Source organism: Cryobacterium sp. Sr3, from assembly GCF_004402835.1.
Classification (GTDB): Bacteria; Actinomycetota; Actinomycetes; order Actinomycetales; family Microbacteriaceae; genus Cryobacterium; species Cryobacterium sandaracinum.
Map to the genome: position 1 here is coordinate 56,961 of NZ_SOFA01000041.1, position 57,322 is coordinate 114,282.

A 57,322-nucleotide genomic window follows, 5' to 3' on the forward strand; every position below is an offset into this window, starting at 1 on the left:
CCGGCAAGGACTGGTCCTACGTCGACCGCGTCGCCGACCGCCTCGGCCACGACCTGCGCTACTCCGTGGATATCTCGAAGATCCAGGCCGAACTCGGCTACGCGCCCCTGGTTCCGTTCGAGCAGGGGCTCGCGGACGTCGTGCAGTGGTACCGCGACAACCGCACCTGGTGGGAGCCGCTCAAGGCCCGTGCGGCATTGAGCTGATGACCCGCTATCTGATCACCGGCGCGGCCGGGATGCTCGGACGCGACCTGCAGGCCGCGCTCGACGGCCGCGACGTCACAGCGTTCGACCGCACCGAGCTGGACATCACCGACCGGGCCGCGGTTCTGGCTCAGGTCGTCGGCTACGACGTCATCATCAACGCCGCCGCATACACGCAGGTGGACGACGCCGAGACGAATGAGGATGCCGCGTACGCGATCAACGCGACCGGCCCCCACAACCTGGCGCTGGCCGCATCCGCCACCGGGGCGAAGCTCGTGCAGATCTCCACCGACTACGTGTTCGACGGCAGCGCCACCGCACCCTACGCGGAGGACACCGAGATCGACCCGATCTCCGCCTACGGCCGCACCAAGGCCGCCGGCGAGGCGTTCGTAATGCAGGAACACCCGGCGGGCAGCTACATCGTGCGCACGGCCTGGCTCTACGGCCAACACGGCCCGAACTTCCCCAAGACCATGCTGAAGCTGGCTGCAGCCCGCGACACCCTCAGCGTCGTCGACGACCAGGTCGGTCAGCCAACCTGGACCGCCGACCTGGCCGCGCAGATCGTCACCCTGCTCGATTCCGACGCGCCCGCCGGCATCTACCACGGGACCAGCTCCGGCGTGACGAGCTGGTTCGGCTTCGCCCAGGCCGTCTTCGCCACGGCCGGCCTTGACCCTGAACGGGTCACTCCGACCGACAGTTCGCAGTTCGTGCGCCCGGCCCCCCGGCCCTCGTATTCGGTGCTCGGCCACGATGCCTGGGCTGCCGCCGGGCTGTCCCCCATTCGCGACTGGCGCGAGGCTCTGGCCGCGGCGGCCGAGCAGGGGATCTTCGCGGACCAATGACCACACTGAGAGTCGTCCTGGACCAGATGATTGCACCGGTCCCGGGTGGCATCGGGCGTTACACCGAAGAGCTGACCCGGGCCCTGATCGCGGCGGCGCCGGCCGGTTGCGACGTCGAAGGAATCGTGTCGTCATCGTCGGCCGAGCACTACGCCAGGGTCGAAACGTCCCTGCCGGGTCTGGGCAGTCTGCACAAGACCACGTTGCCGCGGCGCGAGCTCACGGCGGCCTGGCAACTGGGCATCGCCAACAGTTCCGGGTCGGGCATGATCCATGCCCCCTCCCTGCTGGCGCCCCTGCGCAAGCACAGCATCGTCAACGACGGCACCCAGGTGACCGTCACCATTCACGACGTGCTGGCCTGGACGCATCCGGAGGCGCTCACTCCGGCGACCGTCGCCTGGACGAAGGTCATGGTCAAACGCGCCCGCAAACACGCGGATGCGATCGTGGTCCCCAGCCACGCCGTGGCCCACCAGCTCGCGAACATCGTCGACCTCGGCGACCGCGTGCGGGTGATCGGCGGCGGAATCGGCAGCGGCCTCCGCCTTCCGTCGAACTCCTCCGCGACGGAGATCATCGCGGAACGCCTGGCGTTGCCGAACGAGTACATCGTCACCGTCGGCACGCTCGAGCCGCGGAAGGCCATCACGGCGCTGATCACCGCCCTGGGCCTGCCGGGAGCGCCGGATCTCCCGCTGATCGTTCTGGGACCGGCCGCCTGGGGTGAGCTCGACGTGGCATCCGTCGCCGACGAGGCCGGCCTCCCGTGGGGCCGGGTGCGCGCCCTGAACGGGCTGACCGACGAAGAGTTGGCCGTGGTCATCTCCCGGGCGGCCGTGTTCGTCTACCCCAGCCGGGAAGAAGGCTTCGCCGGGCCGATGATCCAGGCGTTTTACCTGGGCACCCCGGTCGTGCATTCGGACGCCCCGGCCCTGGTCGAGGCCGCCGGCGACGCGGGGCTGGTCGTCGAGCGTGAGGATGCATCCGGGTACCCCGAGCGACTGGCTGCGGCCGTCACCCAGGTGCTGAGCGACACCACTCTCGCAAACCGGCTGCGCATCTTCGGTAGCGATCGAGCCCAGGCCTTCACCTGGCGCGATTCCGCCGAGCGCATCTGGCTGCTGCACGCGGACCTGTAACAGCACCACCGAATCCGGGGCCGTTCGACCGACCCTGGACCCAACCGGCCCTACGGGGCCGGTTCCGCCGTGGGCGGCGGAACCAGGGCGGCTTCGATCAGGCTGCGGATGACGTCGTAATCGGGAACCTCCGGGTCGACGTCGTTTTCCGGCACCAACTCGACGGACTGGATCGGCAGCGCCTTCGTCTTCGACGCCAGGTGCGTGAAATAGCCGAGCATGCCCTGAGGGATGTCGGTCTTCACGACCTGGCTGCCGGCCGATGCAACCGCCTGGAACTTCGTCAGCACGTTGGCGGGGCTCGCCTGCTGCAGGATCGCCTCCTGCACCTGCCGCTGCCGCACCATCCGGTCGTAGTCGCTCGTGTCATGGCGTGAGCGCGCGTACCAGAGGGCGTGGTACCCGTCCATGTGCTGCCTGCCGGGCTCGAACCAGAAGGCAACCTCGGTGAAGGTCTCGTCGGTATGCACGGGGACACGGTGGTCGACGTTGATGTCGACTCCGCCGAGCGCGTCGACGAGGTCGGAGAATCCCTGCATGTCGATCAATACGTAGTACTGGATCGTCAGCCCGGTCACGCCCTGGGCCGCGTCGCGCATGCCTTCGATGCCCGGTTCGCTGCCGCTGCCGACAGCATCCGGGTACATCTCCGGACTCTTCACCTCCACCTCGGTGTAGATCGAGTTCAGCATGCACGCGGAGACCTCACAGCCGTCGATCGATCCGTACCCTTCCGGGTACAGGTCGGCGAGTGGCCCCGCAGAGAACGGCACGTCCTCCAGGTTGCGCGGCAAGCCGATCATGCTGGCCTGGCCGGTCTCCGCATCGATGCTGACCACGGAGATGCTGTCGGGGCGTAGACCCTCACGGTCGGGGCCGGCGTCGCCGCCGAGCAGCAGGATGTTGTAGCGGCCGTCGGAGGGCGGCTCCGTCGGGCCTGCCACGAAGACCGAGGAGAGGAACCCGCTGGCCGTCGTGGCCACGTACGCGCCGTACCCGGCCGTGCCGACCACGCCCACCATCAGCACCGTCGCGAGCCCGGCGATGATCGGGCGGGCCTTGGGGGTGGCGCGCACGAGGCGCACGAGGCGCAGCGTGTCCAGGGACAGGATCAGCCAGACCACACCGGAGAAGGCCAGCAGCAGGGCGGCCGCCCACAGGCCGATCGAGTTGGTGAACACGGTCAGAGCGACGGCAGGCCAGAGAGTGTAGACGACCCCCACGACCACCGCGAGGGCGAGCAGCGTGAGCGTCATGCCGAGGCCGAACCGGCCGAGCCGACGGTTGCCGGCCAGCACCTGCGCGGAGCCGGGCAGCACGAAGTTGAGCACGACGAGCCACCAGGCCCGTTTGGTCATGATCGGGGCGGACCCGAGATCCGGATGCCGGATCGGCGTGCGTGCACTGATCATAGTTTTGCTTGGAGGTCCAGGTTCTTCTGCTCGACTTGTGCGGCGAGCATCTCCCGATAGCCGAGCAGCTTGACCCGCAGGGAGTCGTCGGCGATGGCGAGGACCTTGACGGCGATCAGGCCGGCGTTGCGTGCTCCGCCGATGGAGACGGTGGCCACGGGCACCCCGGCCGGCATCTGCACGATCGACAGGAGCGAGTCCAGGCCGTCGAGCCGACCCAGCGGAACGGGCACGCCCACCACCGGCAGGGTGGTCACGGCCGCGAGCATGCCGGGCAGGTGGGCGGCGCCGCCGGCGCCGGCGATGATCACCCGGATGCCGCGCGCATGGGCGCTCTGGCCGTAGGCGATCATCTTCTCCGGGGTGCGGTGCGCGGAAACGACCTGCACCTCGAAGGGAACGTCGAAGTCGCGCAGGAGTTGCGCCGCGTCGCTCATCACCGGCCAGTCGGAATCGGAGCCCATCACGACGCCGACCAGCGGCACCAGGGCGGTTTCGCGCGGGGCGGTCTCGAGCTCAGGGTTGTCTGTCACGCAGTCGATCCTATTTGGTCAGTCCTGAAAAACTGCCGCTGCGGCACGCGCCTGGTACGCGACGAGGTCCAAATCGTCCCCACCGACGGTCACGTGGCCGACCTTGCGCCCCGGCCGGGGGTCCTTGCCGTAGGTGTGCACCTTGGCGGCCGGGTAGGCCTCGAACGCGGTCGGGTAGCGCGCGGACAGGGGCTCCGACGCCGGCCCGCCGACGATGTTGACCATGACCGTCCACGGGTCCCTGACGTCGGTCGCCCCGAGGGGAAGGTCGAGCACGGCGCGCAGGTGCTGCTCGAACTGGCTCGTCGTCGACCCCTCGATCGACCAGTGGCCGCTGTTGTGTGGGCGCATCGCCAACTCGTTGACCAGGATGCGCTCATCCGTCGTCTCGAACAGTTCGACGGCCAGCATGCCGGTGGCGCCGATGCCCTCGGCGATGCGCACGGCGATGTCGGCGGCGGCCCGGGCCAGCCTGCCCTCGGACTGGGGTGCGGGCGCGATGACCTCGGCGCAGACGCCGCCCTGCTGCACGGTCTCCACCACGGGCCAGAGCGCGATCTGGCCGGACGGGCGTCGCGCGACCAACTGGGCGAGCTCGCGACGGAACTCGACCAGCTCCTCCACCAGGAGGGCGCCGTCGTTGCCGTCTTCGGCGAGCGCGGCGAACCAGTCGTCAGCCTCGTGCTCGTGGGTGACCAGCCGAACGCCCTTGCCGTCGTAGCCGCCGCGGGCCGTCTTGACGACCCCGCGACTGTTGTGCGCGGCCAGGAACGCGCCCAACTCAGCGGCGTTCTCGACCCGCGCCCAGTCGGGCACGGGCAGACCCAGCTCACTCAGGCGCTGACGCATCAACAGCTTGTCCTGGGCGAAGAGCAGCGCGTCGGGGCCCGGGTGCACGGCCACGCCCCTGGCCACGAGCTCGCGCAGGATCCCCTGCGGCACGTGCTCGTGGTCGAACGTGACGACGTCGACGGTGTCGGCGAAGGCCAGCACCACGTCTCGGTCGCGGTAGTCGCCCACCTGCACCGCGGCCAGGTCGGCCGACATACCCTCGTTCTCGGCCAGCACCCGGATCCGGATGCCCAGGTTGACGGCCGCCGGAATCATCATCCTGGCCAACTGGCCGCCGCCGATAACGCCCACAGTCGTGTTCATCGCTCCACCAATTCCTTGGTACCGGTCATTGCCGGTACGGGTTCTCTCAGGCTGCAGGCTGGACCTCGCCGTAGACTCGGGTTCTCGACCTCTATCTTTGCCCATCATCCGGAGGGATGCATGCCGAGTACACAGCGCCGGTCAGCACGGCTTCTGGCCTTCGCCCACCAACTCGGCAAGTTCGGGGCTGTCGGCCTCGTCGGTTTCGTCGTGGACTTCACGGTCTTCAACCTGCTGCGCACCACGGTCTTCGACCCCGCCGTGGTGGAGTCCGGACCGATCTACGCCAAGGTCGTGTCGACCACGCTGGCCATCATTGTGAACTGGATCGGCAACCGCTTCTGGACCTTCGGGGCCAACCGCCAGTCGCGCACGTTGCGCGAGGCGGCCGAGTTCTTCGCGGTCAGTCTCGTCGGCATGGCCATCGGCCTCGCCTGCCTCTGGGTCAGCCGCTACGGGCTCGGCTACACCAGCCTGCTCGCCGACAACATCTCGTCGAACGTGATCGGGCTGGGGCTGGGCTCGGCCTTCCGTTTCGTGCTCTACCGGCACTGGGTGTTCTCCCCGCGGCGCGCGGCGACGGCCGACTCGGAGCGGGCGCTGGCTGCCTAGCGGGAGCCCCAGCGCGCGGTCTCGTCGGCGAGTGCTGACTGTTCCTGGCGGCGCAAGCCCATCAAGGTATGCGAGGACTCCATCAGGTCGTGCAACACCTGTTGCACCAGGGTGGCGTTGGGCACGTCTTTCAAGACGAGCGGATGCTCCAGCCCGGCGTTGATCAGAACGTCACCCGAGTGGGCCAGCGACTGCAGCCAGTTCTGGCGCACCGTCACGTCGTAGCCGCGGCTGTGCAGCAATTCCTGGCGGGTGCGCACGAAGAATCCGTGCCGGAAGATGATGCGCCGGGTGGTGATCGTGTAGCGGTTGTTCAGCCACGACATCAGCGGCAGCAGCCAGAGCAGCAGCACGAGGGCGGCCGCGGCAGCCAGCAGCGCGATATTCTGCCACGGCTCCGGCAGGGAACCGTAGAAGTACCCGGTGGCCGCGGAAATGGCCAGCAGCGCCAGGGTGGGCCAGAACAGGATTCGGGCGTGCGGCCGGAGCCCGGCCACGACCGACTCGGCCGGGGGAAGCACCTCCGCCGCCGCGAAGCCCGCTGTCTTTGTCATAATCTATTAATACCGCAGGTGGGTGACATCCCCGGCGGCGACAGCCTGCAATTCGCCGCTCGCCTGGTCTTCGACGATGAGCCGGCCGCTCCGGTCGAGCGCAATCGCGGTGCCGACCAGGTCGGTGCCACCGGGCAGTTCCACCCGCACGACCCCGCCGAGTGTGCCGCACGCTTCGGTCACCGCGCGCAAAAGCCCGCTTTGGACCGGGTCGCCCTCCGCGTCGAGGAAGGCCCGGGTGAGCTGCCGCAGTTCGGTGAGGTAGCGGGCGAGCACGGCATCCGGATCGGGGGCCGAACCGGTCACCAGCAGCAGCGACGTCGAGGTGAGCGTGGGCAGGTCGTGCTCGTCGAGGGACACGTTCAGGCCGGCGCCGATAACCAGCCCCTGCGCGCCGGGCAGCAGCTCCGAGAGGATGCCCGACACCTTGTAACCGTCGATCAGCACGTCGTTGGGCCATTTCAGGGTGACCTCGTGTCGGGGCGCCTCCTCGCCGGGTTCGTCCACCCGGGCTGCCAGGCTCGCCTCGACGACCGCGCGCACGGCCCGGGTCATCGCGGCTCCGGCGAGCAGGGGGAACCAGCCGAAGTGGTCGATCGGGAGCGGGGCGGCCGAGGCCCTCGGGCGGAGCAGCACCGAGATGGCGAGCGACTTTCCGGTGGGGGCGAGCCAGGTCCGACCCAGTCGGCCGCGACCGCGGGTCTGGTTGTCGGTGACGACCGTCGACAGGTCGGGCCAGGCTGCGGCATCCTCGCCCGCAGTGTGGGCGACGAGCACGTCGTTCGTCGACCCGGTCTCGGGTAGGTACTCGAAACGCGGCACGACCTCGCGGCTGAGCGGAAACTCCATCTGATTCTCTCTCCCTGTGGCTGACTCCTGTAATTCTGGCGAATACGAGCGCAAATGGCACAATTCCGGCCCGAATCCGCCAATCCTCAGGAGTTGGCCACAGGAAGGCAGACGCACCCGACCAGCAAACCGGCCGGTTTTTGTAGACAATCGTCAACGATCGGGAGCAGGGGCTGGCCGGTAGAGTGAACCGCGTGACTGAGAACTCGCCCCTTGCGGGCCCCGACCTGTACACGACGGCTGGAAAGCTCGCCGACCTCAAGCTGCGCTATCACGAAGCCGTGACCGCCAGCGGCGAGGCCGCGATCGAGAAACAGCACGCCAAAGGCAAGATGACCGCGCGGGAACGCATCGACCTGCTGCTCGACCAGGGCTCCTTCGTCGAGATCGACGAGTTCGTGCGGCACCGCACGCACGCATTCGGCATGGAGAAGAAGCGGCCCTACGGCGACGCGGTCGTCACGGGCACCGGCACCATCCACGGCCGCCAGGTCTGCGTCTACTCGCAGGACTTCACCATCTTCGGCGGCTCGCTCGGCGAGGTTGCCGGCGAGAAGATCATCAAGGTGATGGACCTTGCCCTCAAGACCGGGGTGCCCATCATCGGCATCCTCGACTCCGGCGGAGCGCGCATCCAGGAGGGCGTCGTCGCCCTCGGCAAGTACGGCGAGATCTTCCGCCGGAACACGGCCGCGTCCGGCGTCATCCCGCAGATCTCGATCATCTGCGGCCCCGCCGCCGGCGGCGCCGTCTACTCCCCTGCCCTGACCGACTTCGTGATCATGGTCGACAAGACCAGCCAGATGTTCGTCACCGGCCCCGACGTGATCAAGACCGTCACGGGCGAAGACGTCGGCATGGAAGAGCTCGGCGGCGCGCTCACGCACAACACGATCTCCGGTGTGGCGCACTACCTGGCCAGCGACGAGCCCGACGCCCTCGACTACGCCCGCACCCTGCTCAGCTTCCTGCCGGACAATAACCTGGCCGACCTGCCCGTCTTCGACAGCGACATCGAGCTCGAGACGACGGATGGCGACCGGAACTTGAACACGATCATCCCCGATTCCGCGCACCAGCCCTATGACGTGAAGACCGTGATCGAGCACATCGTCGACCACGGCGACTTCCTCGAGACGCAGCCGTTGTTCGCCCCGAACATCGTCGTCGGCTTCGCCCGCGTCGAGGGACGCTCGATCGGCATCGTCGCCAACCAGCCCAACGCCATGGCCGGCACGCTCAACATTCCGGCCGGCGAGAAGGCCGCCCGGTTTGTGCGTTTCTGCGACGCGTTCTCGATTCCTATCCTCACCCTGGTCGACGTGCCGGGCTTCCTTCCCGGCACCGACCAGGAGTGGACCGGAATCATCCGCCGCGGCGCCAAGCTGCTCTACGCCTACGCGGAGGCGACCGTGCCTCTGGTCACCGTCATCCTGCGCAAGGCCTACGGCGGCGCGTACATCGTGATGGGCTCCAAGCAGCTCGGCGCGGACATCAACCTGGCCTGGCCGACCGCGGAGATCGCCGTGATGGGCGGCCAAGGCGCCGTGAACATCCTGTACCGTGCCGAGATCAAGAAGGCCGAAGCAGCCGAGGAGGATGTTGCCGCCGTGCGCACCCGGCTGGCCAACGAGTACACCTACAACGTGGCGAGTCCGTTCCTGGCGGCCGAGCGCGGCGAACTGGACGGCATCATCGAGCCGGCCACGACCCGCGTCGCGGTGACCAAGGCCCTGCGCGCCCTGCGCACCAAGCGAGCGAGTCTGCCGCCCAAGAAGCACGGGAACATTCCGCTGTAGGCGGGTGCTATGACCGATTCATCGAATGTTACGAGCGCCCCGAGCGCCCCGAGCTCAGCCGAGGAGACCGAGTCTGCGTCGCCCGAGGTTCCCCCGGTGCCCGGGCTGCGTTTCCTGACCCCCGGCGTCTCCCCCACCGAGGCGGCCGCCGTGTCGGCCGTGCTGCACGGCCTGGTGCGCGAGGAGGGCGACAACCTGCGCCAGGCGCCGGTGCGCGGCCAGAGCGCGTGGCAGCGCAGCCAGCGCAGTGTCCGGGTGGCTCTGACCCCCGGCGCAGGCCGCTGGCGCGGATTCTGGGCCTGACCCTTCGGTTCCCAACCGTCGGGCGCTCCCGGTCCCCCTAAATGCCGACTTTTTTTACCGAACAGGTTCGACCAGTATTGGCATTGCTCGGTGATGCTCTTAAGAGTTCACGACTAAAGCCCGTCGACTAGGGTAAGCAGTCGGGTTTTGGGGGCGCGTCAGGGTGACATTCGGGTTGTCGCCCTGGCACGAAAGTCGAAAGGGATCAACCACGGTTGGTCCCTTTCGCATTTGCCGGCGTGGCCCAGGCGTAACCCCGTCTCGAACGAATTCGACGGAGATTTTGAGGGAAACGGCCCCAAACACTCCGAAAAAGTGGTTGCAGACGAAAATCTCCGTCGAATTGGTGTGCGCTCGGCGCACGGTGCTCCGCGTGCTGACCAACTAGCCCGGGCCGGAGGACGTCAGGACCGGGTTGCGCGGGATCTCCAGCCACAGGTGCACCTCAGGCTCCGGTGACTCCTGGCCGAGGGCGATCAGCTTCGCGTCTGCGCTGCTGAGACCCACCACGGTGACCGCGGTCGCGGACCCGTCGCCGGCGGTCCGGGCGATGATCGTGTCCGCCAGGGTGGAGTCGATCGCGGTCGCCAGAGTGTTGAGCACCGATTCCAGCTCCGCGCCGCGGATGTCGTCGATACTGCCCTCGTCGAGCAGGGTGACGATGGCGCCGCGGCGACGCGCGGCCATGATCGCGTCACGCACGGCGTCATTGAGCAGCTTCCGTCCGCGGATCTCGTCCCGCACAGCCGCCTCCAGGTAGCGGGACTCCTGACGCTGCTCGTCGTTCAGCACCCCGCCCTGGTCGATGATCCGGCGCAGCATCGGGGCCGCAAGCCGGATGGTCTGGGCGAGCCGAACCTGGCGCTCGTAGAGGTGCGCGTCCTGGGCGGCCTGCCACTCGGTGGCCTCCTGCTCGGCCAGGGCGTACTGCCGGGCGTCGCGGCCTGCCTTGGCCAGCGCCCGCGCCAGGATGACCGCGACCGCGACCCAGACCACACTGCCGATGACGCCCATGGAGCCCAGGGCCGCCGGGCCAGCCCAGAAAATCGTGTGCACGACCAGCGTCGCGGCGCCGACCCAGGCCAGGCCTGGGCGCCGGCGGGTGGCGGTAATAGTCATCAGGGTGCCCACGGCAGCGACATTCCAGGTGGCGTAGCCGTTGTCGACGGAGCCGTCGAGCTGGCTCCCCACGAGCAGCGGCAGCATCGCACAAACAGCGACGTTGAAGAACGCCAGCCACACCGGCATCCGCATCGGGCTCGTCGGCCAGAGGCTGAGCACGGTCGCCACACCGTAGACGAGCAGCGCCAGGATCGCCGGCACCGGGCTGCGCGGTTGGCCCAGCGAGTAGAAGCCGAGCACGATGTGGTAGGCGGAGAACATTGCGGCCAGGGAGAGCACGAGTCCGCGCGGAACGGTGATCACTCGGGACGTCCTTTCTGGGCCGGCGGCCACTCGATGGTGATCGTCGTTCCGCGGCCCACCCCGGCGCGCACGCGCACGGATCCGCCGGCGCTGGCCACCCGGTCCTGGATCGAGATGCGCAGTCCGAGCCGTTCCGCCGGCACAAGCTCTGGGTCGAAGCCCACGCCGGTGTCGGCGATCGTGATGGTGCAGCCCCCCCGGGCGTTCCCGCTCATCGTGAGGGCGCGGTCGGGCTCGAAGCTCGGCGTGCCGGCATGCTGGGCGCTGTTCACCATGGCTTGCACGCTCGCGGCGAGGATCGCCTCGCTCGCGTGGACCGGGAGGCGCAACCCGTCGATCTCGCACTCGTCGACGGTGAACGGCACCGGCAGCCGGTCGGCGGCGGCCCGGATCTGCGCACTGAGCTCGCTGAAGGCAACCGTGCTGTCGTCACCGGCAGGCACGATGGCGGCGTCGTTGAGCCGGGTGAGGGCATCAGAGGCCATGCCGGAGGCCAGCTCGGCCGCCTTCGGGCTGCCGGCCGCGGCCGCGGCGAGGAACGTGGCCAGCACGCTGTCGTGCACGATCGAGTCGACCTGCACGCGCTCGACCTCCGTCGCGTGCTGCCGCACGGCGTTCCCATACTGGTGCAGCGCGTTGGTCTGCGCGTTGTCGACCGCGAGGGCCGTCTGCCGCAGCATGAAGATGATGATCAGGATGACCTGGCCGAGGATTATCGCGTAGACCGTGTCCAGAGACGACAGAAGAACATCGGCGTCGCCGCCGGACGGTGTCGACCGCACCACGCCGTAGACGATCGGCACGACCAGCGTGTAGATGACGGCCCAGAACACCGGGAAGGCCAGAGCGGCGCAGGCCGTTGCGATGGTGCACATGTACCAGAGCCACGGTTTGCCGTCGAGCACGGCCGCGGGGTCACGCATCAGCATGGGCCAGGCCAGCAGCGCCGCCAGATAGAGCATCGCCACGGTTCCGGCGGATGCCCGCACCCCGACCTTGGTCACGGCGGCCACCACGACCGCCGCCAGCGACAGACCGAGCAGCAGCGGCGCGAGCAAACCCATAACCGGCACCCGCACCGGGGCCTGCGCGAGCATGATCGGCATCGCCTGGAGGGCGAAGACCACGCCGACGCCGGCGACGGAACGCGAGGCCACGACTTCGATCCGGGTGCGGCTGATCGGGTTGCGCGGCTGTTTGGGCCCCACGATCGGGTCGGAATCGAGCAGCTCGGCGTCCGAGTGCGCCGCGGTGGAGCCCAGAGGGCCGGAGCCCGCGGGCTTACCCGCGGGCATCTCCGCCATCCGGGTCGAGGCCCGGCAGGATTCCGTCTTCGACGGCGCGCCGGAGCAGGTCCACCTTGGTGGGTGCCGGACGGCCGACCTCCACGTATTTCACCCGGATCCGGTCGAGGTACTCACGGGCGGTCGAGTGCGCGATGCCAAGCTGCATCGCCACCATTTTGAGGGGGAGCCCCGACGCGTAGAGGTGCAGCACGTCACGTTCGCGCCGGCCGAGCTGGGCCTTGGCGAAGTCGCGGTCGGCGTCGATGGCCGTGGCCCACTCGAGGTTGTTGAGAACGTCGCCGCGGGCCACGGATGCGACGGCCGCCATGACCGTGGTGGTGGGGGACGATTTGGGGATGACGCCGGCCGCGCCCGCGGCAAGCGCCTCGCGCACCAGGGCGACCCGATCGGCGATGCTGTGCACGAGGACCGACGCGCCCGTGCTTTGGGCACGGTGCACATTGTCGGTGACGCGGGATCCATCGCCCAGCGACAGATCCAACACGATGACGTCTACGGCACGGCCGTCGATGCCGTTCACGAGCTCCTGCACGGTGGGCGCGGTGAAGACGACCTCGTAGCCGACGTTCTCACAGGCCGCCTTGATGCCCAGGCGCACCGACTCGTGATCGTCGGCGATGCCCACCCGCACGGGATGGCCGAGTTCGAGGGCGCCGGGAATTCCCGGGGCCGAGGGGAGAGGTGTTGCTGGCTGGTTCACGGTTCCTACATCCTCACGTTGTCGTACAGGTCAACGATAGCTACCGGGACAGGAGCGCGACGGCTTCGACATGGTGGGTATTGGGGAACAGGTCGAAGGCACGCAGCCGGCGCAGGATGTACCCGTGACCGGCGAGGAGGGCGATGTCGCGGGCCAGGGCGACGGGGTCACAGGCCACGTAGACGATCTGGGCCGGTTCCACGGCGCCGAGCAGGTCGATGACCTCCTTGCCGGCGCCGGAGCGTGGCGGGTCGAGGATCACCGTGGCGGCCGACTGGCGAGCCTTCTCGGCGGAGCTCGAATCGCGCACGAGCGCGTTCAGGAACCGGTCGACGCGGGAGGTCTGCACGCTGGCCCCCACCCACTCGGCGAGGTTCTCAGCCGCGAAGTCCGTGGCCTGCGGGTCGCTCTCGACGCTGGTCATGCGCACCGTGCTGCCGAACCGGTCGCCCACGGCGGCGGCGAGCAGGCCGACCCCGCCGTAGAGGTCCAGGTTCGCGGCCCGGGGGTCGAAGGCGTCCGCGTCGATGATGTCCTGCACCGCGCAGTAGAGGGTCTCGGCGGCGCTGGTGTGCACCTGCCAGAACCCAGCGGCGTCGAGGCGGAACTCGCGCTCGCCCACAACCTCGCGGATCAGCGTTTTCGGGGTGTGCCGGCGTCGGCCCTTGTCATCCTGCTCCGCCACCAGGATCTGCACGGTGCCCAGGCTCGGGGCGACGATGTCGACGGATGCGGCGCCGGGAAACATTTTGTCCAGCGGTGCGGCCGCCTCGAGCAGGCGGTCGGCCAGCGGCAGGTCGCCGACCGGGATCACCCGGTGCGAGCGGGCGGCATAAGGGCCGACAGAGCCGTCCTCGTCCACGTGCAGGCGCACGCGCGTGCGCCAGCCGGTGCCGTCGGCGGCGTCGCCGGGCGAGGCGTTGGGGCCGACCGGGACCGGCTCGACCATGACCTCGGACTCGATACCGGCCATCCGTTTCAAGGCGTCAGCCAAAACCTGGCGCTTCAGCTCGCGCTGGAAACCGAGCTCGATGTGGCCGAACTCGGCGCCGCCGGCGCGGTCGACGGGGTCGCGGTCGAGGGCGGCAGCGGCCCAAATGTGCGGCTGACGCTCCGGTGCCGGGGTGAGCACTTCGACGGTCTCCGCCCGCCAGAAGCTTTTGTGGCTGGCCGAGGTCAGCCGGGCGCGCACGCGCTCCCCCGGCAGTGTGTCACTCACGAAGACCACGCGGCCCTCGTGCCGGGCGATGAAGATGCCGCCGTGGGCTACGTTGGTGACGTCAAGTTCGAGTTCCGTGCCCACTTCTGCGGAGTGCCCGTTCGAATCTGCCTGAATGTCATTGCTGGAGCCCATCCTTCGATGATCCCACACCGCGTGCACCCCCACCGAAGGAAACCCATGCGCTTGTACCTGGCGTCCACGTCTCCGGCCCGGCTTATGCTGCTGCGCACCGCGGGGATCGAACCTGTCACAGTTGCGCCCGACGTCGACGAGGACGTGGTCGCCGCCGACGCGGCCCGGTCGGGCGGCGGACCGCTGACTCCCCACCGGGTCGTGGAGCTGCTGGCGCGGGCCAAGGCGGAGGCCGTGTCCCGCGTGTTGACCGACAGCGGCGACATCACCGACGGCCTCGTGCTCGGCGGCGACTCGGTCTTCGTGATCGACGACGTCATCTACGGCAAGCCGCACACCGCCGAGAAGGCGCGCGAACGCTGGCACCTGCAGCGCGGCCGAACCGGGCAGCTGTATTCGGGCCATTGGCTGATCGACCACTCGGCCGGCGTGGCCGGGCGCGGTGTCGGCGCCGTCGCCGTCGCGGACGTCACCTTCGCCGACGACATCGAGGATGCGGAGCTGGACGCCTATATCGCCACCGGCGAGCCTCTGCTCGTGGCCGGGGCCTTCACCATCGACAGCCTAGGGGCGCCGTTCATCACCCACATCAGCGGGGATCCGTCCACCGTCGTCGGGCTCTCGCTGCCGACGCTGCGCCGGCTGGTGACCGGTCTCGGGCACGCGTGGCCGAGCCTGTGGAACCGCACCGACAACTGACAGATTGCTGGTTTTCGAGGTTGTTTGTAGGCATCCGCACCTTTCTCCGGCCTCTTTTTGTGGGAGAGAACCAAAAACCCGGTCGCTCTGCCCCATAAGCTAGGGCACTGTGCCCCCAATAACGAAGGTCCTCATCGCAAACCGGGGCGAAATCGCCGTCCGGGTGGTCCGAGCCGCAAAAGACAGCGGCATTGCCTCGGTTGCCGTCTACGCTGACCAGGATCGCGACTCGATGCATTCGCATCTGGCCGACGAGGCCTACGGTCTCGACGGAACCACGAGCGCCGACACCTACCTCGTCATCGAAAAGCTGCTCTCCGTGGCCCGACGGTCCGGCGCCGATGCCGTGCACCCCGGCTACGGGTTCCTCGCCGAGAACGCCGACTTCGCCCGCGCCGTGATCGGGGCCGGCCTGATTTGGATCGGCCCCTCCCCCGACGCCATCGAGAAGCTCGGCGACAAGGTCTCCGCACGGCACGTCGCCGAGAAGGTGCATGCGCCGATGGCGCCCGGCACCCTCAACCCGGTGGCGGATGCCGCGGAGGTGCTCGATTTCGTCGACCTCCACGGCCTGCCGGTTGCGATCAAGGCGGCCTTCGGCGGCGGCGGTCGCGGCCTCAAGGTCGCCCGCACCCGCGAGGAGGTGCCCGAGCTCTTCGACTCCGCCACCCGCGAGGCCATTGCCGCGTTCGGTCGCGGCGAATGCTTCGTCGAAAAGTACCTGGACAAGCCGCGCCACGTCGAGACCCAGTGCCTCGCCGACGCATCCGGCACGGTCGTCGTCGTCTCCACCCGCGATTGTTCCCTGCAGCGCCGCCACCAGAAGCTGGTCGAGGAGGCCCCCGCGCCGTTCCTGACCGACGCGCAGCGTAACGAGATGTATCGCGCGTCCAAGGCGATCCTCGCCGAGGTCGGCTACGTGGGCGCCGGCACCTGCGAGTTCCTGATCGGCCAGGACGGCACCGTCTCGTTCCTGGAGGTCAACACCCGGCTGCAGGTCGAGCATCCCGTGTCCGAGGAAGTGACCGGAATCGATTTGGTGCGCGAGCAGTTCCGCCTGGCCGAGGGCGGTCGCCTCGACTACCCCGACCCGGAGCCGATCGGACACTCCTTCGAGTTCCGCATCAACGGCGAGGATGCCGGCCGCGGCTTCATGCCGGCCCCCGGCCCCGTGCACGTCTTCAAGCCCTCCGGGGGCCCCGGGGTGCGCGTGGACAGCGGCGTCACCGCCGGCGACGTCATCTCGGGTTCGTTCGACTCCCTTCTCGCAAAGCTCATCGTCACCGGCGCCACCCGCGAGGAAGCGCTCGAGCGTTCCCGCCGGGCCCTGGACGAGTTCGAGGTCGCGGGTCTCCCCACCGTGCTGCCGTTCCACCGCCGGATCGTGCGCGACCCCGCGTTCGCCCCCGCCGACGGTGAGCCGTTCACGATCTTCACCCGGTGGATCGAAACCGAGTTCGTCAACGACATCGAGCCGTGGAACGGCTCGCCGGAAGTGCTGACCGGCCCCGCTAAGCGCCACAACGTCGTCGTCGAGGTGGAGGGGCGACGGATCGAGGTCAGTCTGCCGGTCCGCCTGCTGCCCGGCGCCGCCTCCGAGAACACGGCCGGCCCGGCACCCCGTCGGCGCGGCGGCTCCCCCTCCGTCAGCTCGGCCACCGGCGACGCCGTACACGCCCCGATGCAGGCGACCATCGTGAAGCTGGCCGTGGCCGAGGGCGACCTCGTCGTCAAGGGTGATCTGCTGCTGGTGCTGGAGGCCATGAAGATGGAGCAACCACTGACCGCCCACAAGGACGGCATCGTCGGCAACGTGGGGGCGATCATCGGCGCGACCGTGGCCTCTGGCTTCCTGCTGATGGCCGTCATGGACGCCGTTGAAGCCGTGGACGCCGTGGAAGCCGTGGACGCCTGACCCGCGTCACCGGCTGACACGTCAACGCCCTCGTTCCAAGAACGAGGGCGTTGTCTTTTCTTTCGTTTGTGGTGTCTCTCGAAGGCGTCAGAGCACGATGTGCATGGCGCGGGCGGCATCCGTGATCGAATGCGTCAGCGACGGGTAGACCGGGAACGCTCGTGCGACCTCGTCGACGGTGAGCCGGTGCTCCACGGCCAGGGCGAGCGGGAAGATCAGTTCGCTGGCCTTAGGGGCCACGATCACGCCGCCGATGACGGTGCCGGTGGTGGTGGTGGCGAACAGCTTCACGAAGCCGTCCTTGATGCCCATCATCTTGGCCCGAGGGTTCGAAGCGAGCGGGAGCTTGTAGATGCTGCCGCGAGTGAGGCCGTCCTCGATCTGCTTCTGGGTCCAGCCGACCGTGGCGATCTCCGGCTGCGTGAAGATGTTGGCCGCGACGTTGCGAATCTCGATCGGGTTGACCGCGTCGCCCATGGCGTGGAACACGGCCGTGCGGCCCATCATCGAGGCGACGGATGCCAGCGGCAGCTCGGTCGTGCAGTCCCCGGCCGCGTAGATGTTCGGCATCGACGTGCGCGCGACCCGGTTCACCCGGATGTGACCGGAGTCGGTGAGCTGCACGTCGGCTTCCTCGAGGCCGAGGCCCTTCGTGTTCGGCACGGACCCGACCGCGATCAGGCAGTGGCTACCCTCGACGGTTCGGCCGTCGGCCAGCGTGGCCAGCACTCCACCCACCGTGCGCACGACGGACTCGGCGCGGGACTTGCTGAGCACGACCATGCCGTTGCGCTTGAATACGTTCTCGACCACGTTCGCGGCGTCGGCGTCCTCACCGGGCAGCACGCGGTCGCGGCTGGAAATCAGGGTGACCTTGGCACCGAGGGCGCGGTAGGCGGAGGCGAATTCGGCCCCGGTCACCCCGGAGCCCACGACGATAAGGTGATCGGGTACGGCCCGCAGGTTGTAGAGCTGCGTCCAGGTGAGGATGCGCTCGCCGTCGGGGAGCGCGGTGGGCAGGATGCGCGGGGTTGCCCCGACGGAGACGACGATCGTGTCGGCCTCGATCCGGTCGAAGTCCGTGCCGGAGCCGTCTTCGGCCGTGGACACGATCACGCCGCTGGTACCGTCCAGCCGGCCGTGGCCGTGCACCAGGTTGACCCCGGCGCGCATCAGGGTGGACTTCATGTCTTCGGACTGCTGCCGGGCCAGTGCCAGGAGCCGCTTGTTGACCGCGGCGAGGTTGATGGCCACCTCGGGGCGGGCCGGCTTGCCCTTTTCGCCGCGCACGAACAGCTGTACGCCGAGCTCGGTCGCGTCGTGGATCGAGTTGGTGGCCTCGGCCGTCGCGATGAGGGACTTGGACGGGACGACGTCCGTGATCACGGCCGAACCGCCGACGCCGACACGCTCGATCAGGGTGACCTCGGCGCCCTGCTGAGCGCCGGCCAGGGCGGCCTCGTACCCGCCGGGGCCTCCGCCGAGGATAGCGATGCGCTGCTTGCGTTCGAAGTCGTAGGCCATGCTCATATTCTCCTGCCCCGGCGCGCCCGCCGCCAAACCCCGGGGCTCCGCTCCCCCGTCGACGAACCAATTCGACGGAGATTCTGCCCAAAATTGACGTTCAGGCCCCTTTTTCGCCGTGAAATCCCAAAATCTCCGTCGAATTGAACAAGGGAACGGTCCCGAAATCGGCGGGCAATTAGAGTAGGGGGATGCTGAAGACCGACAATAACTTGCTTGACGCGCCAGAAACCGATCCGTTTGATGTTGCACGGACCGCCGCTTCTGAAATCGCCGAAGCCACGGGCGTAGCCCGCCACGACATCGCCCTGACCCTGGGCAGCGGATGGGGCAAGGCCGCCGATCTCATCGGCGAGACCACGCACACCCTCGACGCGCAGTACATCACCGGTTTCAGTGCACCCGCCCTGGCCGGCCACGCCGGCACTCTGCGCTCGGTGCTGCTGCCCAGCGGCAAGCGCGCCCTCCTCATCGGCGCCCGCACGCACTATTACGAAGGCCACGGCGTGCGCCGGGTCGTGCACAGCGTGCGCACCGCCGCCGCCACCGGCGCGACGACCATGATCCTCACCAACGGTGCCGGCGGCATCCGGGAGACCTGGAAAGCCGGCACCCCCGTGCTGATCAGCGACCATATCAACCTCACCGCCGACTCGCCCCTCGAGGGCGCGACGTTCGTCGACCTGACCGACCTCTACTCGCGCCGCCTGCGCGACCTGGCCCGCACCATCGACCCATCGCTCGACGAGGGCGTGTACTGCCAGTTCCGCGGCCCGCACTACGAGACGCCGGCCGAGGTGCAGATGGCCAAGGTCATCGGCGGCCACATCGTCGGCATGTCGACCGCCCTCGAGGCGATCGCCGCCCGCCAGTCGGGCATGGAGATCCTCGGTCTGTCGCTGATCACCAACCTCGCGGCCGGAATCCAGCAGGACCCGCTCAGCCACTCGGAGGTGCTCGAGGCCGGAAAGCTCGCCGAGCCCGTCATCAGCGCGCTCCTCGCCCGGATCGTGGCCGCACTGTGAGCCTCGACAATACCGACCCGCAGATCACCGGCCGGCATTCCGCCGCCGCCGACGCTGCTCCCGCGTCCGCTGCCGGTGCCGATGCCGCCACCGGCACCGGCGCCACCGAAACAGTCCTGCCCGACACGATGGTCATCAACACCATCGGCGCCGACGACGACACAGGCACCGGCACCGGCACGGATGCCGTGAGCGGCAGCGAGACCGGCACCGACTCCGCTCCGGCCGCGGCTGCCACGCCGACCGTGATCGCCGTGGCCAATGCCTGGCTCAGCCAGGACCCCGATCCCGAGACCCAGGCCGAGCTGCGCCTCCTGCTGCGCGGGGCCGGCGACGGCGACGCCGTCGCACTCGCGGAGCTGCACGCCCGCTTCGACGAGCGCCTCGCCTTCGGCACGGCGGGTCTGCGCGGCGCCATCGCCGCCGGCTCCAACCGGATGAACCGCGTACTCGTCTGCCAGGCAGCCGCCGGCCTCGCCGCGTTCCTGACGAAGAACGCCGCCCCGGGCCGGGTCCCCTCGGTCGTCATCGGCTATGACGGGCGCAAGAACTCGCAGGTCTTCGCCACTGACTCGGCCGCGATCATGGCCGGTGCAGGGGTACGCGCCATCCTGCTCCCCCGTTTACTACCGACCCCCGTGCTCGCGTTTGCTGTGCGCCACCTCGACGTCGGCGCGGGCATCATGGTCACCGCCTCGCACAACCCGCCCAACGACAACGGCTACAAGGTCTACCTGGGCGGCGCCAACCAAGGCTCCCAGATCGTTTCGCCCGACGACGCCGCGATCGCGGCCGAGATCCTGCGCGTCGCCGCGGAGGAACGGGTTCCCGACCTGCCCCGGGCACCCTACGAGACGGCGCCCGAGTCGATCGTGCAGGCCTACATCGACGCGACGGCAGGTCTTGCCCGCCGGCCCCTCGCGCAGGTCAACACGGTTTACACGGCCCTGCACGGCGTCGGCTGGGACACCACCCGCCGGGTGCTTCAAGCCGCCGGCTTCGACCTTCCCACGCTCGTCGACGCCCAGATCGCCCCGGATGCCGCCTTCCCCACGGTCTCCTTCCCCAACCCCGAAGAACCCGGCGCGATGGACCTCGCCTACGAGACGGCCCGTGAGACCGGCGCCGAGCTGATCATCGCCAACGACCCCGACGCCGACCGCCTTGCGATCGCCATCCCGCAAGAGGGGTCCCCCGACGGGTACCGGCGTCTCAGCGGCAACGAGGTCGGGGCGATCCTCGGCTGGCGAGCCGCGGAACTGGCCGCGAGCGTCACCGGTGACGGCGGCGCCACCGGCACCCTCGCGTGCTCCATCGTCTCCACCCCGGCGCTGGAGGCCGTGGCGAAGGCCTACGGGCTGCGGTTCACCGACACCCTCACCGGCTTCAAGTGGGTGTCGCGCGCGCCCGACCTGATCTTCGGCTTCGAGGAGGCCCTCGGCTACCTCGTGAACCCCGAGACCGTGCGCGACAAAGACGGCATCTCCGCCGCCGTGGCGCTGCTCTCCCTGGTCAGCAATCTGAAGGCGGAGGGCGTCACCCTCGCCCAGCACCTCGACCGTTTCAGCGAACGCTTCGGCCACTTCGCCTCCGGCCAGATCTCGGTGCGCGTCACCGACCTGACCGAGATCGAGCAGGTCATGGCGCGGCTGCGCGAGACACCCCCGGTCTTCGTCGGCAGCATCGCCGTCGACCACATCGACGACCTCTCCGGGGGCTTCAACGGCCTGCCGCCCAGCGACGTGCTGCGCATCCGGCTGGCCGACGGCTCCCGCGTCATGGTGCGCCCGAGCGGCACCGAGCCCAAGCTCAAGGTCTACCTCGACACCAGCAGTTCCGTCGGCACGGTCGCCGAACGCCGGGCCGCCGCCGAGGCAACCCTCGCGGAGCTCGACCGGGGCATGCGCGACCTGATCGCGTAGCCCCGCGAAGCGCGGTGCAGCATCCGTTCGCACGGCGCGCGGGTGTTGCGCCGCTGCGCGGGTGGCGTGCCTCGCGCGCAAGGGCGCAGCTGCAGCGCACCGCCGCGAGGGCGTCAGCCCAGGGCGGTCTCCAGCTTGGCGGTGAGCTCGTCCACATCGAAGTAGTTGTCGATCACGACGATATCGGCATTGGTCTTGCCGATGGCGTCGACCAGCTCCGACGAGGTCAGGATGACCTGGGCATCCGCCCCGACCGTGCTCACCCCGGCGATGTCGGTGGCCGTGACGAAGGCTTCGATATCGAGGCGTTTGAGCGCGCGCTCGGCGTTGATTTTGAGGATGGCGGAGGTTCCCACTCCCACCCCGCAGAGTGCGACGATCTTCATGAGGGCTCCTCGGTTGCGGTCGGCACGCCGAGCAGGGCGCGGATGGCGTCGGCATCCGTGGCCGCGGCGAGCGAGGGGATGACGTGCGCGTCGTTGAAGACGTTGGCCAGCTCGGCCACGAGCAGCACGTGCTCGTCGGAGCTGGTGACGGCGAGCCCGAGCACCACGCTGACCGGGTCGTTGTGCGGATGTCCGAACGCGACCGGGTCGGCCAGGGTCACGATGCTGAGACCCTCGGTGTGCACATCGGGTCCGGGTCGGGCGTGCGCGAGCGCCAGCCCGGGGGCGATGACCACGTAGGCACCGAATTCCTCGATGACGGCGATCATGCGCTTCGTGTATTCGGGGGCGGTGGCGCCGGAGCGCTCGAGGGCGCCACCGGCGGCGGCCACCGCGCCGCGCCAATCGTCGACGTGGACGCCGATCGCGATGGCTTCGAGGGGCAGGGGCGGAAGGGGCATGGGAACTTTCACGGGGTAGGGGGTCGGCTTTCGCGAGTCGCTCAGGCGCTTTCGAAACCGGCGACGATGGCGTCCGCCAGTTCTTCGCGTTCGTCGAGCGGAAGGAACGCGGCCTGCGCCGCGTTGAGCTGGAAGACCTCGAGGTCGTCGATGTCGTAGCCGAACGCATCGCTGAGCAGCGCGAGTTCCTGGGTCAGGGTGGTGCTGCTCATCAGGCGGTTGTCGGTGTTGACCGTGACTCGGAAGCCCAGCTGGTAGAGCAGGTCGAAGGGGTGGTCGAGCAGGTCCGCGCCCCACGCGGCGATTGCGCCGGTCTGCAGGTTGGACGACGGGCTGAGCTCGAGGGCGATGTCGCGGTCGCGCACCCACTGCGCCACCGGGCCGAGCGTGACGTAGGTGTTCTCCGCGTCTTCGCGCCCGATCACGATTTCCTCGGCCAGACGCACGCCGTGGCCCAGGCGCAATGCCCGGCCGTCGTAAAGCGCCCCACGGATGCTCTCCAACCCGTCAGCCTCGCCCGCATGCACGGTGACGGGCAGGAAGGCCTTCGCGAGGAAGTCGAACGCGTCCCGGTGGTGGTGGGCCGGGAACCCCAGTTCGGCCCCGGCGATGTCGAAGCCGACAACCCCGTTGGAACGATGCCGCACGGCGAGTTCCGCGATCTCCAGGCTGCGCTCGGCATGCCTCATGGCCGTGATCAGCTGGCCGATCCGAATGCGGGACCCGGCACCCGCGACCAGCGCGATGCCGGCCTCGATGCCCTCCTGCACCGCCTCGACGCTCTGGTCGAGGGTGAGGCCGCGGGCCAGGTGCTGCTCGGGGGCCCAGCGGATCTCCCCGTAGATCACGCCGTCGGCGGCGAGGTCCTCCACGAATTCGCGGGCCACGCGCACCAGGGCCTCGCGGGTCTGCATCACGCCGACGGTGACGTCGAAAGTCTTCAGGTAGTCGACCAGGGTGCCGGAGTCGGCCTGGGTGCTGAACCAGGAGCCGAGCGATCGGGCATCCGTCGCCGGTAGCGCCAGCCCGACCGCGCCGGCCAGCTCGATGATGGTCTGCGGGCGCAGGCCGCCGTCGAGGTGGTCGTGCAGGGAGATCTTCGGCAGTGCGTTGATGCTCGTGCCGGCACCGGGCAGCAGGTAGTCCTCAGGGCTCGTGTTCACCCCCCTAATCTACCGGCTGGGTGCTGAGAGTCACACTGCTGGCTGAGCCGGCCCGCACATCCGTTCAGATGCACGGGCCGAGACCGGCCGGGCGGTTCAGCGGCCGATACGCTCGGCGATCAGCGGGCCGCCGTCCTGCACGGGCTCGCCGGGGTCGCCGATGCGATATGCGCCGTCCACGGCCTCCAGGGCCCGCGCGAAGCGCTCGGGTTCGTCGGCACTGAGGGTGAACAGGGGCTGGCCGGCGCGCACGGTATCGCCCGGCTTGGCGTGCAGGTCGATGCCGGCGGCGTGCTGCACCGGATCCTGCTTGCGGGCGCGGCCGGCGCCGAGGCGCCAGGCGCCGATGCCGAACGGCAGCGCCTGCTGCTCGACGAGCACACCGTCGCGCAGGGCGGTGACGACGTGGGTCTCCCGGGCCACGGGCAGCGGGGCGTCGGGATCGCCGCCCTGGGCACGGATCACGTCGCGCCACTTGTCCATGGCGCGTCCGTCCGTGAGAGCGGATTCCACGTCGACGTCGGTGATGCCCACCAGAGCGAGCATCTCCCGGGCCAGGGCCACGGTGAGCTCGACGACATCCGCCGGCCCGCCGCCGGCGAGAACCTCGACCGATTCACGCACCTCGTTGGCGTTTCCGATCGCGAGCCCGAGCGGCACGTTCATATTGGTGAGCAGAGCGGATGTCGCCACGCCGGCGTCCTCGCCGAGGGCGACCATGGTGCGGGCGAGCTCCCGGGACCGTTCGATGTCTTTCAGGAACGCGCCCGACCCGAACTTCACGTCCAGGACGAGGGCGCCGGTGCCCTCCGCGATCTTCTTCGACATGATCGACGACGCGATCAGCGGGATCGCCTCGACGGTGCCGGTGATGTCGCGCAGCGCGTAGAGCTTGCCGTCGGCCGGGGCCAGACCGCCGCCCGCAGCGCAGATCACGCCGCCGAATTCCTGCAGCTGCGCGAACATCTCCTCGTTGGTGAGGTGCGCACGCCAGCCGGGGATGGATTCGAGCTTGTCGAGGGTGCCGCCGGTGTGGCCGAGGCCGCGGCCGGACAGCTGCGGCACGGCCGCACCGAAGACCGCCACGAGTGGCATCAGCGGCAGGGTGATCTTGTCGCCGACGCCGCCGGTGGAGTGCTTGTCGGTGGTCGGCTTGCCGAGTCCGGCGAAGCTCATCCGCTCACCGCTGCTCAGCATCGCCATGGTGAGATCCTTGATCTCCCGGCGATTCATGCCGTTCAGGAAGATCGCCATGGTCATGGCGGCCATCTGCTCGTCGCCGACGTAACCGCGCGTGTACGCGTCGATCAGCCAGTCGATCTGCGGCGTGCTGAGCTCGCCCCGATCACGCTTGGCATGGATCAGGTCCACGGCGTCGAAGGCCTCGATACGGTTCTCGTTGGTGCTCACAGCTACTCTTCCTGATATTCGGCGAGCTGCCTCGGCCCGAAGGCGTCCGGCAGCACTTCATCGATGGTGCGCACACCCGACACCGTCTCCAGCAGCATGCCGGGCGCGGAATGTTCGTACAACAGCTGGCGGCAGCGACCGCAGGGCATCAGCGTTCGGCCGTTGCCGTCGACGCAGGTGAACGCGACGAGGTGGCCTCCCCCGGTCAGGTGCAGCACGGAGACGAGGGCGCATTCGGCGCAGAGGGTGAGCCCGTAGGAGGCGTTCTCCACGTTGCATCCGCTGATCACACGACCGTCGGTGACCTGCGCCGCGGCGCCGACCGGGAACTTCGAGTACGGCACATAGGCCTGGGCCATCGCCGTCGTCGCGGCCTCCCGCAGCGCCGCCCAGTCGATGTCGCCGGCCGCTGGCGAGGCGCCGTGGCTCACGCCGGTCACGATTTGATGTAGGGCTTGCCGGATGCCGCCGGTCCCCGCGACGTTCCGACGAACCCGGCAACGGCGGCGATGGTGATCAGGTACGGCAGCATGAGCATGAACTCGCTCGGCACCGGCGAACCGATGACACTGAGCACGTTCTGCAAGTTGCTCGCGAACCCGAACAGGAGGGCGGCCAGCGTGGCCCGGATCGGATCCCAACGGCCGAAGATCACGGCGGCCAGCGCGATGAAGCCGGCTCCGGCGGTCATCTCCTTGCCGAAAGCGCCCACCGAACCGAGGGTGAAGTAGGCGCCGCCGAGGCCGACGATCGCGCCGGCGAGCGACACGTTCCAGAACCGGGTGCGGCCGACGTTGATGCCGACGGTGTCTGCCGCCTGGGGGTGCTCGCCCACGCTGCGGAGGCGCAGGCCCCACCGGGTGTGGAAGATGCCGTAGTACACCAAGGCGACGGCCACATACATGATGTAGACGATCAGGGTCTGCCGGAACAAGACCGGTCCGATGATCGGGATCTCGCTGAGCAGCGGGATGTTGATCCGCTCGAATCGAGGCGGCTGGTTGAGCAGGGCCGCGTTGGGCGCCATCACCTGGGAGTAAAGGAAACCGGTGACGCCGATCACGAGAACGTTGAGCACGACACCGACGATGACCTGGTCGACGAAGTACTTGATCGAGAACGAGGCGAGCACCATCGAAACGAGAACGCCGGCGAACATGGCCGCGACGAGGCCGAGGATGGGCTGGTTGGTCAGGGACGCCACCATGGCCGAGGTGAACGCCCCGGCGAGCAGTTGCCCCTCAATGGCGATGTTGACCACGCCGACCCGTTCGGAGATGACACCGCCGAGAGCACCGAAGATCAGCGGTACAGCCAGGCTGAGCGAACCGAACAGCAGCCCGGGCACCGGGATGGACTCGCCGGCGGCGGCCCAGACCAGGAATCCGATCAGGAAGAGCACCGCGTAGACGGAGATAAGCCAGATCGGCACCTGACGCCGGGACTGCACCAGCCACACGCTCACGCCCGTGATCACAAGCAGCAGCACACTGATGACGATGCCGGTCAGCCGGGTGGGCAGCAGGAGATCGGGAAGCTGGATCAGGTCGCTCGAGGTGGAGAGCCGCATGGTGCTGACGCCCTCGCGGCCGAAGGCCACGAAGAGCGCGAAGGCGACGACGGTGAAAATCGCCAGGGCGATGGGCGACTTCCAACTCTTCACGATTTTGAAGTCGGGGCGATCGTCGGCGGTCGACGATACGGGCTGGACGGCCGGGGCAACGGTGCTCACTGTGCAGCCACCTCCTGGGAAACGTTGGGCAGTGCCCGGCGGGGCGCGGAGCCCGGGGCCGGCAGTCGGAAGATGGCCCGCACGAGAGGCGGAGCCGCGATGAAAAGCACGATCAGTGACTGCACGACGAGCACGATGTCGATCGGCACACCCTCGGCCGCCTGCATCGAGAAACCGCCGGCCTTGAACGCGCCGAACAGGATGCCCGCGGCGAACACACCCCAGGGCTTGGAACGGCCCAGCAGCGCGACCGTGATCGCATCGAAGCCGATACCGGAGTCCAGTCCGGCGCCGAAACCGCTGGTCGTGGTGCCGAGCACCTGGTTGATGCCGGCCAGGCCGATCAGTCCGCCCGAGAACAGCATCGCGTAGACGTAGATGCGCTTGACGCTGATGCCGGCGACGCGCGCCGCGTGGGGGTTCAGTCCCACGGCCCGGAACTGGAAGCCTAGGTTCGACCGGGACAGCAGCCACCAGGTGAAAACCGTGGCGGCGATGGCCAGGATGAAGCCGAAGTGCAGCGAGTACGTCGAGCCGAGAAGGTCGGGGAAGACCGCGGTGACCTTCGTCGCCGGGCTCTTCGGGTTGTTCGATCCGGGGGTCTTCAGGAAGCCCTCACGCAGCAGGTAGCTGACCAGGTAGAACGCGACGTAGTTGAGCATGATCGTGGTGATCACCTCATGGGCGCCGGTGCGGGCCTTGAGCAGACCCACGATCCCACCCCAGAGGGCGCCGCCGAGCACGCCGGCCACGAGGGCCGCGACCATGTGCAGGCCGTAGGGCAGGTCGACGGCGAAACCGACCCAGCCGCCGAGGGCGGCGGCAATCAGCATCTGGCCGCGGCCACCGATGTTGAACATGCCCACCCGGAAGCCCAGCGCCACGCCGAGCCCCGCCATGATCAGCGGGGTCGCGAAGGTGAGCGTCTCGGTGAGCGGCTTGATGCCGGCGGCGAAGCTCGGTCGACGGAAGTTGTAGACCGACCCCTGGAACAGGGCCGAGTAGGCGCCGGACACGGAATACCAGACTTCCCGCAGCAGGTCGCCGGGCCGGGAGAAGAAGTAGCCTGCGGCTTCCTGAACGCCCTCGTTGGTGAAGGCGATCATGATGCCGCCGACGAAAAGCGCGAGCACGACGGCGAGCACGGAGATGATCGCGTTGCCGGTGGTGATCTCGCGAAACGCCTGGTTCCAGCGGGACGGCTGTTCGGGGGCCGGGATTGACGGCGTTCCTGACTCGGTCGTGGGACCCTGTGTCGCGCTCACGCGGCAGCTCCTTCTCCGGCGGGCGTTTCGCCGGCCATCATCAAACCGAGTACGGCGCGCGGCGTGTCACCGGGAACGATGCCGACGATGCGACCGCGGTACATGACCATGATCCGGTCCGCGAGGGCTGCCACCTCGTCGAGCTCCGTCGAGATGACGATCACGGGCGTGCCGGCATCCCGGGTGGCCACGATGCGTTCGTGGACGAACTCCACCGAGCCGACGTCGAGCCCGCGGGTGGGCTGGGCTGCGACGAAGAGGCGCAGATCGCGGCCGAGCTCGCGGGCGAGCACGACCTTCTGCTGGTTGCCGCCGGAGAGCTTGCCGACCGGGGTCTCGATGCCCTGGGCGCGCACGTCGAACTCTGTGACTTTTTTTTCGGCGAACGCGGCGAGGAAGGCCCGCTGCACGTTCCACCGTTTGACGAAGGGGAGCTTGTTCGAGCGGTCGAGCATGAGGTTCTCGGCGATGGTGAACTCACCGACCAGTCCGTCTTCGTTGCGGTCTTCCGGCACGAATCCGACTCCGGCGTCGAGTACCTGGCGCACCGAATGCCCGCGCAGCGACTTGCCGTCGAGGGTGATCTCCCCGGAAACCCGCGATTGGAGCCCCATCATCGCCTCGGTGAGTTCGGTCTGGCCGTTTCCCTGCACCCCGGCGATGGCCAGGATCTCGCCCTTGTGCACCTCGAAGCTGACGTTGTTGACCAGGATCTGGCCGTGCGGGCCCAGCACGGTGAGGTTCTTCACCGACAGAACCACCTCACCGGGCAGTGCCGGGGACTTGTCCACGGTGAGGTCGACCGCACGGCCGACCATCTGGGTGGCCAGCTCGACGTTGCTCGCGGTCGGGGACGCCTCACCGACGACCTTGCCCAGACGGATGACGGTGATCCGGTCGGCGACTTCGCGCACCTCGCGCAGCTTGTGGGTGATGAACACGATGGAGGTACCGCTCGCCTTGAGCTGGCGCATGATGACCATCAGCTCGTCGGTCTCCTGCGGCGTGAGCACGGCGGTGGGCTCGTCGAAGACGAGCACCTTCGCGTCGCGCGAGAGCGCCTTGATGATCTCGACCCGCTGCTGCACGCCGACGGGGAGGTCTTCGACGAGCGCATCCGGGTCGACGTCGAACCCGAACCGTCGGGAGATCTCGCGCACGTGCTTGCGGGCCGCGGGCAGGTCGAGGCGACCGCCCGCCTTGGTCTCCTCATGCCCGAGCATGACGTTCTCGGCGACGGTGAACACCGGGATGAGCATGAAGTGCTGGTGCACCATGCCGATGCCGGCGGCCATGGCGTCGCCGGGGCCGCTGAAGTGCTGCACCACGTCGTCGAGGAGGATATCGCCCTCCTCGGCCCGGTACAGGCCGTAGAGCACGTTCATCAGGGTGGATTTCCCCGCGCCGTTTTCGCCGAGCAGTGCGTGGATTTCTCCGGCCTCGACGGTGAGGTCAATGTGGTCATTCGCGACCAGGGCACCGAATCGCTTCGTAATGCCTCGAAGTTCGAGCTTCATGTCGTCGATTCTATTCAGTGACGAGCGAAAGTTGACGCTCTTGCTCATATGTTGGCGGGGTGGCACCGTTCGCTTGGGTGTGCAGGCATCCCGGCCGACGACATCCGCCCACTGACGCAAGAGGGGAGGCCCGCAAGATGCGTGCCTCCCCGACTGCGTCTGAGTGCTGCTTCGGTGCTACTTCGGGGTCGCGGGCGACTCAACCTTGAGAGCACCGCTGATGATGTCGGCCTTGATGGCCTCGATCTCGGTCATGACCGCGGGGTCGACCTTGGACTCCCAGTCGTGGAGCGGGGCGATGTCGACGCCCTCGTTCTCGAGCGTGCCGACGTAGGGGGTGGACGAGAAGTCGCCCTCAGCGTCGTCGAGGATGATCTGCTCGGTGGCATCCGTCATCTGCTTGAGTACCGAGGTGAGGTACAGCGATGCGAACTCGGGCGTGGTCTCGAACAGGTCGCTGTCGACACCGATGATGGCGACGTCCTTGCCGGAGTCCTGAATGGCCTGCGCGGTGCCCTGGAAGAGCGGTCCGGCGACCGGGAGGATGATGTCAGCGCCGGCGTCGATCAGAGTGGTGCTGAGCGCCTTGCCCTGGTTGATGTCGTCGAAGCCACCGGCGAACAGGCCGGTCTGGGTGGCCTTGTCCCAGCCGCTGACGGTGACGTCGGTGCCCTTCTTCTCGTTGTGGTACGCGACGCCGTCGACAAAGCCGTCCATGAAGATGGTGACCGACGGGAACTGGAGTCCGCCGTAGGTGCCGACGACTCCGGTCTTGGTGGTGCCCGCGGCCAGGTAGCCGGCCAGGAACGCGGCCTGCGCCGTGTCGTACAGCACCGGCTTCACGTTGTCGAGCGTCAGTGGGCTGAAGTCGTCATTGGAGAGCGCGGAGTCGATCAGCGCGAAGTTGGTGTCGGGCGCGGCCTGGGCGGCATCGCGGGTGGCGTTGGAGAGGGCGAAACCGACGGTGAGGACGAAGTCGCAACCCTGGTCGACCATGCTCGAGACGTTCGGGCCGTACTGGTCTTCCGACTTGGACTCGGCCTGCTGGAATTCGATGCCGAGCTCGTCGGAGGCCTTGGTGATGCCCTCGAAGCTGGACTGGTTGAAGGACTTGTCGTCGAAGCCGCCGAAGTCGGAGACGATGCAGGGCAGGTAGTCGGATTCGGCACCGCCACCAGCGGTTCCCTCATCGGTCGGCGCCGGCGCACAGGCTGCGAGAAGGGCCACGACGCCCAACGTGGCAAGGCCGCTGAATGCGACCCGTCGTTTCATGATTGTCAAAATGACCTCCAATGGTCGCCCGGCGCGGGTTCGCAAGGGGCTGTATTGGTTTACACGCTATCGAATGATTCTCTGCTCAGAGGAGCAAAACGGGCCCGCGGGCGAAAGGTTATCAAGACGCGATACTGGTCCGCGGGAGGCCCGCCGGACGCCCCGGCCGAATCGGGCCCGAAAATGCCCCCGATCGGGGGGTTTGATGCCGATTAGAGCACGTCGTTGCTGCCGGACAGCTTTAGCGCGTCGACGACGGCCTTGACCTTCTGCGCGTTGGCGCTGGTGGTGATGAGGAGGGCGTCCGGGGTGTCGACCACGACGATGTCCTCGACGCCGATTAGGGCGATCATGCGCCCGGTGTGGCTGACCACGATCCCGCTCGAGGAGTCCGCAAGCACCCGGGCACCGTCGCCGAGGATGGCGAGATCGCGCTTGCGGCCGTTGGCGTGGATTTTCGCGATCGATGCGAAGTCACCCACGTCGTCCCAGTCGAACTGGCCGGGGATCACGGCGAGCCTGCCGCGGGCGGCCGCCGGTTCGGCGACCGAGTAGTCGATCGCGATCTTCTTCAGGCGGGGCCAGACGCGGTCGACCACGGCGCCGCGGCGCGGGGTATCCCAGGCCTCGGCCAGTTCGAGCAGCCCGGCGAGAAGTTCGGGCTCGGACGCCCCGATCTCTTCCAGCAGGCGGTCGGCGCGGGCGATGTACATGCCGGCGTTCCAGAAATAGGTGCCGTTGGCCAGGTAGTCCTGGGCGGTGGCAAGGTCGGGCTTCTCCACGAAGGAGTCCACCGACAGGGCGCTGGCGGCGCCGGCAATGTGCAGCGCGCCGGCGGTCTTGATATAGCCGAAGCCGACGGCCGGCTCCGTGGGCTGGATGCCGATGGTGGCGATGTAGCCGGCGTCGGCGGCGCGCACGGCCTCGGCGACCGCCTGGCGGAACAGGTGGTGTCCCTTGATCACGTGGTCGGCGGCGAAGGAGCCGATGATGACGTCCGGTTCGCGTTTCTCCAGAATCGCCGCGGCCAGGCCGATGGCGGCGGTGGACTCGCGCGGCTCGCTTTCGAGCACCACGTTCAGGTCGGCGAGCTCGGGGAGCTGCTCCTCGACGGCGGCGCGGTGCGCGCGGCCGGTGACCACCATGATGCGCTGCTCGCCCGACAGAGGTGCGAGGCGATCCCAGGTGGCCCTGAGCAGGGTCTGGCCGGAGCCGGTCAGGTCGTGCAGGAATTTGGGGGCGTCGGCGCGGGACAGCGGCCACAGCCGGGATCCGATCCCACCGGCGGGAATCACGCTGTAGAAACGATCGAGTGGTTCCGTGGAAGGCAGCATTCGGCCAGACTACCGCCCGGTCCACGCCGTTCACGGTGCGTTCACCTGCGCGCCGGAGGGCGTGCCTAGGGTCACCCTCATGAGGGTTGCACTCATCACCGAAAGTTTTCTGCCCACGGTCAGCGGAGTCACCACGAGCGTGTGCAAGGTGCTCGAGCATCTTTCCCGCACGGGCCACGACGCGATGGTCATCGCCCCGGCCGGCGCCCCGGCCGAGTACGCCGGGTTCCCCGTGCACGGTGTTCCCGCGGCACGCTACCGGCAGTTCCCGGTGGGAATGCCCAGCCCGCAGGTGCACCGCCTGCTGGCCGATTTCGCCCCGGACGTGCTGCACGCTGCGTCGCCGTTCCTGCTCGGCGCACAGGGCATCGCGGCCGCGAACCGGCAGGACGTTCCCAGCGTCGCCGTTTTCCAGACGGATGTCGCCGGCTACGCCCGCCGCAACCGGCTCGGCCCGGCCGCGCAGTCCGTCTGGCGTTTCGTCAAGTGGGTGCACGAGGGAGCCGACCTCACCCTGGCTCCCTCCTCCGCGTCGATGGCGGACCTGCGCCGCATCGGCCTGCGGCGGCTGGCGCACTGGACCCGCGGCGTCGACCTGGTCGGCTACCACCCCAACCGGAGATCCGACCCGGAGGCGTCGGCGCTGCGGAGCCGGCTGGCCCCGAACGGGGAGGTCGTCGTGGGCTACGTCGGCCGCCTGGCACCGGAGAAGCAGGTGGAGAGGTTCCGGGCCCTGCACGGGCTGCCCGGCATCCGTCTCGCCCTCGTCGGCGACGGCCCGTCGCGGCCGGCGCTCGAGCGGGAGCTCGCCGGGATGCCGGTGACCTGGCTCGGCCGCCTGGACGGGGCGGATCTCGCCCGGGCTTACGCGAGCTTCGACCTGTTCCTGCACGCGGGCACCGAGGAGACCTTCGGCCAGACCCTGCAGGAGGCGCACGCCGCCGGGCTGCCGGTCGTCGCACCGCGGGCCGGCGGCCCGATCGACCTGGTCAGCCACGGTGAAAACGGTTTCCTATTCATTCCGGACGACGAGAGAGACCTGCGCCGCTGCGTCGCCCGGCTGGTCCTGGACCCTGCGCTGCGGCGGCGGATGGGCGAGGCGGGACGACGGAGCGTGCTCGGTCGATCCTGGGAAAACGTGTGCGGCGCGCTGCTGGCGCATTACGAGCAGGTCGTCGACGAACGAGCCGCCGTTCGCGCCATGGTTGCGGTTCCGCTGTCAATGCAGCGCTAGCCGGACATTCGCGTTTTATCTCGGCACAGAGACACTTATAATTGTTCTGTGCGCGCACGGCGCATTGTCGGCCAGCTTCGTCGAGGCCGCCACACAGCCAGGGAGGGTTGGTCATGCCAGAGCAGGCAGCGACACTGACATCCCAGCAGAAGACGACATCACGTCGCCCCGCCGGAACCCTGTATCGGGGCCGTGAGGGCATGTGGTCGTGGGTCCTCCACCGCATTACGGGTGTTGCGATCTTCTTCTTCTTGCTGGTTCACATCTTGGACACCGCGCTGGTGCGCGTCAGCCCGGAGGCCTACAACGCGGTCATCAGCAGCTATCAGACGCCGATCATGGGCCTCGGCGAAACCGCGCTCGTCGGGGCCATCGTGTTCCACGCCTTCAACGGGATTCGGATCATCCTGATCGACTTCTGGAACGCCAAGTACCAGAAGGCCATGTTCTACGTCGTGGTCGCCCTGTGGGTGGTAACGATGCTCGCCTTCGTGCCGCGCCACCTGATCAACGTGTTCAGCCACTAGAACGGGGAGAGCCATGACATCCACAATCGAAGCTCCCCGCAGCCCCTACTCCCGCGCGCCGCGCTCCCGCGGCGTGAACTGGGAGAAGTGGGGCTGGATCTACATGCGCGTCTCCGGCGTCGTGCTGGTCGTGCTCATCTTCGGACACCTCTTCGTCAACCTGATGGTCGGCGAGGGCGTCAGCGCCCTCAACTTTGCTTTCGTCGCCGGCAAGCTGACCACCCCGTTCTGGATGGTCTGGGACGTTCTCATGCTCTGGCTCGCCCTGATCCACGGCGGCAATGGCATGCGCACGCTGGTCAACGACTACGCCACGCAGCGTCTGACCCGCGGCATCCTGAAGTCCGCCATCCTGGCGGCCGTCGTGATCCTGATCGTGCTCGGCACGCTCGTGGTCTTCACGTTCGACCCTTGCCCGGCCGGTTCGCCCGCCGATCTTCTTCCCTCGTTTTGCTCGGCCATTTAGGAGCTGCTAAAACCCATATGACTACGGATGCTTCAACCGCGCCCTCAGAGTCCACCGTCATCGACGGTGTGCACTACCACCAGTTCGACATCGTCATCGTGGGAGCCGGGGGTGCCGGTATGCGTGCCGCCATCGAAGCCGGCTCCGGCGCCAGCACGGCCGTGATCTCCAAGCTGTACCCGACGCGTTCGCACACGGGTGCGGCGCAGGGCGGGATGGCCGCGGCCCTCGCCAACGTCGAAGAAGACAACTGGGAATGGCACACCTTCGACACGGTCAAGGGTGGCGACTACCTGGTGGACCAGGACGCGGCCGAGATCCTCGCCAAGGAAGCCATCGACGCGGTCATCGACCTCGAGAACATGGGCCTGCCCTTCAACCGAACGCCGGAGGGCAAGATCGACCAGCGCCGGTTCGGCGGCCACACCAGCGACCACGGCAAGGCACCGGTACGGCGGGCCTGCTACGCCGCCGACCGCACCGGCCACATGATCCTGCAGACGCTCTACCAGAACTGCGTCAAACGCGGCATCAACTTCTTCAACGAGTACTACGTGCTCGACCTGGTCATGACACCGGTCGACGGGGTCGACCAGCCCTCGGCCGTCGTCGCCTACGACCTGTCCACCGGCGAACTGCACGTCTTCCAGGCGAAGGCGTTCATCTTCGCCACCGGCGGGTTCGGCAAGATCTACAAGACCACCTCCAACGCGCACACCCTCACGGGCGACGGCGTGGGCATCGTGTGGCGCAAGGGCCTGCCGCTCGAGGACATGGAGTTCTTCCAGTTCCACCCGACCGGACTGGCGGGCCTCGGCATCCTGCTCACCGAGGGCGCGCGCGGAGAGGGCGCCATCCTCCGCAACGCGGCCGGCGAACGGTTCATGGAGCGCTACGCGCCCACCATCAAGGACCTCGCCCCGCGGGACATCATCGCCCGTTGCATGGTCAAGGAGGTCGCGGAAGGCCGCGGTGCCGGTCCCAACAAGGACTACCTGTACCTCGACTGCACCCACCTCGGTGCCGAGGTGCTCGAGACCAAGCTGCCCGACATCACCGAGTTCGCCCGCACCTACCTGGGCGTCGACCCGGTCACCGAACCGGTGCCGGTCATGCCCACCGCGCACTACGCGATGGGCGGCATCCCCACCAACGTGAACGCGGAGGTGCTGCGCAACAACACGACCGTCGTGCCCGGCCTCTACGCGGCCGGCGAATGCGCCTGCGTGTCCGTGCACGGCTCCAACCGCCTCGGCACCAACTCGTTGCTCGACATCAACGTCTTCGGCAAGCGCGCCGGCAACAACGCCGTCGCCTATGTCACGACGGCCGAGTTCACGCCGCTGCCGACCGACCCGGCCCGGGGTGTGCGGGAGCTGCTGGAAGGAATCCGCACCTCGACCGGAACCGAGCGCATCGCCGTGCTCCGCAAGGAGCTGCAGGAGACGATGGACGCCAAGGCGCAGGTGTTCCGCACCGACGAATCGCTCTCCGACGTCACCAACGTGATCCACGGCCTGCGCGAGCGGTACAAGAACATCGGCGTGCAGGATAAGGGCCGCCGGTTCAACACCGACCTTCTCGAGGCCGTCGAACTCGGCTTCCTGCTCGACCTGGCCGAGGTCGTCGTGTACTCCGCACGCAACCGCAAGGAGAGCCGCGGCGGGCACATGCGCGACGACTTCCCCCTGCGCGACGACGCAAACTACCTTGTGCACACCATGGCCTACCTGACCGGAGACCCGCTCTCCGCCGACGCCGCCGACCACATTGCGCTCGACTGGAAGCCGGTCACCATCACGCGCTACCAGCCGATGGAAAGGAAGTACTGAGTTGAGTACCGCAACCGCAACCGCAACCGCAACCGCTACCGCACCGACAACTGCGAGTGCCCCGGTCGTGCCGGAGGAAATCCAGTCCTTCACCGTGACCCTGATCATCCGCCGGTACAACCCGGAGGTCGACGACGAACCGCACTGGGACGACTTCGACGTACAGATGTACCCGACGGACCGCGTGCTCGACGCTCTGCACAAGATCAAGTGGGAGCAGGACGGCTCACTAAGCTTCCGCCGCTCCTGTGCGCATGGCATCTGCGGCTCGGACGCCATGCGCATCAACGGCCGCAACCGCCTGGCCTGCAAGACCCTGATCAAGGACCTCGACATCACCAAGCCGGTATACGTGGAGGCGATCAAGGGCCTGCCGCTGGAGAAGGACCTGATCGTGGACATGGAGCCGTTCTTCGAATCGTTCCGTGCCGTGCAGCCGTTCCTGGTGGCGAACAACGCCCCCACCGATGGCAAGGAGCGCATCCAGACCGTCGCCCAGCGCGAACGCTTCGATGACACGACGAAGTGCATCCTCTGCGCCGCGTGCACGTCGAGCTGCCCGGTGTTCTGGACCGACGGACAGTACTTCGGTCCGGCCGCGATCGTCAACGCGCACCGCTTCATCTTCGACTCGCGCGACGACAACGCCGCCGTGCGCCTCGATATCCTGAACGACAAGGAAGGCGTGTGGCGCTGCCGCACGACCTTCAACTGCACCGAGGCGTGCCCCCGCGGGATCCAGGTCACGCAGGCCATCTCCGAGGTCAAGCAGGCCATGCTGCGCGGCATGGTGTAGCCGGTCCGAACCCTGGGGCCGGTCTTGTCACGACGTTTCGTCGTGGCGAGACCGGCCTTTCGCTTTCTCCGCTGCCCGGCTGCCGCTTAGGCTGAGCGGGTGAACACTCCCACGGCGATCGACCGGATCAAGACCCTCATCGCGCGGGTCATGCGCTCGCGCCCGGTGCGGGTCTTCACCCGGTTCGGTGAAAGCGGCGGCGGCATCCTGGCCGGCGGCATGTCCTACCAGGCCATCTTCGCGACGTTCGCGGCCCTCTGGCTGACCTTCTCCATCGCGGGACTGTGGATCACGTCCAATCCCGACCTCGAGCTGACGCTCTACTCCTTCATCAACCAGTCCGTGCCCGGGCTGATCGGCGAGGAAGGCGTGATTGACCCAAGCGTCCTCGCCGACGCCAGGGTCCTCGGCTGGTCCGGCGTCATCGCACTGGTCGGTCTGCTCGCGACCGTGCTCGGCTGGCTCTCGACAACGGCGCAGGCGGTGCGCACAATCTTCCGGATGCCGCCCGACAAGACCTTCATCCTCCTCGTCAAGCTGCGGGAGCTGGGCCTCGGAGTGCTGTTCGCGGTCGTGCTCGTGGTGTCGGCGTTGATCTCGATCGCGAGCACCGAGGCGCTCGGGGCCCTGTTCGGGCTTTTCGGGGTGTCCCGGGATTCGTTCTGGTTCAACGGCGCCGCCCGAGCGGTCGGCCTGCTCCTCGTGCTCCTGATCGACACGATCACCCTCGCCGCACTGTTCCGGGTGCTGTCGCGGGTGCGGATCCCCGTCCGCCAGCTCATCACCGGCTCCATTCTAGGCGCGGTGGGCCTCGGTGTCCTCAAGGTCCTCGGCAGCACGCTGCTCGCCGGCGCCGGCCGCAACCCGCTGCTCGCCGCATTCGCGGTGATCATCGGACTCCTGATCTGGTTCAACCTGACCAGCACCCTGACACTGCTCGCCGCATCCTGGATCGCCGTCGGCATGGACGACGCCGGGTTCTCACCGCGACGGATCAGCGCGGACGAGGTTGCCTCCGAGAAGCGCCGGCAGGAGGAGGAGGCGTTCCGCGTGGTGGTGCAGGCCGAGCTTCGGGAGGCCCGCCTCGCGCACGACACCGCGGCCTGGCCCCAGCGGCTGCTCACCGCGCGTCGCCTGCGCGCCGCCGAGAAGCGAGCCGCTGAGCTGACGAACGACGGCCCCAAGGCCTGAGCCAAAGTAGAATTGGGGAATGCCTTCCGCCTCGACTGCCGCTTCCACCCCGGCCGCGTCCGACCCTGCTTCCTCCGCCGCCTCCGCCGACTCCGCTGTGTCCGCGGCTTTCGCCGGCGAGCGCCTGCGGATCGCGAGCGTGAACGTGAACGGCGTGCGCGCCGCCTTCCGCAAGGGAATGGGCGACTGGCTGTCCGAACGCGACGTGGACATCCTCGCCCTTCAGGAGGTGCGTGCCTCGACCGAGGACCTCGAGGGTCTGCTCGGGCCGGGGTGGAGCATCCTGCACGACGCCGCCACCGCGAAGGGCCGGGCCGGGGTGGCCCTGGCCAGCCGATCGACCGCGGCCATCCACCGGGTCGAGCTCGGTGCCGCCGAATTCGACAGCGCCGGCCGCTGGCTCGAAGCCGACTACGAGGTCAACGGCAAATTGATCACCGTCGTGAGCACCTATGTGCACTCCGGCGAGGTGGGTACCCCGAAGCAGGTCGAGAAGTACAGGTTCCTCGACGCCATGCTCGAACGACTGCCCGAGCTCGCCGCGCACAGCGACCGGGCCGTCGTGCTCGGTGACCTGAACGTCGGGCACCGCACGCTCGACATCAAGAATTGGCGCGGAAACGTGAAGCGCGCCGGGTTCCTGCCCGAGGAGCGCGCCTACTTCGACCGCATCGTCGGCGCCGAAGACGCCCCGGACTACAACGCCGGGGCCGGACTCGGCTGGATCGACGTGGGGCGCCGGTGGTCCGGCGAAGTGGACGGGCCGTTCACCTGGTGGTCGTGGCGCGGCCAGGCGTTCGACAACGACACCGGCTGGAGGATCGACTACCAGCTGGCCACATCGGCGCTCGCGGCATCCGTCACCGGCTACGTCGTCGACCGCGCGGCCGCCTACGACCAGCGCTGGTCCGACCACACCCCCGTGGTCGTCGACTACACCATCTGACTTCCCCTTCAACTCGCGCCTTCGGCCCGGCCGGCGGCCACACGCTACGAAAAGATCTGATCCCATGACCAAGCCCCGCCTCTACTCGGGCATGCAGCCGAGCGCCGATTCCCTGCAGATCGGCAATTACATCGGCGCCCTCCTGAACTGGAAGGCGCTGCAGCAGACCCACGACGCGTACTTCTCCATCGTCGACCTGCACGCCCTGACCGTGGCGCAGGACCCGGTGAAGCTGCGGGAGAACACCCGCCGCACCGCCGCCCAATACATCGCGAGCGGCATCGACCCGTCGGCGTCGACACTGTACGTGCAGTCGCATGTCGCCGCGCACGCCCAGCTGGCCTGGGTGCTGAACACGATCACCGGTTTCGGCGAGGCCAGCCGGATGACCCAGTTCAAGGACAAATCCGCCCGGCAGGGATCGGACGCGACCACCGTGGGACTGTTCGCCTACCCAATGCTGATGGCCGCGGACATTCTGCTGTACGACACCGAGATCGTGCCGGTCGGCGAGGACCAGCGTCAGCACGTCGAACTGACCCGCGACCTCGCGGCGCGCTTCAACGCCCGGTTCGGGCAGACATTCACAGTGCCGGAGGTCGCCATCGTCACGGAGACCGCCAAGATCTACGACCTGCAGAACCCGACGTCGAAGATGTCGAAGTCGGCCGAGTCGCACGCGGGCGTGATCTGGCTGCTCGACGAGCCGGCAGTGACGAATAAGAAGATCATGCGCGCGGTCACAGATGCCGAGGGCGGCGTGGTCTTCGACCGCGAGAACAAGCCGGGCGTGGCCAACCTGCTGACGATCTACTCGGTGCTCGCGGAACGCTCGGTGGGTTCGATCGAGGACGAGTACGCCGGCCGCGGCTACGGCGACCTGAAGAAGGGTCTCGCCGAGGTGGTCACGGGCACGTTCGGGCCGATCCGGGCGCGCGTTCTCGAGCTGCTCGACGACCCGGCCGAACTCGACCGACTCCTCGCCCTCAACGCGGACCGGGCGGCGACGGTGGCCAACGAGACGCTGGCGCGCGCCTACGACCGCGTCGGCCTGCTACCGCGGCGCTAGGGCGGTGGTGGCGATTGTGGTGAGCTCGCTACTGATGGGGCGGGGCCGGCCCCTCGTCGTCATGTTCGTCATGGTCGTCGACGTCGTCGTTGACGTCGTCGTTGACGTCGTCGTTGACGTCGTCGTCGGGTAGCGGATGTCCGCGCCCGCGCCCGCGGTCGTTCTGTTCGACCTCGATGACACCCTGTTCGCCCATCGCGGTGCCGCGGCCGACGGCATCCGCGCCTACCTCGGCTCTCTGGGCGGCACCTTCACCGACGCCGACCCCGGCGCGGCGCTGGCGCTCTGGGACGACCTGGAAGAGCGGCATTACCACGCCTACCTCGCCGGCAGTCTGGACTTCGCCGGGCAGCGCCGGGAGCGGGCCCGCGACTTCGCGGCGGCGCACGGCGTGACCCTGACCGGGCCGGCTGCGACGAGCTGGTTCGACGCGTATTTTCTACACTATCGGGCGAGCTGGCGCCTCCACACCGATGCGCTCCCCTGCCTCGACGCGCTGGCCGTCGCCTTTCCGGGCGTGCGGATCGGGCTGATCACCAACGGTGAGTCGACGCCTCAGGGGCACAAACTGGCGGACACCGGGCTCGACGTGCGGTTGGAGCACGTAATCGCATCCGGCAGCCTGGGCTTCGCCAAGCCGGATCCTCGCATCTTCCGGCATGCCTGCATGGTGTTCGGGTCGGAGTCGGAGCAGACCGTCTACGTGGGCGACCGGCTGCGAACGGACGCGATCGGAGCCGCCGCGGCGGGGCTGACCGGAGTCTGGCTGGACCGGACCGCGGCCGGGGCTGGGGGTGGTGCTGGAGGTAGTGGTGCCGGGGCCGGGGCGGATGCGGCCGAGGCCGCCCGGCTGGGCATCATCCGGATCACCAGCCTCGCCGCGCTGCCCGGGGCCCTCGCGGCCCGCAGCCTCGCCCCACTGACCGCCGGCCCCCGCTGACGGCTGGCCTCCGCCCCGCTGACGGCTGCCCCCCCTGACGGTGCCGCCCCCTGACGGTGCCGCTGGGGTCCCCCTGGCCTGCCCCGGTGTGGCCAACTCAGGACATCCGTCGCATTCGTTTCTATTTGACCAGGAAACACGCGGGTCTGATACTGCGATTCGGCAGATTTCCTGAGTTAGCCACACGAGGGTGGGTCTCGACCGCAAGGAGGTCGGGTCCGCGGGCGGGCCGCCCCGCTGCGCGCGCCGCCCGGCCACGCTGACGGCAACGCCGGGCTCGAAGCAGGCACGGCTCCTGCCTGCGTGGCCAACTCAGGACATCCGTAATATGCGTTCCTCTTCGCCCCGGAAACACGCGGGTCTGATACTGCGATTCGGCAGATCTCCTGAGTTAGCCACATGGGGGTGGGTCTCAACCGCATGACCGGCAGGTTGGGCGTCCGCCGAGCCGGACCCGGCAGCCCCGCGGGAGCGGATGTCGGCTTGCCGCGAACCGACTAGACGATGGAGGTGCGGGAGCGGATGTCGGCTTGCCGGGAACCGACTAGACGATGAAGGTGCGGTAGTGACTGGTCGACGCCAGAAGGCCGGTGATCGCGGCGATGACGCGCTCCGGGTGGTGGATGATGTCCCGGTAGAGAACCCGCAGAGTCAGGTACCCCCGCATGGCGAGGTCGCAGTCGCGGGTGCGGTCGCGCGCGTGCGCCTCCCAGCCGTCGTGGAACTGCCGACTGTCGGCCTCGACCGCTATGCGCCCCTCGACGATCATATCGACGCGACCGACGCCCCCGATCTCGACCTGGATCTCGACGTCGAAGCCGGCTCCCGTGATCACGAGGCGGAGCACGGTCTCCTGGCCCGATTCGCTGCGACAGTCGATGAGCGGGCGCAGGGACTGCAACTCCGCGGGCAGGGCTGCGAAGATCTGGGCCACGGTCTGCTCCGCGAGCAGTCTCTTGTACAAGGCATTATCGAGTGACGCGATCGCGAATCTCGGTTCCTGGCACCGGAAAACCTGGACCAGCGCATCGGCCAGCCCGATACGGAACTCGGTGCCGCCGCAGGGGTCGAGCAGCTGACCCCAGTGGAGTTCCACACCGTCTCGGTTGTGAGCGTTGAGCTGCTGAAATCGATCGTGCGGCGCCCGCAACCGGGAAGCGGTGGGGTCGACATGGATGTGCGCGAAGGTGCTGTCCAGGGCGAAGATCCCGGTATTCGCAACCGCGGAGACGCAGGCGAGTCGCCCACCCAGCCGCACCGCTTCGAGGATGTGCGAATCCGTATCGGGAAGCGCATAGTGCCCTCGACGCGCCCTCACCAGATATCCACTCTCCACGGCCGCCCTCAGCACCCGCCAATTGGCGCCGGCGGCGTTCAGCGCCCCGGTTTCGGCGATCTGCACATTGTGGACGCGGAAGTACTCTGCCCAAGTCATGTCGACAGTGTGGACAGCGCGGGCCCCGTCTGCCGCGTCGGCTGCCCACCTGTGGCCTGCTCCGGTCAGCCTGTGCTGTGGAGGATCCGAGGTGTCGCCGCCGACCCGTGGCTAATTCAGGAGAAACGGCTGTGAAGCGAGGGACAAACTACACCAGTCCGGCATCCGTTGGCGCCGCCGGGGTAGATCTCCTGAGTTAGCCACACACCACCCACGGGAGCTGCCCTCCGGGAAGCGCCACGAAGGAACTGTCCGACGGGGCACGGATGCCGGCCGGCGCAAGGGGAAGACGGGGACGGGCACGGGCACGGGGAACTGGCCACGGGGAACGGGGCACGGGGAACGGATGCCGAAACCCGGCGGCCAGGGGCGGCCGCCGGGTCTCGGTGGGGTGCGTCGTACGCGCGCAGGGACGCGGGGGGAAAAAGGGGGCGCGGGCTAGATCACGTCGGCGTCGACCCAGTCCAGGGACTTGGTGACGGCCTTCTTCCAGTTGCGCAGCAGACGGTCGCGCTCGGCGATGTCCAGGCTCGGCTCCCAGCGGGCGTCCTCCTGCCAGTTGGACCGCAGCTCACCGAGGTTGTTCCAGAAACCGACCGCCAGGCCGGCCGCGTAGGCGGCACCCAGGGCGGTCGTCTCCGCCACCACCGGGCGCACGACAGACACGCCGAGGATGTCGGCCTGGAACTGCATCAGCAGGTCGTTGGCCGAGGCCCCGCCGTCGACCTTGAGCTCGGTCAACGGAACACCAGCGTCGGCGTTGACCGCGTCCAGCACCTCGCGGGTCTGGTACGCGATCGCCTCGAGGGCGGCGCGGGCGATGTGGCCCTTGTTCACGTAGCTGGTGAGGCCGACCAGGGCACCACGGGCATCCGCACGCCAGTACGGCGCGAACAGGCCGGAGAAGGCGGGCACGAAGTAGGCGCCGCCGTTGTCCTCGACCGACAGGGCGAGTGCCTCGATCTCCTCCGCAGAGTTAATGATGCCCAGGTTGTCCCGCAGCCACTGCACGAGCGAGCCGGTGACCGCGATCGAGCCCTCCAGGGCGTAGTGCGGTTCGGCGTCGCCGAGCTTGTAGCCGACCGTGGTGAGCAGACCGTTCTTGGAGTGGATGATTTCGGTGCCCGTATTGAAGATCAGGAAGTTACCGGTGCCATAAGTGTTCTTCGCCTCACCCTGGTCGAAGGCAGCCTGCCCGAACGTCGCGGCCTGCTGGTCACCCAGGATGCTCGCAATCGGGGTTTCGCGCAGCAGGCTGTGGCCGCTGGCGATGCCGTAGACCTCGGAGGAGGAACGGATCTCGGGCAGCATCGACTTGGGCACGTCGAACGCCGCGAGGATCTCGTCGTCCCACTGCAGGGTTTTCAGGTCCATGAACATGGTGCGGCTGGCGTTGGTGACGTCGGTTGCGTGCACACCGTCCTCGAGGCCGCCGGTCAGGTTCCAGAGAATCCAGGTGTCGGTCGTGCCGAACATGAGGTCGCCGGCCTCAGCCTTCTCTCGCGCCCCTTCGACGTTCTCGAGGATCCAGACGATTTTGGTGCCGGAGAAGTAAGTCGCCAGCGGCAGGCCGACCTGGGCCTTGAAACGATCGACACCGCCGTCGGCGGCGAGTCGGTCGACGATGGGCTGGGTGCGGGTGTCTTGCCAGACAATGGCGTTGTAGACGGGGATACCGGTGTGACGGTCCCAGACGACGGCGGTCTCGCGCTGGTTCGTGATGCCCACGGCCGCGATGTCGTGGCGGGTCAGGTTGGCCTTGGCCAGAGCCTGACCGATGACCTCACGGGTGTTGCTCCAGATCTCCAACGGGTCGTGTTCGACCCAGCCTGCCCGGGGAAAGATCTGTTCGTGTTCGAGCTGACCGGTCGAAATGATCGACCCGGCCTTGTCGAAAATGATCGCACGGGAACTGGTGGTTCCCTGGTCGATTGCGATGACGTACTGTGCCATTTTTAACTCCTTTGTCAATGCTGGGTACACGGGTATTCAGGAATGGAAAAAGAAGAAGCGAGCGGCGCCTACGCGAGGATCGGCAGGAGGAACGCGGAGGTCCAGCCGGCCAGCAGGCCACCGATGACGGGACCGACGACGGGCACCCACGAGTAGGCCCAGTCGGAGGAACGCTTGCCCTTGATCGGCAACAGGAAATGCGCGATGCGCGGGCCGAGGTCACGGGCGGGGTTGATCGCGTAGCCGGTCGGTCCACCCAGCGAGGTGCCAATCACGATCACGAGCAGGGCAACCGGAAGGGCGCCAAGGGCGGCCAGGCCGCCGCTCTCGCCCTGGCGCCCGCCGCCGAACGCGATGACGACGAAGACGAGCACGAAGGTGCCGATGATCTCGGTAATGAGGTTCCAGCCGTAGGAACGGATGGCCGGACCGGTCGCGAACACGCCGAGCTTGTTGGCCGGCTCCGGTTCCTGGTCGAAGTGCTGCTTGTAGGCGAGCCAGACGACGGTGGCACCCAGGATGGCACCAATCAACTGAGCCCCGATGTACGCCGCCACGGACACAGCGTTGACCGGAACCCCCGAGCCGAACTCGGTGGCCCCGGACGACACGAGTCCCAAGGTGACGGCGGGGTTCAAGTGAGCGCCCGAGTTATAGGAGACGATCACGCCGGCGTACACCGCGAGGCCCCAGCCGATGGTGACCATCAGGAATCCGCCGCCGAAGCCCTTGTTCTTGGTCAGGGCGACGTTGGCGACCACCCCGCAGCCCAGCAGGATCAGGAGAGCGGTTCCCACCACTTCCGAGAGGAATACGATACCGAGATTGTCCACGTTGACATCCTTTTAGATTATTGAAATGAAGAAAGCGAAGGAAACGGATAGTAGAAAACCTAGCGACTCGAGACCGCCGGTGGTCCTGACCTTTCTGCACGTTTGTGCAGATCAGCCTTCAAGTCTGCGGGTACGGAGCCGGGCCGGAGGGCAGGCTGCGGGCAGGCGACCGCAGCGCCCGCCCGCCCGCAGGGCAGTCCCGAGCAGTCCCTAGACGGCCGGCACGGCCGGCGTTTCCGCCGGGGCCAGGTGCACGCCGTACATGTCGCGCAGTGTATTCACCGCGGTGTCGACCTCATGCGCGCTCCGGGCGGCGTCCCAGCCGAGGACTGGTGCGAGCACGCCGGCCAGCTCGGTGAGCAGCGGCAGAGTCACTTCGCCGCGGAAAGCGATGCTGGTGCGGCGCAGCAGCAGGTCCATCAGGTGCATGACCGATTCCGCCCGGGCGATGAGCTCGATTTCGCGCCGGGTGTAGCCGGGGTGCTGCATGAGCGGCGCGTCCGGTTCGGCGGTGAGCCAGGTGATCACCTCGGTGGCGCGCGTGCCGTACCGGGTCAGCAGCACATCGGCACGCTCGGCGCCGACCTTGTCGCCGTTGGCGGCAACCCAGACCCCGCGTGCGGCATCCGTCGCCGGGAAGTCTCGACCGCCACCGATGGGCAGGCCGACCGTCGAGACGGTGCGCGGCAGGCCGAGCAGGGTCAGGATGTCGCCGCTCAGGTGTTCGGCCAGGGCGCGGAAGGTCGTCCACTTGCCGCCGACCAGGCTCAGCAGGGTGCCGGGCCGGGCGCCGAGCGGGCGCGATTCGATGCGGTAGTCGCGCGAGACGAAACCGGGCGCCTCGTCGTCGTGGCGGGGCAGCGGGCGCACGCCGGCGAACCGGAACACTATCTGCGACCGGTCGACGGCCACCTTTGGGAAAACGTGGTTGACGAGTTCGAAGAAGTAGTCAACCTCGACTTCGGTGCAGCGCGCCGGCTGAGTCATGTCGTGCTCGAGGTCGGTCGTGCCGACGAGAACGCGGCCCGCGAGCGGGAAGATCAGCACGATGCGGCCGTCTTTGTGCTCGAAAAAGATCTCGCGACCGCCGGTCGCGGCGAGCAGTTCGGGGTTGTCGAGCACGACGTGCGACCCCTTGGTGCCGCCCATATAGGTGCTGGCCTGGCCGAGGGCCGTGTTCGTGAGGTCGGTCCACGGTCCGGACGTGTTGACCACGATGTCGGCCTCGAAGCTGAATTCGGCGCCGGAGACCGTGTTGCGCAGGCGCACACCCGCAGCATCCATGCCGACGGCCTCGATGTAGTTGGCGCTCCGGGCGTGGGTGCCGGCGGCCAGGCCGTCGGCCAGCACGTCGAGGGCGAGGCGCTCCGGGTCGTGCATGGAGGCGTCGTAGTAGGTGGCCGTGTACTTGAGGCCCGGGTTGATCTGCGGCAGCACTTCGAGCGACGCCTTCTTGCCGAGGAATTCATGCCGGGGCACATTGCCGCCGTCGCGGGAGAAGGAATCGTAGAGCATCATGCCGATCTTGATCAGTAGAGCTCCGCGCTCCTGGGCCGCACCCTGTTTGTGGGTGAGGAACCGCATCGGCGCCGACATCACTCCGGAAAAGGTGGAGTAGATCGGGATGGTCGTCTTGAGCGGCTTGACGTAATGGGGGGCGATCTTGAGAAGGCTGTTGCGCTCCTCCACAGACTCCTTGACCAAGCGGAATTCGCCGTTCTCGAGGTAGCGCACACCGCCGTGGATCATGTGCGAGGAGGCCGAGGATGCGCCGGAAACGTAGTCGCCCTTGTCGACGATGGCGACGTCCACGCCCTGCAGGGCCAGATCGCGGAAGGTCGCGATGCCGTTGATGCCGGCTCCGATGATGAGAACTTGAGCGCGGGGGCGGTCCTGGATGGCGGCCTGGGCGGCGGCACCACTGGACTGTGACGGTGCGGAAGATGACTGATCGGGTGTGGACAGCACTGTTCGCTCACTTCTCTGTGGGTGGAGGGGAATTGCTTCTACCCTGCTAGGTTCGACACAAACGGTCAAGAGGTTTGAACATACGTGCAAGGAGTTAAAATGGCCCATCCAGACGATCCGTCCCTGTCGGACCGAACCAGTGACGCGCTCACGGCGGCCCACCTGTATTACATGCAGGACCTGACCATGGAGGCCATCGCGCGGGAACTGCACACCTCCCGCTCCTCGGTGTCCCGTCTGCTCAGCCAGGCCAGAACCAGCGGGTTGGTCGACATCCAGATCCGGTCCCCGCTCGACGCGACGAGCCGGGTGGAGAAGCTCATCCTGAACCGCTTCCAGGTCACCGCGCACGTCGTGCCGGTGCCCGACCACGCCAGCGACGTCGATCGGTTGGAGCGCGTGGCCCTCTCGGTTGCACGGATTCTCGGCGAGTTCTTCGACTCGAACATGATTATGGGCATCGCCTGGGGCTCCACGATGAATGCGGTCAGCCGCCACGTGACCCCTAAACGCACTCACAACGCACAGATCGTGCAGCTGAACGGCGCCGGCAACACACGCAGCACCGGCCTCGACTACGCCAACGAGATCCTGCAGCGGTTCAGCAACGCGTTCGGCGCCCGCCTGGAACAGTTCCCGGTTCCCACCTTCTTCGACGACCCGGCCACACGCACGGCGTACTGGCGGGAGCGCGGCTTGCGCCGGCTGTTGGAAATGCAGAGGAACATGGACGTCGCGCTCTTCAGCGTGGGTTCGCCCTTCTCCAACGTCCCCAGCCACGTCTACGTCGGAGGCTACCTGGACGACGACGAGCTCACCGCTCTTAGCGACGCCGGGGTCGTCGGCGACGTCGCGACAGTCTTCTACCGCGCGGACGGCTCGACCGATGGCATCCCGCTCAATGATCGCGGCACCGGCCCGGAACTGTCGGTGCTGCGCCGCACCCCCCGGCGCATCTGCGTCGTCTCGGGCCAGTCCAAGGTGGACAGTCTCCGCGGCGCGCTGGCCGCGAACCTGATCACCGACCTGTTCATCGACGAGAGCAGCGCCCGGGCACTGTGCGAGTGAGCAGACGGAGGCCCGCCGGCGGCCACTGAAGGTTCGTGGCGACCGGCGGGCCGACGGATCAATGCTTCTGCACGTACTTGACGGGAGCGGGCAGGCCGCGCGCCGCGCGCACGGACCGCGAGAGCCCCTCGATCGACTTGAGGGCGTCGAGAACGTCGTCTGCAGTGACCACGAACGGCATGTTGTGAATCGTCTCACCCGGCAGGGTTGACGCCGTGGCGATGGCCCTCAGCTCCTTCTCGTCGTCCAGGCTGAGACCGATCTCGGTCAGCGTGGTGGGCAATCCGACGAGAGTGGTGAACTCGATGAAGTCTTCCACCTCGGTCCGTGGCGCGCCCTCGAGGACCAGCTGGGTCAGCGAGCCGATGTTCACCTTCTGACCGTGGGTGAGACCGTGGGTCTGCGGGGCCGCGGTCAGGCCGTTGTGGATGGCGTGGGCGGCGGCCAGACCGCCCGACTCGAAACCGAGTCCGGACAGAAGCGTGTTCGCCTCCACCAGCTTCTCGAGAGCAGGTGTGACCAGGTTGTCACGCACGGCATCGAGGGCCGGAAGGGCGTTCTCCCAGATGACGTCCCACGACAACTTGGCCAGCGCGGTGCCGGTCTGGGTCGGCAGCCCCCCGGCCATCGTGGTCGCATGGGCAGCCGCCGTGGCCCGGGCTTCGAGCCAGGTCGCCAGCGCGTCGCCGACTCCGGCGATGAGGAACTCGACCGGCGCGTTGGCCACGATCTGGGTGTCGATCAGCACGAGGTCGGGGTTGCGCGGGAAGAAACGGTATTCGACAAACTCGCCCTCCTCCGTGTAGATCACCGAGAGCGCGGAGGTGGGAGCGTCGGTCGACGCCACGGTGGGCACGCTGACCCAACGAATTCCAGCCAGGAAGCCGGCGGCCTTAGCCGAGTCGATCGTGCTTCCGCCGCCCAAGCCGATGATCACGTCGGCCGTGGTTACGCGGATCTTCTCGACCAGCGCGTCGACCGCGGACGCAGTCGCAAAGCGGTCGAATTCGACCCGTTCGACGCGGAGGCCGGCAGCAGCGAAGCTCGCCGAGACCTGCTGCCCTGCGAAACCCCACACGACGTCATCAGCGACGATCAGGGGGGCGGAGCCGATCTGGGATACGAATTCGCCGAGGCGATCGATCGCTCCCTTGCCTTGGACGTAACGTCCGGGGCTCATGACTGTGCGGATTGAAGTGGTCATCGTGGAACTTCTTCCTGGTCGAACTGCGTCTACATCTTTGTGGGACGGTGGCGGTGAACCGGTCTTCCGGGGCACAGATTTCACATTACGCCCGCCGATTCGACCGACATCGGCTGCCCTGCAGCGGGCGACCGTGCGAGCGCACCCTCCGAGCGGTTTCCGGCACATCCGCCCAGTCTGATGTCACGGCTCAGAGATCGGATCTGACGCACAAACACGCGCTCTTGGCCAATTTTTTGAATGCTATTCAGGATTTACAGGAAATACGTCGCTGTTTCTGAAAGCCAGCGTTGCACATTTGTGCAGATCGGACGCCCGGGAGGGGCCGACACCGGCAGCTACGCCCGTGTCGGCTCCAGCAGGAGCGCGGCGGCGGATCGCGCCGCGCCGGCGCTGCCGGCGGCGACCGCGGCGAGTGCGGCATCCCGGCACTGGTCCGCCGTCACGCCGCGTAGGAACTCGGCCACGCCGCCCAGGGCTCGCGGGGACATCGACAGGCTGGTCGCCCCGAGCCCCACCAGGATGGCGGCAAGCATCGGATCTGCCGCGGCCTCACCGCAGACCCCGACCGGCTTGCCGGCCGCCAGACCGGCCTGGCAGGCCTCCCGGATCATCCGCAAGACCGCCGGCTGCCAGGGGTCGTTGAGCAGGGCGAGCTCCCCCATCAGCCGATCGGCCGCCATGGTGTACTGGGCGAGGTCGTTGGTCCCCAGACTCGCGAAGTCCACCCGTTCGAGGATGGGGCCAGCCGTGATAGCGGCGGCGGGAGTCTCGATCATCACGCCCACGTTGTGCAGGCCGTGCGCGGCACAGCGGGCCGCGAAGTCCACGGACTCGTCGACGGTCGCGATCATCGGCGCCATGACGCCGACGTCGGCGTCTTCCGCGGCGGCCGCCGCTGCGATGGCCTGCAGCTGGGTGTCCAGCAGTTCCGGCCGCTGCCACGCTGTGCGATACCCCCGGATGCCCAGGGCAGGGTTGACTTCGTCGGCCGCCGTGACGAAGGCCAGCGGCTTGTCGGCTCCCGCATCCAGCGTTCGGATAGTGACCTTCTTCCCGGGGAATCCGGCGAACACCTGCCGGTACGCGGCGACCTGTTCGTCGAGTCCCGGAGCCTCGGCGTGGTCGAGGAAGCAGAATTCGGTGCGGAAGAGGCCGACACCCTCGGCGTTCGCCTCGATCGCGGCGGCAACGCTGTCAGGCGAAGCCACGTTCGCGAGGAGCTGCACGCGGTGCCCGTCCCTGGTCCTTCCCGTACCGTCGAAGGTGATCACCCGGCGGATCTGTTCCTCGGCTCGCAACACTTGGTCGTCGGTGGGGTCCACGACGATCTCACCGGTCGTGCCGTCAACGATCACCATGCTTCCCTCGGGCAGGTCCATCGCATCGCGGGCCGCCACCACGGCAGGCAAGCCAAGCGCCCGCGCGAGAATGGCCGTATGGGAGGTGGGCCCGCCCTCGACGGTGACGATCGCCCGACACACCATGGGGTCGATCAGCGCCGTGTCGGCGGGGGCCAGGTCCCGGGCCACGAGCACATACGGCTCCACACGATCCGGCAGGCCCGGTGCCGGTCGGCCGAGCAACTCGGACACGATGCGGTTGCGCACGTCGTGCAGGTCCGAGACACGTTCGGCGAGGAGCCCACCCTGCTCCTTAAAAACCGCTGTGACCTCGCTCACAGCCGCCCAGACGGCACGCTCCGGAGTGTGGCCCTGCCCGGTCACTCGGGAAACGGCAGCATCGATCAGCCCGGGATCCGCCGCCATCAGCGCCGTTGCCTCCAGGATCCCACGCGCCGCTCCCGACACCCGGGCCGCCTTGTCCCGCAGGGCCAGGGCTACGGATGCCGCGGCGGCCACGATCCTCTCCGCGGCCGCCGCCCGCTCGCGCAGGGGGAGTGCGACTGCCGGCCCCGGCTCGTTCACCGGTTCCTGCATCCGCACGATCGGACCGACGGCGAAGCCGGGGCTCACGCCCAGAGGCCCGCTCGACGGCGCCCCGCCCTGCGGCCGGGCCTGCGGCCGGGACGCGGAACGCGCCGGCCTGGGCGCGGGAGCGTGGGCGGCCGCGAGCTCGCCGAAGCCCTTCCCGACCAGTTCACTCACGGCCTCGAGCGCCTCCACAGCCTGCCGCCCGGCCGCCGCGACGGAGATCGTGTCGCCCTTCCGGGCGCCGACGGTCAACAGGGCAGTCGGGCTGTTAGCCGGCACCGGGGTTCGGCCGGTGCGGAGGTTGGCGACCGTCACCGTCGCCTCAAAGGCGCTGATGGCGGTGACGAGCATCGAGACCGGTCTCGCGTGCAGGCCGTCGGGGTTCAGCAACGTCACCTCGATCGTGTGTTCCGCCGCCGGGCCGGAGTCGACCGGCAGGCCGGCCGGGTCCTCGTCGCCCAGGTGACTCTGCTTGGCACGAAGAGCACCTCGGGCCTCACGTTCCACTTCGTCAAGGGTGGCGCCACCCGCCGCGCGCACCACTGCCGCCATCAGGCCCTCTACGAAGGGACCGCTGCTGAGCCGGACGGGCAGGTCGGGGTCGTCCGAGAACTCCAGCGCCATTTCCGCGCTCATCACAGCCGATCCCAGATCCATCATCACGAGCACGCCCTCGGGAGAGGAAACCTCGGCGATGGCCTCGGCGACTTTGGACGCGTCCGTTCCGATCACCCCTGCGCCGGCACCGGCTGCGATCGCGATGGCCGGGCCGTTGACCCCGACCATTTCCACTGCGAGGTCCACTGCTGCCTGCGCGAGCCGGGGGCTGTGCGATACCACTACGATTCCGATCACGATCTACTCCTTGTCGAGGATCTCGGCCAGAGCCTGGAAAAGCAGCGACGTCGACGCGGCTCCCGGGTCGATGTGGCCGATGCTGCGTTCCCCCAGGTAACTGGCCCTGCCCTTGCGGGCGATCAGGGGTGCGGTGGCATCCCGCCCCGCTTGTGCAGCGGAGTAGGCAGCACGGGCCGCCGAGGAGATATCGGAGAAAACGACGAGGTCGGCGTCGAACGCGTCGAGCGCGGGAGCGAGGACGTCGAACATGGTCTTATCCCCGGCCTCGGCCTTGCCGCGGGCAACGACGCCGCCCAGCCCTGCACGAAGCGCGGCCGCCAGGCCGGGCGCGTCCAGGGTGCTGACCGGTCCTGCCGAGGTACCGATCCGCAGGAAGAAGGTGCCGTACAGGGGGCCGCTGGCACCACCCACGGACGTCACCAGGGTCATGCCCACGCCCTTGAACAGTTCGTCGACGGCCACGACCGGTGAGGCCTGGATTTTCTCGAGGACCGCATCCATGCCGCGGGTCATGTTCGAGCCGTGGTCCGCGTCGCCGATGGCCGAATCCAGTTCGGTGAGGTAGGAGACCTGCTCGGTCACCAAGTCGCGAAAACGGGTGAGCCAGCCGGTGAGCTGGTCAAGGCTGATCGTGTCATTCGTCATGGTGCTAGATTCCCCAGCGCAGCCCGGCGGTGTTCACCGGCGCATCCCACAGATGAAGCAGGTCCTCGTCGGCCTTGAGGATCGTGACGGAGCAGCCCGCCATGTCCAGCGCGGTGATGTAGTTGCCCACGAGGGAGCGGGCAACCGTGATGCCGGCGGCGTCGAGGATCTTCCTGACTTCGGCATACATGACATAGAGCTCGATCAACGGGGTTCCGCCCAGCCCATTCACCATCACGATCGTCGGGGCGCCGGTGAAGTCCAGGTCGGCGAGGATCGGCTCGACGAGCAGACGGGCAACCTCGGCGGCCCCGGCCAGCGGCACCCGGCGGCGGCCCGGCTCCCCGTGAATGCCCACGCCGATCTCCATCTCGCCTTCGGCAAGTTCGAAGGTCGGTTTTCCGGCCGCGGGAACCGTGCAGCTGCTGAGGGCCACGCCCATGGAACGGCCGGACTCATTGACCTGGCGGGCCACCGCGGTGACGGCCGCGAGGTCGCGGCCTTCCTCGGCTGCCGCACCCGCGATCTTCTCGAGCAGGACAGTGGTTCCGACGCCCCGGCGGCCTGCGGTGAAGGTGGAATCCTCGACCGCGACGTCGTCGTTGACGACCACGACGGCAACCTCGATCCCGGTCTCAGCCGCGGCCAGTTCCGCGCCCATTTCGAAGTTCATCACGTCGCCCGTGTAGTTCTTGACGATGTGCAGCACGCCCGCTCCGCTGTCCACGACTTTCGTGGCCTCGAGCATCTGGTCGGGTGTCGGCGAGGTGAAGACCGCCCCGGCGCAGGCCGCGTCAAGCATTCCCACACCGACGAAACCGCCGTGGAGCGGCTCATGGCCGGTTCCCCCACCAGAGAGCAGGGCGACTTTGCCTGCTCTGGTCGGGTCTGTCCGGTAGATGATGCGGTTGACGTGGTCGACGCGAAGTTCCGGGTGTGCGGCCGCCACGCCGATGAGGGAATCGGCGAGAACCGTCTCCGGGGAATTGATTAGTTTCTTCATGTTGAGACCTCCAGGATTATCTTCATGTTTGCTCTCCGTTGAACTTTTCGAGCTGGATCCGCGAGACACTTTCCCTCGCGACTCAAAGAAATACAGAACGCAATTCGATAATGTCGAATATCCTCCAGAGAGTGGCCCAATGTCAACACGTCGCATGAAGACGCGTTGGTGACGCGGCATACTTAAGGAATCAACCGGAGGTGCAGCTGTGATTCAAGCCATCGATCGTGCGGCAAAAGTGCTGTCGACGTTGCAGGGCGCACGCCACCTCGGCATAACCGAACTCGCCACCGAACTCTGGTTGCCGGTCTCGACCGTGCACGGCATCGTCAAATCGCTGCAGGGCCACGGTCTTGTCGCGCAGGAGCCTGGCGGCACCCGGTACATGCTCGGCCCGGCCCTGCTCAAACTCTCGAATGTCTACCTCGACACGCTCGACGTGCGCGCGCGGGCCATGCGCTGGACCCTCGAACTCGCGCGCAGAACCGGACTGTCCACACGTCTGGGGGTGCAATTGTTCGACGAGGTCATCATCATTCACCACAACCAGCGGCCTGACGGCAGCCAGCAGATGCCCGAAACGGGCCTGTCCATCCCGGCCCACGCCTCGGCAATGGGCAAAGTCCTCCTCGCATACAGTCCGGAATACGCCTCCGGACTGCTGGGGAGGCCCCTGCGCAGTCTCACCGGCGCCACGATCACCGACCCGGCTCAGCTGGCCATCCAATTCGTGTCGATCGTGAGCGACGGCATCGCCACCGAAGAGGACGAGGCCGTGCTGGGCGAGTCGTCGATCGCGGCGCCCGTGGTCGACACCCGCGGCAATGTCATAGCCGCGGTCGCCGTTGTCGTACCGTCGAGCGAGTGGCCTCCCGACTCCAGCGTGCTGAACGGATTGCGTGAGACGGCCCGGAACATCTCCCGGGAACTCGGCGCCAGCACCTGGCCGCCGCGGGCCCTGTAACCGGCCGTCGCCGCGCATCCGCAGTCGTGAGCGCCCATCGCAGGCCGCACTCTCGAACGGGAATTTTTCTATGGCCGACGCGTTGGGATATAACTAGTAGTAGTTATATGAAACGTGCTCCGGGGTCGGTGTAAGTCCGAACCGGCGGTGAAAGTCCGCGACCCGTGCCGCTCCCAAAGCGGAACGGTTGAGCTGGTGAAATTCCAGCACCGACGGTTAAAGTCCGGATGAGAGGCGCACGAGTCGATGGACCATTCCGGTCGGTCGGCGGGTTTCGCAACCCACATGGTGTTCGCCGCACCGAAAACCCGGAGTTCGTTGCACCAACGGACAGGACGGGAATGACGGACCAAGCGGCGCTCGAGGCCACCATGCGGCGTGCGCTCGCGCTGGCCGCGAATGGGCCGGCCACAGGCCCGAACCCCCGCGTCGGCTGTGTTCTCCTCGACGATTCCGGGCAGGTCCTGGCCGAAGGCTGGCATCTCGGCGCCGGAACCCCCCACGCCGAGGTTGTCGCCCTGAGCCGGCTCGCCGCCGGCGCCGCCCGCGGTGCCACCGCCGTCGTCACCCTCGAACCCTGCAACCACACCGGCCGCACCGGCCCCTGCTCGCTCGCCCTGATCGACGCCGGCGTCCGCCGGGTCGTCTACGCCGTCGCCGACCCCGGCGTCGGCTCCTCGGGCGGGGCCGACCGGCTCCACGGCGCCGGAATCGACGTCACCGGCGGGCTGCTCGCCGACGAGGTCGAACCATTCCTCGCCGACTGGCTCGTCGCCGCCCGTCTCGGGCGCCCGTTCGTGACGCTCAAGTGGGCGTCGAGCCTCGACGGGCGCACGGCGGCCGACGACGGGACCAGCCGCTGGATCAGCGGACCGGAGGCCCGGCAGGACGTGCACCGGCGGCGCGCGGCAGCCGGCGCCATCCTCGTCGGCACCGGCACCGCGCTCGCCGACGACCCTGCCCTGACCGCCCGCGACGCCGCTGGAAAGCTTCTGCCCACGCAGCCGGTGCCGGTCGTGATCGGCACCCGCGGCATCCCCAACGACGCCGCCCTCCGCGCCCACCCGCATCCGCCCCTCTTCTTCGCCACCGACGATCTGCTGGCCGTGCTGCACGACCTGCACCGGCGCGGCATCCGTCACGCCTTCATCGAGGGTGGGCCCACTCTCGCCAGTGCGTTCGTCGCGGCCGGGCTGGTCGACGAGTACCTCGTGTACCTCGCGCCCACGCTGCTCGGCGGCGCCCGGCTCGCCCTGGGCGACATCGGGGTGGCCGGCATCACCGACCAGCGCCGCCTGGCCGTCGACCATTACGACCGACTCGGCGACGACCTCCTCGTCGTCGCCCGGCCGAGATAGGACAATCATGTTCACCGGAATCATCGAGGAACTCGGCCAGGTCGAGAAGGTGGAGCGATCCACGGATGCCGCCCGCCTCACCATCCGCGGCCCGAGAGTCGTAGCCGACGCCGGCCACGGCGACTCGATCGCGGTCAACGGCGTCTGCCTCACCGTGGTGGAGCGGACCGGCGACACCTTCACCGCCGACGTGATGGCCCAGACCCTCCTCATGTCCACCCTCGATGCCGCCCGCGCCGGCAGCCCGGTCAACCTCGAGCGCGCCGCCCTCGTCGGCGACCGCCTGGGCGGCCACATCGTGCAGGGCCACATCGACGGCACCAGCACCCTGCTGGCCGTCACCCCCGGTGAGGCCTGGCGGGTGCTGCGGTTCAGCCTCTCCGCCGAACTCGCCCCGCTCGTGGTGGGCAAGGGCTCCATCGCCGTGGACGGCGTCTCGCTGACCGTCAGCAACATCAGCCCGGCGAGCGAACCGGACCAGTGGTTCGAAGTCTCTCTCATCCCCGAAACCCTCACCGTTACGACGCTGGGACAGCGCACGATCGGCGATCACGTCAACATCGAAACCGACATCCTGGCCCGCCACGTGGAGCGCATGCTCGCCCTGGCGGACGCCGGATCGAAAAGGAGCCACTCATGAGCCTCGCCGACATTCCTACCGCGCTGGATGCCCTCCGGCTCGGGAAACCGGTCATCGTCGCCGACGACGAGGGCCGTGAGAATGAGGGCGATGTGATCATCTCCGCCCAGATGGCCACGCAGGAGTGGATCGCCTGGACCGTGCGGTACTCCTCCGGCTTCATCTGCGCGCCGATGACCAACGACCTAGCCGACAAGCTCGATCTGCCGGTGATGGTGCCGAACAATGAGGACCCCCGCGGCACGAACTACACGGTGTCGGTCGACGCGGCCGACCGGCTCAGCACCGGGATCAGCGCGGCCGACCGCGCGCACACCCTGCGCGTGCTGGCCGATCCGGCCTCGACGCCGTCCAGCCTGCACCGGCCCGGCCACATCATGCCGCTGCGTGCGAGGGATGGCGGTGTGCGCGAGCGGGACGGCCACACGGAGGCGGCCGTCGACCTGATGAAACTGGCCGGCCTCGTACCGGTCGCCGGAATTTGCGAGATCGTCGCCGAAGACGGCGAGATGATGCGCCTGCCCGGGCTCCTCGCCCTCGGCGAGCGCGAGGGCGTGCTGGTGATCACCATCAAGGACCTGATCGCCTACCTGCAGGAGTTCCACACCGACACCGAGCTGCCCACAGT

The 57,322-nt window shown here is 68.1% G+C and carries 52 protein-coding genes and 1 riboswitch (2 of these 53 only partly in view); of the genes, 24 read left to right on the plus strand and 28 right to left on the minus strand.

Annotation, left to right across the window (positions count from 1 at the left end; all coding sequences use genetic code 11):
• The 3 genes in view from rfbB to E3N94_RS13385 are tightly spaced (each overlapping or abutting the next) and all read left to right on the plus strand, a layout consistent with a single transcriptional unit that may run on beyond the window.
• Window positions 1-206 carry the end of a dTDP-glucose 4,6-dehydratase gene (gene rfbB / locus E3N94_RS13375; RefSeq protein ID WP_134420553.1) on the plus strand. Its footprint begins 781 nt before the window's first position, so the window shows 206 of its 987 coding nt (coding positions 782-987); its start codon lies off the left edge, out of view; its stop codon occupies window positions 204-206.
• Window positions 206-1,060 carry a dTDP-4-dehydrorhamnose reductase gene (rfbD, locus tag E3N94_RS13380; RefSeq protein WP_134570407.1) on the plus strand — a complete coding sequence of 285 codons (855 nt, stop codon included), beginning with the start codon at window positions 206-208 and terminating at the stop codon, window positions 1,058-1,060. The genes rfbB and rfbD overlap by 1 nt, the downstream gene beginning before the upstream one ends.
• Window positions 1,057-2,202 (plus strand): glycosyltransferase family 1 protein, encoded by a 1,146-nt coding sequence (locus tag E3N94_RS13385; RefSeq protein WP_134401223.1) that lies wholly within the window; start codon window positions 1,057-1,059, stop codon window positions 2,200-2,202. The genes rfbD and E3N94_RS13385 overlap by 4 nt, the downstream gene beginning before the upstream one ends.
• A gap of 50 nt (window positions 2,203-2,252) precedes the next feature.
• On the opposite strand, the gene E3N94_RS13390 is transcribed toward E3N94_RS13385, so the two are convergent.
• The 3 genes from E3N94_RS13390 to E3N94_RS13400 form a co-directional block, all read right to left on the minus strand.
• Window positions 2,253-3,611: an LCP family protein gene (locus E3N94_RS13390; RefSeq protein WP_134570420.1), complete on the minus strand. Its 1,359-nt coding sequence runs from the start codon at window positions 3,609-3,611 to the stop codon at window positions 2,253-2,255.
• Window positions 3,611-4,078: a 5-(carboxyamino)imidazole ribonucleotide mutase gene (gene purE, locus E3N94_RS13395; RefSeq protein WP_104100370.1), complete on the minus strand. Its 468-nt coding sequence runs from the start codon at window positions 4,076-4,078 to the stop codon at window positions 3,611-3,613. The genes E3N94_RS13390 and purE overlap by 1 nt, the downstream gene beginning before the upstream one ends.
• 87 nt (window positions 4,079-4,165) lie before the next feature.
• Window positions 4,166-5,302 (minus strand): 5-(carboxyamino)imidazole ribonucleotide synthase, encoded by a 1,137-nt coding sequence (locus E3N94_RS13400; RefSeq protein ID WP_134570408.1) that lies wholly within the window; start codon window positions 5,300-5,302, stop codon window positions 4,166-4,168.
• 120 nt (window positions 5,303-5,422) lie between these two features.
• On the opposite strand from E3N94_RS13400, the gene E3N94_RS13405 reads away from it, so the two are divergent.
• Entirely contained in the window at window positions 5,423-5,914 is a 492-nt protein-coding gene (locus E3N94_RS13405; protein ID WP_134342660.1) for a GtrA family protein, read from the plus strand.
• On the opposite strand, the gene E3N94_RS13410 is transcribed toward E3N94_RS13405, so the two are convergent.
• Window positions 5,911-6,468 carry a PH domain-containing protein gene (locus E3N94_RS13410; RefSeq protein WP_233191317.1) on the minus strand — a complete coding sequence of 186 codons (558 nt, stop codon included), beginning with the start codon at window positions 6,466-6,468 and terminating at the stop codon, window positions 5,911-5,913. The genes E3N94_RS13405 and E3N94_RS13410 overlap by 4 nt on opposite strands.
• A gap of 6 nt (window positions 6,469-6,474) precedes the next feature.
• On the minus strand, window positions 6,475-7,317 hold the full coding sequence (locus E3N94_RS13415) for a biotin--[acetyl-CoA-carboxylase] ligase (RefSeq protein WP_104100330.1): 843 nt from the start codon (window positions 7,315-7,317) through the stop codon (window positions 6,475-6,477).
• Window positions 7,318-7,511: 194 nt separating this feature from the next.
• On the opposite strand from E3N94_RS13415, the gene E3N94_RS13420 reads away from it, so the two are divergent.
• Complete coding sequence (locus E3N94_RS13420; protein ID WP_104100373.1) at window positions 7,512-9,116, plus strand: acyl-CoA carboxylase subunit beta; 1,605 nt, start codon at window positions 7,512-7,514, stop codon at window positions 9,114-9,116.
• Window positions 9,117-9,125: 9 nt separating this feature from the next.
• A complete protein-coding gene (locus tag E3N94_RS13425; RefSeq protein WP_241987129.1) occupies window positions 9,126-9,419 on the plus strand; it encodes a hypothetical protein in 294 nt (97 codons plus the stop codon).
• A 384-nt stretch (window positions 9,420-9,803) separates the two neighbouring features.
• On the opposite strand, the gene E3N94_RS13430 is transcribed toward E3N94_RS13425, so the two are convergent.
• The 4 genes from E3N94_RS13430 to E3N94_RS13445 all read right to left on the minus strand — a co-directional run bounded on the left by E3N94_RS13430 (window position 9,804) and on the right by E3N94_RS13445 (window position 14,205).
• Entirely contained in the window at window positions 9,804-10,844 is a 1,041-nt protein-coding gene (locus E3N94_RS13430) for a hypothetical protein (RefSeq protein ID WP_104100331.1), read from the minus strand.
• Window positions 10,841-12,139, minus strand: a complete 1,299-nt coding sequence (locus E3N94_RS13435; RefSeq protein WP_134570409.1) for an ATP-binding protein — start codon at window positions 12,137-12,139, stop codon at window positions 10,841-10,843. Before E3N94_RS13435 ends, E3N94_RS13430 begins: the two co-directional genes overlap by 4 nt.
• On the minus strand, window positions 12,126-12,812 hold the full coding sequence (locus tag E3N94_RS13440) for a response regulator transcription factor (RefSeq protein ID WP_104100375.1): 687 nt from the start codon (window positions 12,810-12,812) through the stop codon (window positions 12,126-12,128). Before E3N94_RS13440 ends, E3N94_RS13435 begins: the two co-directional genes overlap by 14 nt.
• A 79-nt stretch (window positions 12,813-12,891) precedes the next feature.
• Entirely contained in the window at window positions 12,892-14,205 is a 1,314-nt protein-coding gene (locus tag E3N94_RS13445) for a TRAM domain-containing protein (RefSeq protein WP_104100333.1), read from the minus strand.
• 45 nt (window positions 14,206-14,250) lie between these two features.
• Between E3N94_RS13445 and E3N94_RS13450 the strand changes: the two genes are divergently transcribed.
• Together E3N94_RS13450 and E3N94_RS13455 are read left to right on the plus strand one after the other, a co-directional pair.
• Window positions 14,251-14,904, plus strand: coding sequence for a Maf family protein (locus E3N94_RS13450; RefSeq protein ID WP_104100334.1), 654 nt, complete (start codon window positions 14,251-14,253; stop codon window positions 14,902-14,904).
• 109 nt (window positions 14,905-15,013) lie between these two features.
• Window positions 15,014-16,819, plus strand: a complete 1,806-nt coding sequence (locus tag E3N94_RS13455; RefSeq protein ID WP_104100335.1) for a biotin carboxylase N-terminal domain-containing protein — start codon at window positions 15,014-15,016, stop codon at window positions 16,817-16,819.
• Between the two features lie 87 nt (window positions 16,820-16,906).
• Here the strand turns inward: E3N94_RS13455 and E3N94_RS13460 are convergent, their stop codons facing one another.
• Window positions 16,907-18,343: an NAD(P)H-quinone dehydrogenase gene (locus E3N94_RS13460; protein ID WP_104100336.1), complete on the minus strand. Its 1,437-nt coding sequence runs from the start codon at window positions 18,341-18,343 to the stop codon at window positions 16,907-16,909.
• Window positions 18,344-18,534: 191 nt separating this feature from the next.
• On the opposite strand from E3N94_RS13460, the gene E3N94_RS13465 reads away from it, so the two are divergent.
• On the plus strand, window positions 18,535-19,368 hold the full coding sequence (locus E3N94_RS13465) for a purine-nucleoside phosphorylase (protein ID WP_104100337.1): 834 nt from the start codon (window positions 18,535-18,537) through the stop codon (window positions 19,366-19,368).
• Window positions 19,365-21,290: a phospho-sugar mutase gene (locus E3N94_RS13470; RefSeq protein ID WP_241987130.1), complete on the plus strand. Its 1,926-nt coding sequence runs from the start codon at window positions 19,365-19,367 to the stop codon at window positions 21,288-21,290. Before E3N94_RS13465 ends, E3N94_RS13470 begins: the two co-directional genes overlap by 4 nt.
• Before the next feature lie 113 nt (window positions 21,291-21,403).
• Here the strand turns inward: E3N94_RS13470 and E3N94_RS13475 are convergent, their stop codons facing one another.
• The 10 genes from E3N94_RS13475 to E3N94_RS13520 form a co-directional block, all read right to left on the minus strand.
• A complete protein-coding gene (locus E3N94_RS13475) occupies window positions 21,404-21,676 on the minus strand; it encodes a PTS sugar transporter subunit IIB (protein ID WP_104100338.1) in 273 nt (90 codons plus the stop codon).
• A complete protein-coding gene (locus E3N94_RS13480; RefSeq protein WP_104171377.1) occupies window positions 21,673-22,137 on the minus strand; it encodes a PTS sugar transporter subunit IIA in 465 nt (154 codons plus the stop codon). Before E3N94_RS13480 ends, E3N94_RS13475 begins: the two co-directional genes overlap by 4 nt.
• A 41-nt stretch (window positions 22,138-22,178) precedes the next feature.
• On the minus strand, window positions 22,179-23,300 hold the full coding sequence (locus tag E3N94_RS13485; RefSeq protein WP_104100340.1) for an adenosine deaminase: 1,122 nt from the start codon (window positions 23,298-23,300) through the stop codon (window positions 22,179-22,181).
• Window positions 23,301-23,396: 96 nt separating this feature from the next.
• Complete coding sequence (locus tag E3N94_RS13490) at window positions 23,397-24,710, minus strand: thymidine phosphorylase (protein WP_104100341.1); 1,314 nt, start codon at window positions 24,708-24,710, stop codon at window positions 23,397-23,399.
• A gap of 2 nt (window positions 24,711-24,712) precedes the next feature.
• Window positions 24,713-25,150 (minus strand): cytidine deaminase, encoded by a 438-nt coding sequence (locus tag E3N94_RS13495; protein WP_255409024.1) that lies wholly within the window; start codon window positions 25,148-25,150, stop codon window positions 24,713-24,715.
• Window positions 25,147-26,376 (minus strand): ABC transporter permease, encoded by a 1,230-nt coding sequence (locus tag E3N94_RS13500; protein WP_233191324.1) that lies wholly within the window; start codon window positions 26,374-26,376, stop codon window positions 25,147-25,149. The genes E3N94_RS13495 and E3N94_RS13500 overlap by 4 nt, the downstream gene beginning before the upstream one ends.
• Before the next feature lie 62 nt (window positions 26,377-26,438).
• Complete coding sequence (locus E3N94_RS13505) at window positions 26,439-27,662, minus strand: ABC transporter permease (protein WP_241977367.1); 1,224 nt, start codon at window positions 27,660-27,662, stop codon at window positions 26,439-26,441.
• A 41-nt stretch (window positions 27,663-27,703) separates the two neighbouring features.
• Complete coding sequence (locus E3N94_RS13510; RefSeq protein WP_104100342.1) at window positions 27,704-29,224, minus strand: ABC transporter ATP-binding protein; 1,521 nt, start codon at window positions 29,222-29,224, stop codon at window positions 27,704-27,706.
• A gap of 177 nt (window positions 29,225-29,401) precedes the next feature.
• Window positions 29,402-30,496, minus strand: coding sequence for a BMP family ABC transporter substrate-binding protein (locus E3N94_RS13515; RefSeq protein WP_104100343.1), 1,095 nt, complete (start codon window positions 30,494-30,496; stop codon window positions 29,402-29,404).
• A 212-nt stretch (window positions 30,497-30,708) separates the two neighbouring features.
• Window positions 30,709-31,830, minus strand: coding sequence for a mannose-1-phosphate guanylyltransferase (locus E3N94_RS13520; protein WP_134342668.1), 1,122 nt, complete (start codon window positions 31,828-31,830; stop codon window positions 30,709-30,711).
• A gap of 79 nt (window positions 31,831-31,909) precedes the next feature.
• Here E3N94_RS13520 and E3N94_RS13525 point away from each other — a divergent pair, with 79 nt between their 5' ends.
• From E3N94_RS13525 to E3N94_RS13565, 9 genes are all read left to right on the plus strand, one after another.
• Window positions 31,910-33,064: a glycosyltransferase family 1 protein gene (locus tag E3N94_RS13525; protein ID WP_134342669.1), complete on the plus strand. Its 1,155-nt coding sequence runs from the start codon at window positions 31,910-31,912 to the stop codon at window positions 33,062-33,064.
• A gap of 113 nt (window positions 33,065-33,177) precedes the next feature.
• On the plus strand, window positions 33,178-33,591 hold the full coding sequence (gene sdhC / locus E3N94_RS13530; protein WP_104100346.1) for a succinate dehydrogenase, cytochrome b556 subunit: 414 nt from the start codon (window positions 33,178-33,180) through the stop codon (window positions 33,589-33,591).
• Window positions 33,592-33,604: 13 nt separating this feature from the next.
• Complete coding sequence (locus E3N94_RS13535) at window positions 33,605-34,057, plus strand: succinate dehydrogenase hydrophobic membrane anchor subunit (RefSeq protein ID WP_104100347.1); 453 nt, start codon at window positions 33,605-33,607, stop codon at window positions 34,055-34,057.
• A 17-nt stretch (window positions 34,058-34,074) separates the two neighbouring features.
• Window positions 34,075-35,889 carry a succinate dehydrogenase flavoprotein subunit gene (gene sdhA, locus E3N94_RS13540; RefSeq protein WP_104100348.1) on the plus strand — a complete coding sequence of 605 codons (1,815 nt, stop codon included), beginning with the start codon at window positions 34,075-34,077 and terminating at the stop codon, window positions 35,887-35,889.
• 67 nt (window positions 35,890-35,956) lie between these two features.
• Window positions 35,957-36,685 carry a succinate dehydrogenase iron-sulfur subunit gene (locus tag E3N94_RS13545; RefSeq protein ID WP_134342696.1) on the plus strand — a complete coding sequence of 243 codons (729 nt, stop codon included), beginning with the start codon at window positions 35,957-35,959 and terminating at the stop codon, window positions 36,683-36,685.
• A 99-nt stretch (window positions 36,686-36,784) separates the two neighbouring features.
• Window positions 36,785-37,876 (plus strand): YihY/virulence factor BrkB family protein, encoded by a 1,092-nt coding sequence (locus E3N94_RS13550; protein ID WP_134342670.1) that lies wholly within the window; start codon window positions 36,785-36,787, stop codon window positions 37,874-37,876.
• A gap of 19 nt (window positions 37,877-37,895) precedes the next feature.
• The gene (locus E3N94_RS13555) at window positions 37,896-38,822 is read left to right on the plus strand and encodes an exodeoxyribonuclease III (RefSeq protein ID WP_134342671.1); all 927 of its coding nucleotides are present in this window, start codon (window positions 37,896-37,898) and stop codon (window positions 38,820-38,822) included.
• Window positions 38,823-38,886: 64 nt separating this feature from the next.
• Window positions 38,887-39,891: a tryptophan--tRNA ligase gene (gene trpS / locus E3N94_RS13560; protein ID WP_134342672.1), complete on the plus strand. Its 1,005-nt coding sequence runs from the start codon at window positions 38,887-38,889 to the stop codon at window positions 39,889-39,891.
• Between the two features lie 136 nt (window positions 39,892-40,027).
• Window positions 40,028-40,831, plus strand: coding sequence for an HAD family hydrolase (locus tag E3N94_RS13565; protein ID WP_134342673.1), 804 nt, complete (start codon window positions 40,028-40,030; stop codon window positions 40,829-40,831).
• A 544-nt stretch (window positions 40,832-41,375) separates the two neighbouring features.
• On the opposite strand, the gene E3N94_RS13570 is transcribed toward E3N94_RS13565, so the two are convergent.
• From E3N94_RS13570 to E3N94_RS13585, 4 genes are all read right to left on the minus strand, one after another.
• Entirely contained in the window at window positions 41,376-42,266 is an 891-nt protein-coding gene (locus E3N94_RS13570; RefSeq protein WP_134342674.1) for a hypothetical protein, read from the minus strand.
• A 438-nt stretch (window positions 42,267-42,704) separates the two neighbouring features.
• The gene (glpK, locus tag E3N94_RS13575; protein WP_104100354.1) at window positions 42,705-44,219 is read right to left on the minus strand and encodes a glycerol kinase GlpK; all 1,515 of its coding nucleotides are present in this window, start codon (window positions 44,217-44,219) and stop codon (window positions 42,705-42,707) included.
• Window positions 44,220-44,287: 68 nt separating this feature from the next.
• The gene (locus E3N94_RS13580) at window positions 44,288-45,052 is read right to left on the minus strand and encodes an MIP/aquaporin family protein (protein ID WP_134401231.1); all 765 of its coding nucleotides are present in this window, start codon (window positions 45,050-45,052) and stop codon (window positions 44,288-44,290) included.
• A gap of 210 nt (window positions 45,053-45,262) precedes the next feature.
• A complete protein-coding gene (locus tag E3N94_RS13585; RefSeq protein WP_241977369.1) occupies window positions 45,263-46,951 on the minus strand; it encodes a glycerol-3-phosphate dehydrogenase/oxidase in 1,689 nt (562 codons plus the stop codon).
• 168 nt (window positions 46,952-47,119) lie between these two features.
• Between E3N94_RS13585 and E3N94_RS13590 the strand changes: the two genes are divergently transcribed.
• The gene (locus tag E3N94_RS13590) at window positions 47,120-48,088 is read left to right on the plus strand and encodes a sugar-binding domain-containing protein (RefSeq protein ID WP_104100381.1); all 969 of its coding nucleotides are present in this window, start codon (window positions 47,120-47,122) and stop codon (window positions 48,086-48,088) included.
• 58 nt (window positions 48,089-48,146) lie between these two features.
• Here the strand turns inward: E3N94_RS13590 and E3N94_RS13595 are convergent, their stop codons facing one another.
• The 4 genes from E3N94_RS13595 to dhaK all read right to left on the minus strand — a co-directional run bounded on the left by E3N94_RS13595 (window position 48,147) and on the right by dhaK (window position 53,732).
• Window positions 48,147-49,292: a glycerol dehydrogenase gene (locus E3N94_RS13595; protein ID WP_104100357.1), complete on the minus strand. Its 1,146-nt coding sequence runs from the start codon at window positions 49,290-49,292 to the stop codon at window positions 48,147-48,149.
• A 338-nt stretch (window positions 49,293-49,630) separates the two neighbouring features.
• Window positions 49,631-52,081, minus strand: a complete 2,451-nt coding sequence (gene ptsP, locus E3N94_RS13600) for a phosphoenolpyruvate--protein phosphotransferase (RefSeq protein ID WP_134342676.1) — start codon at window positions 52,079-52,081, stop codon at window positions 49,631-49,633.
• A 3-nt stretch (window positions 52,082-52,084) separates the two neighbouring features.
• Window positions 52,085-52,729, minus strand: a complete 645-nt coding sequence (dhaL, locus tag E3N94_RS13605) for a dihydroxyacetone kinase subunit DhaL (protein ID WP_104100359.1) — start codon at window positions 52,727-52,729, stop codon at window positions 52,085-52,087.
• Between the two features lie 4 nt (window positions 52,730-52,733).
• The gene (gene dhaK / locus E3N94_RS13610; RefSeq protein ID WP_134342677.1) at window positions 52,734-53,732 is read right to left on the minus strand and encodes a dihydroxyacetone kinase subunit DhaK; all 999 of its coding nucleotides are present in this window, start codon (window positions 53,730-53,732) and stop codon (window positions 52,734-52,736) included.
• A gap of 208 nt (window positions 53,733-53,940) precedes the next feature.
• Here dhaK and E3N94_RS13615 point away from each other — a divergent pair, with 208 nt between their 5' ends.
• The 4 genes from E3N94_RS13615 to ribB all read left to right on the plus strand — a co-directional run.
• Window positions 53,941-54,696: an IclR family transcriptional regulator gene (locus tag E3N94_RS13615; protein ID WP_134342678.1), complete on the plus strand. Its 756-nt coding sequence runs from the start codon at window positions 53,941-53,943 to the stop codon at window positions 54,694-54,696.
• Between the two features lie 111 nt (window positions 54,697-54,807).
• A riboswitch (FMN riboswitch) is annotated at window positions 54,808-54,939 on the plus strand.
• 98 nt (window positions 54,940-55,037) lie between these two features.
• Complete coding sequence (gene ribD, locus E3N94_RS13620) at window positions 55,038-56,054, plus strand: bifunctional diaminohydroxyphosphoribosylaminopyrimidine deaminase/5-amino-6-(5-phosphoribosylamino)uracil reductase RibD (protein WP_134570410.1); 1,017 nt, start codon at window positions 55,038-55,040, stop codon at window positions 56,052-56,054.
• 7 nt (window positions 56,055-56,061) lie between these two features.
• Complete coding sequence (locus E3N94_RS13625; RefSeq protein WP_104100363.1) at window positions 56,062-56,694, plus strand: riboflavin synthase; 633 nt, start codon at window positions 56,062-56,064, stop codon at window positions 56,692-56,694.
• A protein-coding gene (gene ribB, locus E3N94_RS13630) for a 3,4-dihydroxy-2-butanone-4-phosphate synthase (protein WP_134570411.1) crosses the window boundary here: on the plus strand, window positions 56,691-57,322 show its 5' portion. 634 nt of this gene lie beyond the right edge of the window; only the first 632 of its 1,266 coding nucleotides appear in the window; its start codon is at window positions 56,691-56,693; its stop codon lies beyond the right edge, outside the window. The genes E3N94_RS13625 and ribB overlap by 4 nt, the downstream gene beginning before the upstream one ends.

What these genes read in the sequence shown, in the direction of transcription:
- rfbD (WP_134570407.1), top strand. Translation starts at nt 206, where the DNA reads ATGACCCGCTATCTGATCACCGGCGCGGCCGGGATGCTCGGACGCGAC.
- E3N94_RS13385 (WP_134401223.1), top strand. Translation starts at nt 1,057, where the DNA reads ATGACCACACTGAGAGTCGTCCTGGACCAGATGATTGCACCGGTCCCG.
- purE (WP_104100370.1), bottom strand. Translation starts at nt 4,078, where the DNA reads ATGGGCTCCGATTCCGACTGGCCGGTGATGAGCGACGCGGCGCAACTC.
- E3N94_RS13400 (WP_134570408.1), bottom strand. Translation starts at nt 5,302, where the DNA reads ATGAACACGACTGTGGGCGTTATCGGCGGCGGCCAGTTGGCCAGGATG.
- E3N94_RS13405 (WP_134342660.1), top strand. Translation starts at nt 5,423, where the DNA reads ATGCCGAGTACACAGCGCCGGTCAGCACGGCTTCTGGCCTTCGCCCAC.
- E3N94_RS13410 (WP_233191317.1), bottom strand. Translation starts at nt 6,468, where the DNA reads ATGACAAAGACAGCGGGCTTCGCGGCGGCGGAGGTGCTTCCCCCGGCC.
- E3N94_RS13415 (WP_104100330.1), bottom strand. Translation starts at nt 7,317, where the DNA reads ATGGAGTTTCCGCTCAGCCGCGAGGTCGTGCCGCGTTTCGAGTACCTA.
- E3N94_RS13425 (WP_241987129.1), top strand. Translation starts at nt 9,126, where the DNA reads ATGACCGATTCATCGAATGTTACGAGCGCCCCGAGCGCCCCGAGCTCA.
- E3N94_RS13435 (WP_134570409.1), bottom strand. Translation starts at nt 12,139, where the DNA reads ATGCCCGCGGGTAAGCCCGCGGGCTCCGGCCCTCTGGGCTCCACCGCG.
- E3N94_RS13445 (WP_104100333.1), bottom strand. Translation starts at nt 14,205, where the DNA reads ATGGGCTCCAGCAATGACATTCAGGCAGATTCGAACGGGCACTCCGCA.
- E3N94_RS13450 (WP_104100334.1), top strand. Translation starts at nt 14,251, where the DNA reads ATGCGCTTGTACCTGGCGTCCACGTCTCCGGCCCGGCTTATGCTGCTG.
- E3N94_RS13460 (WP_104100336.1), bottom strand. Translation starts at nt 18,343, where the DNA reads ATGGCCTACGACTTCGAACGCAAGCAGCGCATCGCTATCCTCGGCGGA.
- E3N94_RS13465 (WP_104100337.1), top strand. Translation starts at nt 18,535, where the DNA reads ATGCTGAAGACCGACAATAACTTGCTTGACGCGCCAGAAACCGATCCG.
- E3N94_RS13475 (WP_104100338.1), bottom strand. Translation starts at nt 21,676, where the DNA reads ATGAAGATCGTCGCACTCTGCGGGGTGGGAGTGGGAACCTCCGCCATC.
- E3N94_RS13480 (WP_104171377.1), bottom strand. Translation starts at nt 22,137, where the DNA reads ATGCCCCTTCCGCCCCTGCCCCTCGAAGCCATCGCGATCGGCGTCCAC.
- E3N94_RS13510 (WP_104100342.1), bottom strand. Translation starts at nt 29,224, where the DNA reads ATGAAGCTCGAACTTCGAGGCATTACGAAGCGATTCGGTGCCCTGGTC.
- E3N94_RS13515 (WP_104100343.1), bottom strand. Translation starts at nt 30,496, where the DNA reads ATGAAACGACGGGTCGCATTCAGCGGCCTTGCCACGTTGGGCGTCGTG.
- E3N94_RS13520 (WP_134342668.1), bottom strand. Translation starts at nt 31,830, where the DNA reads ATGCTGCCTTCCACGGAACCACTCGATCGTTTCTACAGCGTGATTCCC.
- E3N94_RS13525 (WP_134342669.1), top strand. Translation starts at nt 31,910, where the DNA reads ATGAGGGTTGCACTCATCACCGAAAGTTTTCTGCCCACGGTCAGCGGA.
- sdhC (WP_104100346.1), top strand. Translation starts at nt 33,178, where the DNA reads ATGCCAGAGCAGGCAGCGACACTGACATCCCAGCAGAAGACGACATCA.
- E3N94_RS13535 (WP_104100347.1), top strand. Translation starts at nt 33,605, where the DNA reads ATGACATCCACAATCGAAGCTCCCCGCAGCCCCTACTCCCGCGCGCCG.
- sdhA (WP_104100348.1), top strand. Translation starts at nt 34,075, where the DNA reads ATGACTACGGATGCTTCAACCGCGCCCTCAGAGTCCACCGTCATCGAC.
- E3N94_RS13555 (WP_134342671.1), top strand. Translation starts at nt 37,896, where the DNA reads ATGCCTTCCGCCTCGACTGCCGCTTCCACCCCGGCCGCGTCCGACCCT.
- trpS (WP_134342672.1), top strand. Translation starts at nt 38,887, where the DNA reads ATGACCAAGCCCCGCCTCTACTCGGGCATGCAGCCGAGCGCCGATTCC.
- E3N94_RS13565 (WP_134342673.1), top strand. Translation starts at nt 40,028, where the DNA reads ATGTCCGCGCCCGCGCCCGCGGTCGTTCTGTTCGACCTCGATGACACC.
- E3N94_RS13570 (WP_134342674.1), bottom strand. Translation starts at nt 42,266, where the DNA reads ATGACTTGGGCAGAGTACTTCCGCGTCCACAATGTGCAGATCGCCGAA.
- glpK (WP_104100354.1), bottom strand. Translation starts at nt 44,219, where the DNA reads ATGGCACAGTACGTCATCGCAATCGACCAGGGAACCACCAGTTCCCGT.
- E3N94_RS13590 (WP_104100381.1), top strand. Translation starts at nt 47,120, where the DNA reads ATGGCCCATCCAGACGATCCGTCCCTGTCGGACCGAACCAGTGACGCG.
- E3N94_RS13595 (WP_104100357.1), bottom strand. Translation starts at nt 49,292, where the DNA reads ATGACCACTTCAATCCGCACAGTCATGAGCCCCGGACGTTACGTCCAA.
- dhaL (WP_104100359.1), bottom strand. Translation starts at nt 52,729, where the DNA reads ATGACGAATGACACGATCAGCCTTGACCAGCTCACCGGCTGGCTCACC.
- dhaK (WP_134342677.1), bottom strand. Translation starts at nt 53,732, where the DNA reads ATGAAGAAACTAATCAATTCCCCGGAGACGGTTCTCGCCGATTCCCTC.
- ribD (WP_134570410.1), top strand. Translation starts at nt 55,038, where the DNA reads ATGACGGACCAAGCGGCGCTCGAGGCCACCATGCGGCGTGCGCTCGCG.
- E3N94_RS13625 (WP_104100363.1), top strand. Translation starts at nt 56,062, where the DNA reads ATGTTCACCGGAATCATCGAGGAACTCGGCCAGGTCGAGAAGGTGGAG.